The 55749-nt window shown below is 64.5% G+C and carries 57 protein-coding genes, 1 tRNA gene and 1 riboswitch; of the genes, 21 read left to right on the top strand and 37 right to left on the bottom strand.

Annotated elements, in window-relative coordinates; translation table 11 throughout:
• Positions 1–152: 152 nt before the first annotated feature.
• Positions 153–638: a PH domain-containing protein gene (locus MTX34_RS23805; protein ID WP_243611056.1), complete on the bottom strand. Its 486-nt coding sequence runs from the start codon at positions 636–638 to the stop codon at positions 153–155.
• A gap of 36 nt (positions 639–674) precedes the next feature.
• Positions 675–938 (bottom strand): cell division protein CrgA, encoded by a 264-nt coding sequence (crgA, locus tag MTX34_RS23800; protein ID WP_243611055.1) that lies wholly within the window; start codon positions 936–938, stop codon positions 675–677.
• Between the two features lie 201 nt (positions 939–1139).
• Here crgA and MTX34_RS23795 point away from each other — a divergent pair, with 201 nt between their 5' ends.
• Together MTX34_RS23795 and MTX34_RS23790 are read left to right on the top strand one after the other, a co-directional pair.
• Positions 1140–1886, top strand: a complete 747-nt coding sequence (locus MTX34_RS23795; RefSeq protein ID WP_243611054.1) for a DUF881 domain-containing protein — start codon at positions 1140–1142, stop codon at positions 1884–1886.
• A 13-nt stretch (positions 1887–1899) separates the two neighbouring features.
• Positions 1900–2541 carry an aminodeoxychorismate/anthranilate synthase component II gene (locus MTX34_RS23790; RefSeq protein ID WP_243595708.1) on the top strand — a complete coding sequence of 214 codons (642 nt, stop codon included), beginning with the start codon at positions 1900–1902 and terminating at the stop codon, positions 2539–2541.
• Between the two features lie 22 nt (positions 2542–2563).
• Here the strand turns inward: MTX34_RS23790 and pknB are convergent, their stop codons facing one another.
• The 7 genes from pknB to MTX34_RS23755 form a co-directional block, all read right to left on the bottom strand.
• The gene (gene pknB / locus MTX34_RS23785) at positions 2564–4495 is read right to left on the bottom strand and encodes a Stk1 family PASTA domain-containing Ser/Thr kinase (protein ID WP_243611053.1); all 1932 of its coding nucleotides are present in this window, start codon (positions 4493–4495) and stop codon (positions 2564–2566) included.
• Positions 4492–5865: a serine/threonine-protein kinase gene (locus tag MTX34_RS23780; protein WP_243595710.1), complete on the bottom strand. Its 1374-nt coding sequence runs from the start codon at positions 5863–5865 to the stop codon at positions 4492–4494. Before MTX34_RS23780 ends, pknB begins: the two co-directional genes overlap by 4 nt.
• Positions 5866–5871: 6 nt before the next feature.
• Entirely contained in the window at positions 5872–7356 is a 1485-nt protein-coding gene (locus MTX34_RS23775) for a penicillin-binding protein 2 (RefSeq protein ID WP_243595711.1), read from the bottom strand.
• A complete protein-coding gene (locus MTX34_RS23770) occupies positions 7353–8810 on the bottom strand; it encodes an FtsW/RodA/SpoVE family cell cycle protein (RefSeq protein ID WP_243595712.1) in 1458 nt (485 codons plus the stop codon). Before MTX34_RS23770 ends, MTX34_RS23775 begins: the two co-directional genes overlap by 4 nt.
• Positions 8807–10246, bottom strand: a complete 1440-nt coding sequence (locus tag MTX34_RS23765; RefSeq protein ID WP_243595713.1) for a PP2C family serine/threonine-protein phosphatase — start codon at positions 10244–10246, stop codon at positions 8807–8809. Before MTX34_RS23765 ends, MTX34_RS23770 begins: the two co-directional genes overlap by 4 nt.
• The gene (locus MTX34_RS23760; protein ID WP_037195344.1) at positions 10243–10707 is read right to left on the bottom strand and encodes an FHA domain-containing protein; all 465 of its coding nucleotides are present in this window, start codon (positions 10705–10707) and stop codon (positions 10243–10245) included. Before MTX34_RS23760 ends, MTX34_RS23765 begins: the two co-directional genes overlap by 4 nt.
• A gap of 145 nt (positions 10708–10852) precedes the next feature.
• On the bottom strand, positions 10853–12304 hold the full coding sequence (locus MTX34_RS23755; protein WP_243595714.1) for a DUF3662 and FHA domain-containing protein: 1452 nt from the start codon (positions 12302–12304) through the stop codon (positions 10853–10855).
• 207 nt (positions 12305–12511) lie between these two features.
• Between MTX34_RS23755 and MTX34_RS23750 the strand changes: the two genes are divergently transcribed.
• The 4 genes from MTX34_RS23750 (at position 12512) to MTX34_RS23735 (ending at position 20142) form a co-directional block, all read left to right on the top strand.
• A tRNA-Leu gene (locus tag MTX34_RS23750) sits at positions 12512–12597 on the top strand.
• Between the two features lie 405 nt (positions 12598–13002).
• Positions 13003–17592, top strand: a complete 4590-nt coding sequence (gene gltB, locus MTX34_RS23745; RefSeq protein ID WP_243595715.1) for a glutamate synthase large subunit — start codon at positions 13003–13005, stop codon at positions 17590–17592.
• Positions 17585–19036 carry a glutamate synthase subunit beta gene (locus tag MTX34_RS23740; RefSeq protein WP_243611052.1) on the top strand — a complete coding sequence of 484 codons (1452 nt, stop codon included), beginning with the start codon at positions 17585–17587 and terminating at the stop codon, positions 19034–19036. The genes gltB and MTX34_RS23740 overlap by 8 nt, the downstream gene beginning before the upstream one ends.
• 200 nt (positions 19037–19236) lie before the next feature.
• Positions 19237–20142 (top strand): cutinase family protein, encoded by a 906-nt coding sequence (locus MTX34_RS23735; RefSeq protein ID WP_243595717.1) that lies wholly within the window; start codon positions 19237–19239, stop codon positions 20140–20142.
• On the opposite strand, the gene MTX34_RS23730 is transcribed toward MTX34_RS23735, so the two are convergent.
• Positions 20121–21647 carry an MFS transporter gene (locus MTX34_RS23730; RefSeq protein ID WP_243595718.1) on the bottom strand — a complete coding sequence of 509 codons (1527 nt, stop codon included), beginning with the start codon at positions 21645–21647 and terminating at the stop codon, positions 20121–20123. The two genes, MTX34_RS23735 and MTX34_RS23730, sit on opposite strands and share 22 nt — an antisense overlap.
• Positions 21648–21746: 99 nt before the next feature.
• Here MTX34_RS23730 and MTX34_RS23725 point away from each other — a divergent pair, with 99 nt between their 5' ends.
• Positions 21747–22043: a putative quinol monooxygenase gene (locus MTX34_RS23725; RefSeq protein ID WP_243595719.1), complete on the top strand. Its 297-nt coding sequence runs from the start codon at positions 21747–21749 to the stop codon at positions 22041–22043.
• Here MTX34_RS23725 and MTX34_RS23720 read toward each other — a convergent pair.
• The 3 genes from MTX34_RS23720 to MTX34_RS23710 all read right to left on the bottom strand — a co-directional run bounded on the left by MTX34_RS23720 (position 21978) and on the right by MTX34_RS23710 (position 25101).
• Complete coding sequence (locus tag MTX34_RS23720; protein WP_243595720.1) at positions 21978–23483, bottom strand: phage infection protein; 1506 nt, start codon at positions 23481–23483, stop codon at positions 21978–21980. The two genes, MTX34_RS23725 and MTX34_RS23720, sit on opposite strands and share 66 nt — an antisense overlap.
• 87 nt (positions 23484–23570) lie before the next feature.
• Entirely contained in the window at positions 23571–24185 is a 615-nt protein-coding gene (locus tag MTX34_RS23715; RefSeq protein WP_243595721.1) for a histidine phosphatase family protein, read from the bottom strand.
• Positions 24186–24189: 4 nt separating this feature from the next.
• Positions 24190–25101 (bottom strand): LysR family transcriptional regulator, encoded by a 912-nt coding sequence (locus MTX34_RS23710; protein WP_243595722.1) that lies wholly within the window; start codon positions 25099–25101, stop codon positions 24190–24192.
• An 83-nt stretch (positions 25102–25184) separates the two neighbouring features.
• Here MTX34_RS23710 and MTX34_RS23705 point away from each other — a divergent pair, with 83 nt between their 5' ends.
• Complete coding sequence (locus MTX34_RS23705) at positions 25185–26411, top strand: MFS transporter (RefSeq protein ID WP_243595723.1); 1227 nt, start codon at positions 25185–25187, stop codon at positions 26409–26411.
• Here MTX34_RS23705 and MTX34_RS23700 read toward each other — a convergent pair.
• The 9 genes from MTX34_RS23700 to MTX34_RS23660 form a co-directional block, all read right to left on the bottom strand.
• The gene (locus MTX34_RS23700; protein ID WP_243611051.1) at positions 26400–26813 is read right to left on the bottom strand and encodes a DUF4190 domain-containing protein; all 414 of its coding nucleotides are present in this window, start codon (positions 26811–26813) and stop codon (positions 26400–26402) included. The two genes, MTX34_RS23705 and MTX34_RS23700, sit on opposite strands and share 12 nt — an antisense overlap.
• Positions 26814–26865: 52 nt before the next feature.
• On the bottom strand, positions 26866–27267 hold the full coding sequence (locus MTX34_RS23695) for a TIGR03618 family F420-dependent PPOX class oxidoreductase (RefSeq protein WP_243595725.1): 402 nt from the start codon (positions 27265–27267) through the stop codon (positions 26866–26868).
• A 173-nt stretch (positions 27268–27440) separates the two neighbouring features.
• Positions 27441–28445 carry a beta-ketoacyl-ACP synthase III gene (locus tag MTX34_RS23690; RefSeq protein WP_243595726.1) on the bottom strand — a complete coding sequence of 335 codons (1005 nt, stop codon included), beginning with the start codon at positions 28443–28445 and terminating at the stop codon, positions 27441–27443.
• Between the two features lie 100 nt (positions 28446–28545).
• Positions 28546–29442, bottom strand: coding sequence for an alpha/beta fold hydrolase (locus tag MTX34_RS23685; RefSeq protein WP_243611050.1), 897 nt, complete (start codon positions 29440–29442; stop codon positions 28546–28548).
• A 109-nt stretch (positions 29443–29551) separates the two neighbouring features.
• Positions 29552–32863 (bottom strand): bifunctional lysylphosphatidylglycerol synthetase/lysine--tRNA ligase LysX, encoded by a 3312-nt coding sequence (gene lysX, locus MTX34_RS23680; protein ID WP_243611049.1) that lies wholly within the window; start codon positions 32861–32863, stop codon positions 29552–29554.
• 1232 nt (positions 32864–34095) lie between these two features.
• Positions 34096–34650 carry a GNAT family N-acetyltransferase gene (locus tag MTX34_RS23675; protein ID WP_243611048.1) on the bottom strand — a complete coding sequence of 185 codons (555 nt, stop codon included), beginning with the start codon at positions 34648–34650 and terminating at the stop codon, positions 34096–34098.
• Between the two features lie 138 nt (positions 34651–34788).
• Complete coding sequence (locus MTX34_RS23670; protein WP_243597433.1) at positions 34789–35208, bottom strand: TIGR03668 family PPOX class F420-dependent oxidoreductase; 420 nt, start codon at positions 35206–35208, stop codon at positions 34789–34791.
• Positions 35209–35222: 14 nt separating this feature from the next.
• Complete coding sequence (locus tag MTX34_RS26070) at positions 35223–36608, bottom strand: bifunctional diguanylate cyclase/phosphodiesterase (protein ID WP_243611047.1); 1386 nt, start codon at positions 36606–36608, stop codon at positions 35223–35225.
• Positions 36609–36706: 98 nt separating this feature from the next.
• Positions 36707–37765, bottom strand: coding sequence for a substrate-binding domain-containing protein (locus MTX34_RS23660; protein WP_243611046.1), 1059 nt, complete (start codon positions 37763–37765; stop codon positions 36707–36709).
• Between the two features lie 47 nt (positions 37766–37812).
• Between MTX34_RS23660 and MTX34_RS23655 the strand changes: the two genes are divergently transcribed.
• The 4 genes from MTX34_RS23655 (at position 37813) to MTX34_RS23640 (ending at position 41991) form a co-directional block, all read left to right on the top strand.
• Complete coding sequence (locus MTX34_RS23655; protein ID WP_243611045.1) at positions 37813–39009, top strand: MFS transporter; 1197 nt, start codon at positions 37813–37815, stop codon at positions 39007–39009.
• A gap of 45 nt (positions 39010–39054) precedes the next feature.
• Positions 39055–39119: riboswitch (cobalamin riboswitch) on the top strand.
• Positions 39120–39185: 66 nt separating this feature from the next.
• Positions 39186–40214, top strand: coding sequence for an ABC transporter substrate-binding protein (locus tag MTX34_RS23650; RefSeq protein WP_243611057.1), 1029 nt, complete (start codon positions 39186–39188; stop codon positions 40212–40214).
• Complete coding sequence (locus MTX34_RS23645) at positions 40211–41236, top strand: iron ABC transporter permease (protein ID WP_243611044.1); 1026 nt, start codon at positions 40211–40213, stop codon at positions 41234–41236. The genes MTX34_RS23650 and MTX34_RS23645 overlap by 4 nt, the downstream gene beginning before the upstream one ends.
• Positions 41233–41991, top strand: coding sequence for an ABC transporter ATP-binding protein (locus MTX34_RS23640; RefSeq protein WP_243611043.1), 759 nt, complete (start codon positions 41233–41235; stop codon positions 41989–41991). The genes MTX34_RS23645 and MTX34_RS23640 overlap by 4 nt, the downstream gene beginning before the upstream one ends.
• 108 nt (positions 41992–42099) lie before the next feature.
• Here the strand turns inward: MTX34_RS23640 and MTX34_RS23635 are convergent, their stop codons facing one another.
• A complete protein-coding gene (locus tag MTX34_RS23635) occupies positions 42100–42570 on the bottom strand; it encodes a nuclear transport factor 2 family protein (protein ID WP_243611042.1) in 471 nt (156 codons plus the stop codon).
• A 60-nt stretch (positions 42571–42630) separates the two neighbouring features.
• Here MTX34_RS23635 and MTX34_RS23630 point away from each other — a divergent pair, with 60 nt between their 5' ends.
• From MTX34_RS23630 to MTX34_RS23620, 3 genes are all read left to right on the top strand, one after another.
• Positions 42631–42999, top strand: a complete 369-nt coding sequence (locus MTX34_RS23630; RefSeq protein ID WP_243611041.1) for a glyoxalase — start codon at positions 42631–42633, stop codon at positions 42997–42999.
• 137 nt (positions 43000–43136) lie between these two features.
• On the top strand, positions 43137–43622 hold the full coding sequence (locus MTX34_RS23625) for a tetratricopeptide repeat protein (RefSeq protein ID WP_308198561.1): 486 nt from the start codon (positions 43137–43139) through the stop codon (positions 43620–43622).
• Positions 43623–43705: 83 nt separating this feature from the next.
• The gene (locus MTX34_RS23620; protein ID WP_243611039.1) at positions 43706–44137 is read left to right on the top strand and encodes a PPOX class F420-dependent oxidoreductase; all 432 of its coding nucleotides are present in this window, start codon (positions 43706–43708) and stop codon (positions 44135–44137) included.
• An 82-nt stretch (positions 44138–44219) separates the two neighbouring features.
• Here the strand turns inward: MTX34_RS23620 and MTX34_RS23615 are convergent, their stop codons facing one another.
• Entirely contained in the window at positions 44220–44675 is a 456-nt protein-coding gene (locus tag MTX34_RS23615; protein ID WP_243611038.1) for a DUF3237 domain-containing protein, read from the bottom strand.
• A 1-nt stretch (position 44676) separates the two neighbouring features.
• A complete protein-coding gene (locus MTX34_RS23610) occupies positions 44677–45204 on the bottom strand; it encodes a phenolic acid decarboxylase (RefSeq protein WP_243611037.1) in 528 nt (175 codons plus the stop codon).
• Between the two features lie 59 nt (positions 45205–45263).
• On the opposite strand from MTX34_RS23610, the gene MTX34_RS23605 reads away from it, so the two are divergent.
• Positions 45264–45707: a MarR family winged helix-turn-helix transcriptional regulator gene (locus tag MTX34_RS23605; protein ID WP_243611036.1), complete on the top strand. Its 444-nt coding sequence runs from the start codon at positions 45264–45266 to the stop codon at positions 45705–45707.
• 102 nt (positions 45708–45809) lie between these two features.
• On the opposite strand, the gene MTX34_RS23600 is transcribed toward MTX34_RS23605, so the two are convergent.
• Together MTX34_RS23600 and MTX34_RS23595 are read right to left on the bottom strand one after the other, a co-directional pair.
• A complete protein-coding gene (locus MTX34_RS23600; RefSeq protein ID WP_243611035.1) occupies positions 45810–46304 on the bottom strand; it encodes a hypothetical protein in 495 nt (164 codons plus the stop codon).
• Between the two features lie 146 nt (positions 46305–46450).
• Positions 46451–47320, bottom strand: coding sequence for a helix-turn-helix domain-containing protein (locus MTX34_RS23595; RefSeq protein ID WP_243611034.1), 870 nt, complete (start codon positions 47318–47320; stop codon positions 46451–46453).
• 226 nt (positions 47321–47546) lie between these two features.
• Between MTX34_RS23595 and MTX34_RS23590 the strand changes: the two genes are divergently transcribed.
• Complete coding sequence (locus tag MTX34_RS23590) at positions 47547–48029, top strand: aldo/keto reductase (RefSeq protein WP_243611033.1); 483 nt, start codon at positions 47547–47549, stop codon at positions 48027–48029.
• 4 nt (positions 48030–48033) lie between these two features.
• Here the strand turns inward: MTX34_RS23590 and MTX34_RS23585 are convergent, their stop codons facing one another.
• From MTX34_RS23585 to MTX34_RS23570, 4 genes are all read right to left on the bottom strand, one after another.
• Positions 48034–48495: a GNAT family N-acetyltransferase gene (locus MTX34_RS23585; RefSeq protein ID WP_308198560.1), complete on the bottom strand. Its 462-nt coding sequence runs from the start codon at positions 48493–48495 to the stop codon at positions 48034–48036.
• The gene (locus MTX34_RS23580; RefSeq protein ID WP_243611031.1) at positions 48492–48869 is read right to left on the bottom strand and encodes a cupin domain-containing protein; all 378 of its coding nucleotides are present in this window, start codon (positions 48867–48869) and stop codon (positions 48492–48494) included. Before MTX34_RS23580 ends, MTX34_RS23585 begins: the two co-directional genes overlap by 4 nt.
• Before the next feature lie 222 nt (positions 48870–49091).
• Positions 49092–49523, bottom strand: a complete 432-nt coding sequence (locus MTX34_RS23575; RefSeq protein WP_243611030.1) for a hypothetical protein — start codon at positions 49521–49523, stop codon at positions 49092–49094.
• Between the two features lie 20 nt (positions 49524–49543).
• Positions 49544–49993, bottom strand: a complete 450-nt coding sequence (locus tag MTX34_RS23570; protein ID WP_243611029.1) for a hypothetical protein — start codon at positions 49991–49993, stop codon at positions 49544–49546.
• 354 nt (positions 49994–50347) lie between these two features.
• On the opposite strand from MTX34_RS23570, the gene MTX34_RS23565 reads away from it, so the two are divergent.
• Positions 50348–50632 carry a hypothetical protein gene (locus MTX34_RS23565; protein WP_243611028.1) on the top strand — a complete coding sequence of 95 codons (285 nt, stop codon included), beginning with the start codon at positions 50348–50350 and terminating at the stop codon, positions 50630–50632.
• Between the two features lie 4 nt (positions 50633–50636).
• Here MTX34_RS23565 and MTX34_RS23560 read toward each other — a convergent pair whose 3' ends face one another.
• The 3 genes from MTX34_RS23560 to MTX34_RS23550 all read right to left on the bottom strand — a co-directional run bounded on the left by MTX34_RS23560 (position 50637) and on the right by MTX34_RS23550 (position 52876).
• On the bottom strand, positions 50637–50849 hold the full coding sequence (locus MTX34_RS23560) for an oxidoreductase (RefSeq protein ID WP_243611027.1): 213 nt from the start codon (positions 50847–50849) through the stop codon (positions 50637–50639).
• A 16-nt stretch (positions 50850–50865) separates the two neighbouring features.
• Positions 50866–51936 (bottom strand): phospho-N-acetylmuramoyl-pentapeptide-transferase, encoded by a 1071-nt coding sequence (gene mraY, locus MTX34_RS23555; RefSeq protein WP_243611026.1) that lies wholly within the window; start codon positions 51934–51936, stop codon positions 50866–50868.
• Positions 51937–52051: 115 nt separating this feature from the next.
• Positions 52052–52876 (bottom strand): helix-turn-helix transcriptional regulator, encoded by an 825-nt coding sequence (locus MTX34_RS23550; protein WP_243611025.1) that lies wholly within the window; start codon positions 52874–52876, stop codon positions 52052–52054.
• A gap of 50 nt (positions 52877–52926) precedes the next feature.
• Here MTX34_RS23550 and MTX34_RS23545 point away from each other — a divergent pair, with 50 nt between their 5' ends.
• Together MTX34_RS23545 and MTX34_RS23540 are read left to right on the top strand one after the other, a co-directional pair.
• Entirely contained in the window at positions 52927–53304 is a 378-nt protein-coding gene (locus MTX34_RS23545) for a VOC family protein (RefSeq protein ID WP_243611024.1), read from the top strand.
• Entirely contained in the window at positions 53285–53710 is a 426-nt protein-coding gene (locus MTX34_RS23540) for a VOC family protein (protein ID WP_243611023.1), read from the top strand. Before MTX34_RS23545 ends, MTX34_RS23540 begins: the two co-directional genes overlap by 20 nt.
• A 4-nt stretch (positions 53711–53714) precedes the next feature.
• Here the strand turns inward: MTX34_RS23540 and MTX34_RS23535 are convergent, their stop codons facing one another.
• From MTX34_RS23535 to MTX34_RS23525, 3 genes are all read right to left on the bottom strand, one after another.
• Positions 53715–54239: a DUF664 domain-containing protein gene (locus MTX34_RS23535; RefSeq protein ID WP_243611022.1), complete on the bottom strand. Its 525-nt coding sequence runs from the start codon at positions 54237–54239 to the stop codon at positions 53715–53717.
• Positions 54240–54341: 102 nt separating this feature from the next.
• On the bottom strand, positions 54342–54695 hold the full coding sequence (locus tag MTX34_RS23530; RefSeq protein ID WP_243611021.1) for a PLD nuclease N-terminal domain-containing protein: 354 nt from the start codon (positions 54693–54695) through the stop codon (positions 54342–54344).
• 101 nt (positions 54696–54796) lie between these two features.
• Entirely contained in the window at positions 54797–55414 is a 618-nt protein-coding gene (locus MTX34_RS23525; protein ID WP_243611020.1) for a LysE/ArgO family amino acid transporter, read from the bottom strand.
• A gap of 72 nt (positions 55415–55486) precedes the next feature.
• On the opposite strand from MTX34_RS23525, the gene MTX34_RS23520 reads away from it, so the two are divergent.
• Complete coding sequence (locus MTX34_RS23520; protein ID WP_279393632.1) at positions 55487–55660, top strand: LysR family transcriptional regulator; 174 nt, start codon at positions 55487–55489, stop codon at positions 55658–55660.
• Positions 55661–55749 lie beyond the last annotated feature (89 nt).

Genomic DNA, 55749 nt, shown 5'->3' with positions numbered 1-55749 from the left:
ACAGCGGGTCGGGTACCGACACATCGTTCGAAGGACAGCCCACCGGGCGTCGGTCACATTGAGAGTCAGGCCCCAACCCACCGCAGATATCCAGTATCACCGGACACATTCATACTCACAGTCACATCGAGTACCCCCCCGCGGACGGCAGCTCAGGAGTTGCGGGGCACCAGACCGTGACTGTCGAGTGCGTCGAATACATCTCGCGGGTCGGTGCCGAGGTCCCATCTGCCGAAGATGATCAGTCGATCGTCGTCTTCTCCGGGTGGCCGCACGTCGAGTTCGAGCATCGGTACGCGTCGACCCAGTCGCGGGTATTTCACGATCTTGATGCGCACTATGTCGGCGCGTGAGTACGTGCGGATTCCGCCGAGTCGTTTCATCGTCAGCGTTCCGTCGTGTGTGATGGCCAGCCGGGGGCGTTGGACCGCAGCGAGGGCTGCCAGAATCCACATTCCGACGGCGGCGAGTCCCACGAGGAACGTGCCTGCTGCGTCGGTGGACGAGAGTGCAGCGCCGACTCCGAGGGCGATTCCGCCTGCGACCAGGGCCGCGACGGCAACGAGTGGCGTCGCCCACTGCTGTTCGTACACACCCTGTGGATCATTCCGAGAGTTATCCACAGGGTTTATCCACATTGGGGATGAATGACATGGATGTAACTCGGGCCGCGATCAGCGCCACCGCATGGTCATGACGAGTCCGACGACCATGAATCCGAAGCCGATCAGGAAGTTGTAGGCGCCGAGGTTTCCGATGAAGGCGATGTCCTCGGAAGCCAGGTAGTAGACGATCAGCCACAGCAGTCCGACCACCATGAATCCCAGCATCAACACCACGTACCAGATGGGCGACGGCCCGGCGTTGACCTTCACCGGCGTGCGGTTCGCCGGGTTGACGGTGTAGTCGTTCTTCTTCCGTACCTTCGACTTCGGCATTGCTTCCTCTTCACGTTCGTGACGGCCGGCGGCGCTGCGGCCGTACCTGTGGACAATTGACGACGGACCTGTGGATCGGTGGGTGAACGGCATCCCCAGGCTATTGTCACCTCGAGGACCGTGTCGGTCACGGACCCGGTTGCTGTACACGCTAACCCAGGTGAGCCCAGCACCGACCCACCGGACAAATTGCGAGCGCCCGTGAGACGACGATCGACCGTAACCGCCGACACCCGCTGGTGGGTGCTGACCGTTGCCGTGTGCGCCGTCGTTGGTCTGCTGCTCGGCACCACCAGGAATGTCTCGGACGGCTCCGAATTGCGCGGTGGAGACACCACCCGACTCGCCGATCTGGTCGACGCCGCCCAACGCAGCAGCGACGATGCACAGCGAAGCCGGGAAACGCTCGAACAGCAGGTGAACTCCATCCAGCAGCGCACCGCGACAGGGGACACCGACGTCGCCGACGCCTTGGCGCGGGTCGATTCCCTGGCCGATGCGGCGGGACGGGAGGCCGCGTCCGGTGCCGGACTGACCGTCACGATGGCCGACGCCTCCCGGGGGCCCGACGGTTCGTATGCGTCCGACGCGTCGGTCGACGATCTGGTGGTCCATCAGGTCGATGTGCAGAGCGTGCTCAACGCGTTGTGGGCGGGTGGCGCGTCGGCGATTGCGATGCAGGATCAGCGGCTGATCACCTCCTCGGCGCCACGCTGCATCGGGAACACTCTTCTTCTCGGCGGCCGGACGTACAGCCCGCCGTATGTGATGACGGCTCTCGGTGATGCGGATCGGCTGCGCGCGGCGTTGAAGAACGAGCCGGGCGTGCGGTTGTACGAGCAGTACGCGTTGCGGTACGGCCTGCGCTACGACGTCGCGTCCGCGGAGGAGCTCACGGTGCCCGCGTACTCCGAATCGGTGCGCATGCGGTACGCGCAGCCACGCTGAGTACGCTGTCGACATGCGCATTCTCGTCGTCGACAACTACGACAGCTTCGTCTTCAACCTCGTCCAGTACCTGGGTCAGTTGAATGCCGATGTCGAGGTCTGGCGCAACGACGACGAGCGCCTCACCGATCGGGATGCGGCCGCGGCTCAGTTCGACGGCATCCTGCTCAGCCCGGGACCGGGCACCCCGCAGCGCGCCGGTGCCACGATGGACCTGGTCTCGGCCAGTGCTCGTGCCAAGACACCGCTGCTCGGCGTCTGTCTGGGCCATCAGGCGATCGGCGCAGCGTTCGGGGCCACGGTGGAGAAGGCTCCGGAGCTGTTGCACGGTAAGACCAGCCTGGTTCACCACTCGGGCGTCGGGGTTCTGGAAGGGATGAACGAGCCTTTCACCGCCACCCGCTACCACTCGTTGACCGTCCGCGAGGACACCATTCCGGCCGAGCTCGAGATCACCGGACGCACCGAATCCGGCCTGGTGATGGCGATGAGGCACGCCGAGCTGCCGATTCACGGCGTCCAGTTCCACCCCGAGTCCATCCTCACCGAGGGCGGACACCGCATGCTGGCCAACTGGCTCACAGTCTGTGGGATGCCCACCGACCAGGGACTCGTCGCCAAGCTCGAAGCTCAGGTCTCCGAAGCCTTCGCCTGAGCTTCGCAGCCCGAAGCTACCGCTAGCCGGTCGGGATTCCCAGGGCACCGATGGTCACGGTGATGGTGTCGGACTTGCTGATCTCCGAGCCCGCGGGCTGAGTCTGAGTGATCACTCGTCCGACCATCAGCGGGTCCAGGGTGGACTGCCTCGACGTCGACAGATTCGACGCGGTTCCGGTCCATCCCGCCGACTCCAGTGCCGTCAGAGCCTGTGCTTCGGTCAGCCCGGACAGATCCGGCATCGGGATCTTGTCTCCGTTCGAGACTCGAAGCGTGACGACGGTGTTCTCGGCGACGTTGGCACCTCCGGCGGGGTCGGTCGAGACGACCTGTCCCACCGGCTGACTCGAGTCGATGTTCTGCACCTGCACGCGGAGTCCTGCACCCGCGACGTTCGGCTGTGCCACGTCGACGAGCTGGCCGACGACGTCGGGCATCCGTACCTGCGCCGGGCCGGAACCGAGCGTGATCCGAACCTGCGAGTCGGCGTTCATGCTCACACCGGAGGACGGGTTCTGTTCGACGACGCGGTCGAGGTTCTCCGGCGTCGACGGCGCCCGGGCGATGGTGGGATCGAGTTCGAGGCCCACCTCGTTCAAGGCGTCGGACGCTTCCTGTTGCGTGCGTCCGGTCAGGCGCGGAACCTGTACCTGCTGGGGTCCCGAGGAGACGTCGAGCTGGATGTCCCCGGGCGATTCGGTCTGCGACCCTGCGGCCGGGGTGGTGCCGATCGCCGAACCCTCGGGAACCGACGCATCCGGCCTCTCCTGCGGACGGACGCGCAGACCGACGTTCTCGAGTTCGCTCTGGGCCTCGGCGGCGGACAGCCCGGCGACGGACGGCACAGTGACGGTCGTGGGGTCGGCCCCAGGGCCGAGCGACCACAGGAAGGCCCCCACGATCGCGACCACGATGATCGACGCCGCAGAGATCAGCGCGATCTTGAGACCTCGACGGTTCTTGGGCTCGTCCTCGGGCTCGGCGTGCCTCGAAGCGCGGGGCGCTGCAGCCACTGCGGCGGGCTTGCCGGTGAAATCCGCCTGACGGGAATCGACCGATCCGAGGATCGTGGTGCGGTCCTCGTCGTTCATGACCATCGGCGCGCTCGGCCGCTGACCACCGAGTACCCGGACCAGGTCGGTACGCATCTCGGCAGCGCTCTGGTAGCGGTTGGCGGGGTTCTTGGCCATCGCCTTGAGGATGATCGAGTCGAGTTCGCGCGGAACCGCGTCGTTGACCAGCGACGGCAGCTGGGGATCCTCGCGCACGTGCTGGTAGGCGACGGCGACCGGTGAGTCACCCGTGAACGGCGGTTCGCCGGTGAGTATCTCGAACAACACACATCCGAGCGAGTAGACGTCCGATCGAGCGTCGACCTGTTCGCCGCGGGCCTGCTCGGGTGAGAGGTACTGGGCGGTTCCGATCACGGCCGCGGTCTGCGTCATCGGTGACGAGGAATCGGCGATGGCGCGCGCGATCCCGAAGTCCATCACCTTCACCGCGCCTGCGTTGTTGATCATGATGTTCGCCGGTTTGACGTCGCGGTGCACGATGCCGTTGCGGTGGCTGAAATCGAGTGCAGCACAGACGTCGGCGATGACTTCCATGGCCCGACGCGGTGCCATGGGTCCCTCGGCGCGCACGATGTCGCGCAGAGTGTCGCCGTCGACGTATTCCATGACGATGAACGGGAGCGGACCGGCTTCGGTCTCGGCTTCACCGGTGTCGTACACAGCCACGATGGCGGGGTGGTTCAGTGCGGCCGCGTTCTGGGCTTCGCGCCGGAACCGCAGGTAGAACGTGGGGTCCCGGGCGAGATCGGCGCGCAGAACCTTGATGGCGACATCGCGGTCGAGACGAGTGTCGCGCGCCAGATGGACCTCGGACATGCCACCGAAACCGAGTATCTCGCCCAGCTCGTAGCGAGCGGACAGCGTACGGGGAGTCGTCATGGTCGTCCTTGTGGCTCTTGCGGGAACGGGATCTCGATGAGCGGCCGTCTCGTCGTCGTCTGCGTGGGCTCCGCCGAGGTCGTGGTGGTTTCTTCGGTGGTCGTCGGCTCCTGCGTGGTCGTCGTCGTGGTCGTCGTGGTCTCTTCGGTGGTGGTGGTTTCTTCGGTGGTCGTCGTCGGTTCGGTCGTCGTGGTCGTCGTGGTGGTAGTCGGCTGCGTCGTGGTGGTGGTCGGCGGCACGAACGGGGTCTGCGTGTCGTCTCTACCCCCGGTCAACAGCACGTAACCGCCGATGAGGATGGCCAGCAACAACAGTCCGGCTCCGCCCCACGCAAGTGCCTTCTGCGCCGACGACATTCCGGTCGCCTCGGGCACCGCGGCCGCCGCCGTTCCGGTGGCCGGTCCGCGATAGTCGCGCTGGGATGTCGGCATCATCTGGGTGCTCGACGGCGGAGGCGGCTGCGGGCTGGGCACGACGCCCGGCATCATGACCCTGCCGGTGCCGGTGCCGCGTGAATTTCCCGGTGCAGGCGGACGACGGCCTGCCCGGACCGCGGCGACGGCGTCGGCGAACTCGCCACCGTTGGCGTAGCGCGCAGCGGGGTCCTTGACCATCGTGATCTCGATGAGTTCGCGAACGGCAGGGGGTAGGTCGACCGGCATCGGTGCAGGCGTTTCGCGGACGTGCTTCATGGCGACGGTCAGGGCACCGTCACCGACGAACGGGCGCGAGCCCGCAAGTACTTCGTATCCGACGACACCGAGCGAGTAGACATCCGACGCCGAGGTGGCCTCCTCGCCGAGCGCCTGTTCGGGGGCGATGTACTGCGCGGTGCCCATGACCATTCCGGTCTTGGTCACCGGGGACGCGTCGACGGCCTTGGCAATGCCGAAGTCGGTGATCTTGACCTGCCCGGTGGGGGTGATCAGGATGTTGCCGGGTTTGACGTCGCGGTGTACGACGCCCGCGGTGTGGGCGATCTGCAGGGAGCGGCCGGTCTGCTCGAGCATGTCCAGGGCGTGGCCGAGCGGCAGCCGAGACATGCGGCCCAGGACGGCATTGAGCGGTTCCCCGTTGACCAGTTCCATCACCAGGTAGGCCAGTGATTCGCCTGCGCCGTCTCGGGTCTCACCGTAGTCGTAGACCCCGGCGATTCCGGGGTAGTTCAGCTGCGCGGTGGTACGGGCCTCGAACCTGAAGCGCTGCAGGAACTCCGGGTCCTCGGAGAACTCCGCCTTGAGTACCTTGACCGCCACCCGGCGATCGAGGCGATTGTCCATGGCCTCCCACACCTGGCCCATGCCACCGGTGGCGATGAGGCGCAGAAGTCGATAGCGCTGTGCGATGACAGCTCCGTTGCTCAATGGCACGTTATGTCACCTCCCCTGCAATGCGGCTGCGATGACGGCGCGCCCGATGGGTGCGGCCACGGATCCGCCGGTCGCGGCCAGGGCTCGGTCGCCGCCGTCCTCGACGATCACGGCGATGGCGACCTTCGGATCGTTCGCGGGCGCGAATCCGATGTACCAGGCGTGCGGCGGAGTGTTGCGTGGGTCGGAACCGTGTTCTGCGGTACCGGTTTTCGACGCGATCTGTACGCCGGGGATCTTGCCCTCGCCGCTGGTGTTGTTCTCGGAGCCGATCATCAGGTCGGTCAGCGTGGCCGCGGTATCGGAGCTGATGGCCTCTCCCATGGACTTGGGCTGGTAGCTCGACAGGTCCGACAGGTCGGGAGACTGCAACTGCCGCACCAGGTTCGGGGCCATCCGCACGCCGCCGTTGGCGACGGTGGCCGCGATGACCGCGTCCTGCAGAGGCGTCAGCGCAACGTCTCGCTGGCCGATGCTGGACTGGCCGAGGGCGGCGTCGTCGTCGATGGGTCCGATGGTGCTGTCGGCGACGGTGAGCGGAATGGTGGTGTCCTCACCGATGCCGAACGCTGCTGCGGTGTCGCGCATCCCGTCCACTCCGGTGTCGATGCCGAGCTCGACGAAGGCGGTATTGCACGAGCGCGCGAAAGCCTCACGCAGCGTTGCCGTCTGGCCACCCCCGCACGTCGAACCGTTGTAGTTCTCCAGCGTCGTCGAGGTTCCCGGCAGCGTGATGTTCGACGCGGCCGTGAGTTGATCGTCCGGTGTCGCGCCTGCTTCGAGAGCGGCGGCGGTGGTGATCACCTTGAATGTCGATCCCGGTGGGTAGGTCTGCGAGATGGCCCGGTTCACCATCGGCTTCTCGGGATCGTTGCTCAGGTTCTCCCATGCCGTCGTCGTGGTGCTGCCGTCGTGGCTGGCCAACAGGTTGGGGTCGTAGCTCGGTGTGCTGGCCATGGCCAGAATGTTGCCGGTGGCGGGGTCGAGAGCCACGACCGAACCGGTGTAGCCCTTGGCTGTCAGCTGGTCGTATGCGACTTGCTGGACGACGGGGTCGATGGTGGTGACGACGTTGCCGCCGCGGGGATCTCGGCCCGAGATGAGGTCGAACAGCCGTCCGCCGAAGAGGCGATCGTCCGAGCCGTTGAGCACCGGGTCCTCGGCGCGTTCGAGGCCGCTGCTCGAGTACAACATCGAGTAGTAGCCGGTGATCGGCGCGTTGGCCTGCGGGCTGGCCGGGGAGATCGAATTCTGGGGGTAGGTACGCAGGTACTTGTAGCGGTCGTCGGTGGGGACCGAGGATGCCAGTACCTGACCGCCCGCCGAGATCTGACCACGTTGGCGCGAGTACTCGTCGAGCAGAACGCGCGAGTTTCTCGGGTCGGTACGCAGATCGTCCGCCTTGATGACCTGAAGGTAGGTGGCGTTGGCGAGCAACGCGACGACCATGACCATCACGGCGATGGATACGCGGCGCAAGGGTGTGTTCATGCGCGCTTCACCATCTCGGTGGGTGCCTCCGCGATGGGTGCTGCCGGAGCGGGCTTCTTCTTGGGCGTTGCCGGCTCACGGGCTGCGTCGGAGATCTTGATCAGCAGTGCGAGCAGCAGGTAGTTGGCGAGAAGCGAAGATCCTCCGTAGGACAGATACGGCGTGGTGAGGCCGGTGAGCGGAATGAGCTTGGTGACGCCGCCGACGACGACGAACAACTGGATCGCGATGGTGAACGACAGACCGGCGGCCAACAGCTTGCCGAAGCTGTCGCGGACGGCGAGCGCTGTGCGCATACCGCGAATGATGAACAGCAAGTACAGGATCAGGACCGCGGTCAGGCCGATGAGACCGAGTTCTTCTCCGACAGTCGCGATGATGAAGTCGGTCTTGGCGAACGGAACCTGAGAGGGGCGGCCACTGCCGAGCCCGGTACCCGCCAGCCCGCCGGTGGCGAAGCTGAACATCGACTGGACGATCTGGTAACCGGTGTCGTTGTAGTCGTCGAACGGGCGCAGCCAGGTGTCGGTACGGATCTTGACGTGGCCGAACACCTGGTACGCGAACAGGAACCCGACGAGGAGCAGGCCGAACCCGATGATCAGCCAGCCGACGCGCTCGGTGGCGATGTAGATCATCACCAGCACGGTTCCGAAGATCAGTAGGGACGTGCCGAGGTCCTTCTCGAACACCAGCACGCCGACGGAGACGATCCACACGACCAGGATCGGCCCGAGGTCGCGGGCCCGTGGGAAGTCCATTCCGAGGAAGTGCTTGCCGGCGACGGTGAACAGTTCGCGCTTGGCGACCAGCAGCGATGCGAAGAAGATGAGCAGCAGGATCTTCGCGAACTCCCCGGGCTGAATGCTGAAGCCGGGCAGTCTGATCCAGATCTTCGATCCGTTGACCTCGGAGAACGCAGACGGGAGCATCGCCGGAATGGCGAGCAGCACCAGGCCGGCGAGGCCGACGGTGTAGCCGTAGCGAGCCAGCGTACGGTAGTCGCGCAGCAGCACCAGCAACGCGACGAAGCCGGCGATCGCCAGTGTCGTCCACAGCACCTGCTGGTTGGCATCGGGCGACGGAATGGGGTTGCCGAGATACTGCGCCTGTTGCTCGTCGGCCAGGTCGAGTCGGTGAATGAGCACCAGACCGAGGCCGTTGAGCAGCGCCACGATCGGGAGCAGCAGCGGATCCGCATAGGGCGCAAAACGCCGGACGGCAAGGTGGGCCACCGTCATCAGCGCGAGGTATGCGACCGCGTACTTCGCCAGATCCCAGGTGATGGTCTGTTCCTGACTGGCTTCCACCAGTACCAGGGAGATCGTGGTGATCAGCACCGCTGCACCGAGCAGAAGCAGCTCGACGCCACGTCGGTTGGATTGAATCGGTGCGGGCGCGAACCCTCCGGGCGGACTCGGGAACGACCCTCCCGTGGACGCAGTGGAACTCATCGAGTACCGGTCCTGCAGTTCTGGCCGGGAACCTGCGGAACCGTCGGTGCCGGTACCTCGGTGGTGGTCGGTGCGGCCTCGGGAACGGGTTCCGCGGCGGGGGGCAACGGCACCCCGGGTGGCGGGATGATCGCCGTCGGAGACGGTTCGACGGTCGTGGTGACGACGGGCTCGGTCTCGCACACCTGAAGCAGGTCGCCGGCGGCCAGCCGCTCGACCTGGCCGCGCGCGTCGTCGAGGGATCCCGACGGCAACCCGGCCGTGACCTGCTCACGTGCTGCCGGCAGAAGATCGTCGATCTCGAACGGAACGCAGTTCGCCGGAGCGTCGTTCGGGGCGGTCAAGGTGACGGTACCGTCGTCGTCCAGGCAACCCACCAGTTCCACGCTCTGCAGCGAGTAGCCGAGAACCGAACCTGGCAGACCGCGTAGCACCGTCACCTTGCTGTTGTCGGCACCGACGTAGTAGTTGCCCTTGATGATCGAATTGGCAACGAGCGCACCGATTCCCGCCAGCACCACCAGGGTCAGGGCGATCAACGTCCAGCGCAGCTTGTGCGACTTCTTCTCGGGGGTGACGACGGGGCTGGTGACGCGCTTGGGCGTCGAGCGGGGGGGACGCATCGCTGCGGCCCGCCCTGCTGCGGTGTTGGGCGGAGGGGCGTCCTCCTCGTCCTCGGTGCTGGCGGCACCGCCGAGGATCGGGTGGCTCTGGCCGTAGTCGAGGTCGATCACGTCGGCGACGACGACCGTCACGTTGTCCGGGCCACCACTGCGAAGAGCGAGTTCGATGAGACGGTCCGCGCAGGGTCCCGTCTCGCCCTCGTTCATGGTGTTCTCGATGGTCTCGTCGCTGACGACGTCCGAGAGGCCGTCGGAGCACAGCAGATAGCGGTCGCCCGCTCGGACCTCTCGCACGGTGAGCGTGGGTTCGATCTCGTTGCCGGTGAGGGCCCGCATGATCAGCGAACGCTGCGGGTGCGTGTGGGCCTGCTCGGCGGTGATGCGGCCCTCGTCGACGAGCGACTGGACGAAGGTGTCGTCACGGGTGATCTGGGTGAGCGAGCCGTCACGCAGCATGTATGCGCGTGAATCGCCGATGTGTACCAGGCCGATTCGCTTGCCCGCGAACAGGATTGCCGTCAGCGTGGTGCCCATGCCGTCGAGCTCGGGTTCGTCCTCGACCTGATCGGCGATCGACGCGTTGCCTTCACGGGTCGCCGCCTCGAGCTTGCCCAGCAGATCCTCACCGGGCTCGTCGTCGTCGAGGTGAGCAAGCGCGGCAATCATCAACTGCGAGGCCACTTCACCGGCGGCATGGCCACCCATGCCGTCGGCCAACGCCAGCAGCCGAGCCCCGGCATACACTGAGTCCTCGTTGTTGGAGCGAACCAGACCACGATCGCTGCGGGCGGCGTAGCGAAGGACGAGGGTCACGGGCGCAACTCGATCACGGTCTTGCCGACACGGACGGGGGTTCCCAGGGGCACGCGAACTGCGGTGGTCACCTTCGCTCGGTCGAGGTAGGTGCCGTTGGTCGAACCGAGGTCTTCGACGTACCAGTCGCCGCCGCGGGGCGAGATGCGTGCGTGCCGTGTCGACGAATAGTCGTCTGTCAGAACGAGAGTCGAGTCGTCCGCGCGTCCGATGAGCACGGGTTGCGTGCCGAGGGAGATGCGCGTTCCGGCGAGGCCGCCCTGGGTCACCACGAGGTACTTGGCCACCTTCTGCTTGTTGAACGACGGAAGAACTTTCGAGCCACCCGAGTAGCGGGCAGGCACTCGCATGCCCGCGGCCGCGTAGATGTCACTGCGGAGGGTGCGAAGGACCGCCCAGACGAAGAACCACAGCAGGAGCAGAAAGCCTGCCCTGGTCAGTTGCAGAATCAATCCCTGCACGACGATTCACCTCCTCCTTCGCGATCGGACCTGCATTCCGCACACATCGAGGTTGCGGCGCGGCAGACATGGTTGCCTCGCAGCATCATAGGGTGAAGTCGCTCGTGTGGACGACATACGGGTGGACGAGCGTGCGAGTCGACCGTCAGACGATCCGGACCAGAATTTCGGAGTGCCCGGCCCGAATCACGTCGCCGTCGGCCAGTTGCCAATCCTGCACCGGAGCGCCGTTGACGGTGGTGCCGTTGGTGGAACCGAGGTCGGAGAGCATGGCCACGCGGCCGTCCCAACGGATCTCGATGTGGCGACGCGAGACCCCGGTGTCGGGGAGCCGGAACTGCGCGTCCTGGCCCCGGCCGATGATGTTCTGACCGTCCCGTAGCTGGAAGTAGCGGCCACTGCCGTCTTCGAGCTGCAACGTCGCGGCGAGTGCCTGACTCTGACCCGCGTACGAGGCGGGCTGGTCGTAGCCGTATCCGTCGCCACGATCGCCCGAGCCCTGCGGGTAGCCGCGGCCGTAGGCGGCCTGGGCAGGCGGGTAGTCGTAGGCAGCCTGCTGGTACCCGGGCTGCTGGTAACCGGCCGCCTGAGGCTCGGCGTACCGACCGGCAGGCTCGCTGTACGCCTGCTCCTGGTAGGGAGCCTCGGAATATGCAGCACCACCCTGCTCGGCACCGTTGTAGTCGTAGCCCTGGCCGTTGTAGCCCTGGGCGTCGTACCCCTGAGCGTTGTAGCCCTGGGCGTCGTAGCCCTGAGCGTTGTAGCCCTGGGCGTCGTAGCCCTGCTCCTGGCCGTGGGGTGCGCCGTAGGCGTGGGGGTCGTAGCCCTGCTCCTGGCCTGCGGCGGCGCTGTAGGCCTGACCCTGCTCGCCATACGGCTGCTGGTCGTAGCCCTGGGGGTTGTACGGCTGCTGCTGGTCGTAGCGCGGGTCGTAGTCGGCGGGCGCGTACGCCTGGGCGTCGTACCCGTTCTGCTCGCGCGCGGCGTAGCGCGGATCCTGGCCACCGGTGTAACCGTTGCGCTCGCGCGGATCGGAACGATGACCGTCCGCGGGATCGCGCTGCGGGTCGTAGCCTGGGTTCTGCGTCATGGGGCCGGCTCCTGGTATCGACATCGGTGGGGCAGACGGTCGCTGCGTAGCTGAAGGAACGGCACTGGGTGCTGCTGGTACCGACGCGCCCTGCTGCGCGGACCCTTTCCGTGCAGCAGTCGCCGATCGTCCCACATCGGGATCGACCGAGCCAGCGGCCCGAAACTGCCCGGTATGGAGAGTGGGCGACGGCTCGAAGCGAACCACCACGTCACCGTAGGTCTGCCACCCCTGATCTCGGATGTAATCGTCGAGGTGGCGGGAAAATGCCTTGACCGTGAGTTCACGATCGCCGGCGAGCTCGTCGTGGTCCGAGCTGTTGATGGTGATCACGTAGCTGTTGGGTGCCAGAAGGTGGCCGCCGTCGAGGGGCCGAACCAGATCCGACGCCTCCTGCTGGAGTGCCGCCTCCACCTCCGCGGGTACGACGCCTCCGCCGAACACGCGGGCGAAGACGTCGCCGACAGCGCCTTGGAGTTTCCGTTCGAAACGCTGAACGATGCCCATCGTGACCCCTCCTCTCACTGTGTTCTTCCACCGTGTGGTGCCTGCTGGGGAGCAGGCTGCGTCGGCCGCGTGTCATCACGAAGTCGCGCTGCCAGCATGATATACGGTGCGGCCGACGGAGACCGCGTGCCGCCGTCGCCCTCAGGGAGCTGAAGGCGGCGATTTTCGACCGCGGCAGGGTGCGTGTTAGTGTTCTCGCCGTCACCCGGGCGGGTGGCGGAATGGCAGACGCGCTGGCTTCAGGTGCCAGTGTCCTTCGGGACGTGGGGGTTCAAGTCCCCCTCCGCCCACCACACTGGCCGCAGCTGATTCGATCGCTGCGGCCAGTAGTTTTTTCCGGGCTCAATTGTCTTACAGGCGTGTAGTTCTCGGCCGATGTCGGCATCGGTATCGGAATGATGTCCGCAGGGTGGTCTCGGCAGCGCGAATTCGCTGGTGAACGCCGATAATAGGTTTACCTTATTTGCGGGGGCACCCAGGTACTGACTTATCGTTCGTAGTTGGATAGGCCTCATCACGGCCGAATCCGCCCCGACCTCACTTTTCTACCACGCGCCCACCCGCTCGTGCAGAGGAAAGCGTCGACGATCGACAGGTGCAGCTTCAACGGCGAGGACGCACCGCAGGCCGTTCGCGCAGCCGGTTACACCACACCGTCGCCGACGAGTATCAAGGCTGGACTTATCCGAAGGCTAGGTATGAAGCACACTCCGGGCCCGCAAGGCCTCTACGACCCCGCCAACGAACACGACTCCTGTGGTGTCGCGTTCGTGGTGGACATGCACGGTCGACGCAGTCGCGACATCGTCGAGAAGGCGATCACCGCTCTGGTCAACCTCGAGCACCGCGGTGCTGCCGGCTCCGAACCGAACACCGGTGACGGCGCGGGCATTCTGATCCAGGTTCCGGACGCGTTCTTCCGCGCCGTCGTAGATTTCGAGCTCCCCGCGCCCGGTGCCTACGCAACCGGTGTCGCGTTTCTGCCGCAGGGCCGCAGTGACGCAGCGCGGGCGTGCGAGGGTGTCGAGCGCATCGTCGAGAGCGAGGGCCTGACGGTCCTCGGGTGGCGTGAGGTTCCCACCGACGACTCCTCCCTCGGCGCACTGGCGCGCGACGCGATGCCGACCTTCCGTCAGTTGTTCCTCGCCGCTCCCGACGCCTCGATCACCGATCTGGACCTCGAGCGTCGTGCGTTCGTCATCCGCAAGCGGGTCGAGCACGAGCTGGGCGAAGAGGGCGCGGGCAAGGACGGCCCCGGCCGCGAAACCGTGTACTTCCCGTCGCTGTCCTCGCAGACGTTCGTCTACAAGGGCATGCTGACCACGCCTCAGCTCAAGGGCTTCTACCTCGACCTGCAGGACGAGCGCGTGGAAAGTGCACTCGGGCTTGTGCATTCGCGTTTCTCGACCAACACGTTCCCGTCGTGGCCGCTGGCGCACCCCTTCCGACGCGTCGCCCACAACGGCGAGATCAACACCGCCACCGGCAACGAGAACTGGATGCGTGCCCGCGAGGCGCTCATCACGTCCGACGTGTTCGGCGGTTCCGAGGCCCTCGAGAAGATCTTCCCCGTGGTCACCCACGGAGCAAGTGACACAGCACGATTCGACGAGGTCCTCGAGCTGCTGCACCTCGGTGGTCGCAGCCTGCCGCACGCCGTGCTCATGATGATTCCCGAGGCGTGGGAGCGGCACGAGTCGATGGACCCCGCACGTCGGGCGTTCTACAAGTACCACTCCTCACTGATGGAGCCCTGGGACGGACCGGCCTCGGTGTGCTTCACCGACGGCACCGTCATCGGAGCGGTCCTCGACCGCAACGGCCTGCGCCCGAGCCGGCTGTGGGTCACCGACGACGGCTTGGTCGTCATGGCGTCCGAGGTCGGCGTTCTCGACATCGACCCGTCCAAGGTCGTCCGCAAGGTTCGCCTGCAGCCCGGTCGGATGTTCCTCGTGGACACCGCGCAGGGCCGCATCGTCTCCGACGACGAGATCAAGGACGAGCTCGCCGCCGAGCATCCGTACCAGCAGTGGCTCGACGAGGGCCTGACCTCGATCGACGATCTCCCCGAGCGCCCGCACGTGCACATGCCGCACGATCGCGTGCTCATCCGTCAGCAGATCTTCGGGTACACCACCGAGGAACTGAACGTGCTGGTCTCGCCCATGGCGAAGGCCGGTGCCGAGGCCATCGGTTCGATGGGTACCGATACCCCGATCGCCGTGCTGTCGGCTCGGCCGCGGATGTTGTTCGACTACTTCTCGCAGCTGTTCGCGCAGGTCACCAACCCGCCGCTCGACGCGATCCGCGAAGAGATCGTCACCAGTCTCGGCGGCACCATCGGACCCGAGGGCGATCTGCTCAACCCGGGTGCCGACGGGTGCAAGCAGATCGTGCTGCCGCAGCCGATCCTGCACAACGACGACCTCGCCAAGCTCGTACACATCAACGACGAGGGCACTCAGGAAGAACTTCGCTCGGTGGTCGTGCGTGGTCTCTACCCGGTGTCCGAGGGCGGTGAAGGTCTGCGAAAGTCGTTGGAGGCCATCCGCGCTCAGGTTTCTGCGGCCATCTCCGGTGGCGCGCGGATCATCGTGCTCTCGGACCGCGAGTCGAGCGAGAAGCTCGCTCCGATCCCGTCGCTGCTGCTGACCTCCGCGGTGCACCATCACCTGGTGCGCGAGAAGACCCGCACCAAGGTGGGTCTGATCATCGAGGCCGGTGACGCCCGCGAGGTCCATCACATGGCGCTGCTCATCGGTTTCGGTGCGGCAGCGGTCAACCCGTACATGGCGTTCGAGTCGATCGAGGACATGATCGAGCGCGGTGCCCTCACCGACATCGAATTCGACAAGGCCGTCTCCAACTACATCAAGGCCGCGGGTAAGGGCGTGCTGAAGGTGATGTCCAAGATGGGCATCTCCACTCTCGCGTCGTACACCGGTGCTCAGCTGTTCCAGGTCATCGGCCTGTCGCAGGAACTGGTCGACGAGTACTTCACCGGGCTCAACAGTCATCTCGGCGGTATCGATCTCGACCAGGTCGCCGACGACGTCGCAGCGCGGCACGCGGTGGCGTACCTGGACAACCGTCAGGAGCGCGCGCACCGCGAGCTCGAGACCGGTGGCGAATACCAGTGGCGTCGGGAAGGGGAGTACCACCTCTTCAACCCGGACACGGTGTTCAAGCTGCAGCACTCCACCCGCACCGGTCAGTACGACGTCTTCAAGGAATACACGAAGATGGTCGACGACCAGTCCGAGCGTCTGGCATCCCTGCGCGGCCTGTTCCGCTTCAAGACCGAAGAGCGCCAAGCCATTTCGATCGACGAGGTCGAGCCGGCCAGCGAGATCGTCAAGCGGTTCTCCACGGGTGCGATGAGCTACGGGTCCATCTCGGCCGAGGCGCACGAGACCCTCGCCATCGCCATGAACCGACTCGGCGGACGTTCGAACTCCGGTGAGGGCGGCGAGGACGTCTCGCGATTCGAGCCGGACGAGAACGGTGACTGGCGACGCAGTGCCATCAAGCAGGTCGCGTCGGGACGTTTCGGCGTCACCTCGCACTACCTGACCAACTGCACCGACATCCAGATCAAGATGGCGCAGGGAGCCAAGCCCGGTGAGGGCGGCCAGCTTCCGGCGCACAAGGTGTATCCGTGGGTCGCCGAGGTTCGACACTCGACGCCCGGCGTCGGCCTGATCTCGCCGCCGCCGCACCACGACATCTACTCGATCGAGGATCTGGCGCAGCTGATCCACGACCTGAAGAACGCCAACCCGCAGGCCCGCATCCACGTGAAGCTGGTCTCCGAGGTCGGTGTCGGAACGGTCGCGGCCGGTGTGTCCAAGGCGCACGCCGACGTGGTGCTCATCTCGGGCCACGACGGTGGCACCGGCGCAACGCCGTTGACGTCGGTCAAGCATGCGGGTGGACCGTGGGAGCTCGGTCTGGCCGAGACCCAGCAGACGTTGTTGCTCAACGGTCTTCGCGATCGCATCGTCGTCCAGGTGGACGGTCAGCTCAAGACCGGCCGCGATGTCATGGTTGCCGCACTGCTCGGCGGTGAGGAGTTCGGCTTCGCCACAGCTCCACTCGTCGTCTCGGGCTGCATCATGATGCGCGTCTGCCACCTCGATACCTGCCCCGTCGGTGTCGCAACGCAGAACCCGTTGCTGCGCAAGCGTTTCGCGGGTAAGCCGGAGTTCGTCGAGAACTTCTTCATGTTCATCGCCGAAGAGGTGCGCGAGCTCATGGCCGAGCTCGGCTTCCGCACACTCGACGAGGCCGTCGGCCAGGTGGGTCTGCTCGACACCACCGCGGCCAAGGAACACTGGAAGGCGTCCAAGCTGGATCTGTCGCCGATCCTCGAAGAGGTCGAGTCGGCTTTCATGAACCAGAACCTGTACAACACGGGGGTCCAGGATCACGGACTCGACAAGGCACTCGACCAGCAGCTCATCTCGGCCAGCCGCAACGCGCTGGACAAGGGCGAGAAGGTCGCGTTCGAGTCCAAGATCACCAACGTCAACCGCACCGTCGGCACGATGCTCGGGCACGAGGTCACCAAGGCCTACGGCGGCGTCGGACTCCCGGACGACACCATCGACATCACGTTCACCGGCTCGGCCGGCAACAGTTTCGGTGCATTCGTCCCGTCCGGAATGACACTCCGACTGAACGGCGACGCCAACGACTTCGTCGGTAAGGGACTCTCCGGTGGACATCTCGTGCTGCGGCCGTCGTTGAACGCTCCGAAGGGATTCGTCGCCGAGGACAACATCATCGGTGGCAACGTGTTCCTGTTCGGTGCCACCAGCGGTGAGGCGCTCATCCGCGGGGTCGTCGGCGAGCGGTTCGCGGTTCGCAACTCCGGCGCGGAAGCCGTCGTCGAAGGCGTCGGCGACCACGGGTGCGAGTACATGACCGGCGGCAAGGTCGTCATTCTCGGCACGACGGGCCGGAACTTCGGTGCAGGCATGTCCGGCGGCGTTGCGTTCGTCTTCGACCCGGACAAGACGTTCGAGGCCAATCTCAACACCGAGTTGGTCGACATCGAGGAGCTCGAAGGTGACGAGTTCACCTGGCTGAAGGACATCGTCACCCGTCATCAGGAGCAGACCGGCTCCGAGGTGGCCGAGCGGATCCTCGCGGACTGGTCACAACAGGTGAACCACTTCGTGAAGGTCATGCCTCGCGATTACAAGAAGGTACTGCTGGCCATCTCCGAAGCCGAGAAGAACGGCGCGGACGTGGACGAAGCGATCATGGAGGCAGCTCGTGGGTGACCCACAGGGATTTTTGAAGAACACGGTTCGCGAGGTACCCAAGCGGCGGCCCGTCGACCTGCGCCTGATGGACTGGAAAGAGGTCTACGAGGACTTCTCGAAGGACACGCTGCGCACCCAGGCAAGTCGGTGCATGGACTGTGGTATTCCGTTCTGCCACAACGGCTGCCCGCTCGGGAACCTGATTCCCGAGTGGAACGACCTGGTGTTCAAGGACCGCTGGCGCGACAGCATCGATCGACTGCACGCCACCAACAACTTCCCGGAATTCACCGGGCGGTTGTGCCCGGCCCCGTGCGAGGCGGCCTGTGTCCTGGGCATCAACCAGGATCCGGTCACGATCAAGCAGGTCGAGGTCGAGATCATCGACAAGGCCTTCGAAGAGGGTTGGGTCACGCCGGTCTATCCGACGCACCTGACCGGTAGGACCGTCGCCGTCGTCGGCTCCGGACCCGCGGGACTTGCTGCAGCGCAGCAGCTGACCCGCGCCGGACATACCGTCACGGTGTTCGAGCGTGCCGATCGGATCGGTGGATTGCTGCGCTACGGCATCCCCGAGTTCAAGATGGAGAAGCGCCACATCGATCGACGGCTGGCGCAGATGGAGGCCGAGGGCACCGTCTTCCGCACCGGAGTCGATGTCGGCGTGGACATCTCGGCCGACGAACTGCGCGAGCAGTTCGACGCCGTCGTCCTCTCCGGCGGTGCCACCGCCTGGCGCGACCTGCCCATCGAGGGCCGCGAGCTCGATGGCATCTACCAGGCCATGGAGTTCCTGCCGCACGCCAATCGCGTCCAGCAGGGCGACTTCGCTGCACCGCCCGTCAGTGCCGAGGGCAAGAAGGTCGTCATCATCGGCGGCGGCGACACCGGGGCCGACTGCCTGGGCACCTCGCACCGTCAGGGTGCCGAGAGCGTCCACCAGTTCGAGATCATGGCCCGGCCGCCCGAGGAGCGTGCGACGTCCACCCCGTGGCCGACGTACCCGCTGATGTACCGGGTGGCGTCCGCACACGAGGAGGGCGGCGAACGCGTCTTCTCCGTCAACACCGAGCGTTTCGTCGGCGAAGACGGCAAGGTCACCGCGCTCGAAGCCTGTAAGGTCGAGTTCAAGGCAGGCAAGTTCGAGAAGGTCGAGGGCAGCGAGTTCACCCTCGAGGCCGATCTGGTTCTGCTCGCCATGGGATTCGTCGGACCCGACAAGGGCGGCCTGCTGACCGACCTGGGTGTCGACTTCAATCAGCGCGGCAACGTGGAGCGCACCAACGAGTGGGTCACCAACGTCCCCGGCGTGTTCGTCGCCGGAGACATGGGTCGCGGCCAGTCGCTCATCGTGTGGGCCATCGCCGAGGGCCGCTCCTGCGCGGCCGCCGTCGACACCTTCCTGCAGGGAGAAACGGCACTGCCGTCGCCGATCGTGCCGACCCAGGCACCGCAGCGGTAAATCGCTTTTCTTCACCGAGCTCGAAGTTATGGATGGATTACGGTTCGATCCCGTCCATAACTTCGAGCTCGGCTGCGTTTCATGACCTCGCCCACGCGGTTACGTCCGTTAACCATGTGGGCATCTGATGGTCACAGGCCGCTGTCATTGTGGTGATCGAACAGAAGAAGCGTTCGATCACCCAGTGAGGCCCCCTCCCCATGAGTGTCAAGAAGATCTGCGCCGGTATCGGCGTCGCAGCAGCGGTTGCGTCGGGCATCGTCGTCGGAGCGGCATCGCCCGCCGCCGCCGATCCGGCCGATTGCCCGACGATGTATGTCGTCGCCATTCCGGGCACCTGGGAGACCAGCTCGGGCGCGGCACCGAAGCCGGGGATGCTCACCGACGTCACCGATCGTCTCGGTAGCGATATCCGCACCGACTACGTCTCGTATCCCGCTACCGCGTTCCCGTGGGAGGGCGAGGTGTACGGGCAGTCCCGCGCTGCGGCCGTCGCCAACGCGGGCGGAATGTTGAAAGCCATGGCAGATCGTTGTGGCACAACGAAACTCGGCATCATCGGCTACAGCCAGGGCGCCGACGCGGCCGGCGATCTCGCCGCCGCCATCGGCACCGGAGTCGGCGTGGTGCCCGCGGACAGGGTGGTGGCAGTGGGCTTGATCTCCGACCCGAAGCGCTCCGATACCGATGCTCTGGTGGGGCCGGCCGTGGTCGGAACCGGTGTCGGCGGACCGCGGGTCGGCGGATTCGGCTATGTCAGCCCCGTGGTGCGGACGTTCTGTGCCGTCGGCGATCTGTACTGCTCGACGCCCAAGGACGACTACGTCGCGCGGTTGGCCGGCTTCTTGGCCGTCTCGTCCAACCCCGCGCCCGACGTCGCCGACCAGTACTCGCAGGAAGCGCAGTCCCTGATCTCCGATCTCGCAGCAGCCGGTGGGTTGCCGGTGCTGCAGGGCCAGCTCTCGGACCAGGCCAACGAACAGCGCCGCCGGGAGATCGAGGCGTTCTACCGTTCCGGAATTCACCAGGAGTACCAGAGCTACGACGTCGAGAACGGCCGGTCCGCGACGCGATGGTTGGCGCGCTACCTCGCCGACGCGGTCTGACGGCGGAGCAGCACGAAGACCGCCACCGCACTGACGGCCATCAGACCGGCGCTCCAGCCGGCCGCGAGATTGAAGCCGTCGATGAACGACGAGTTGGCAACGGCGGTCAGTTGCGAGCCGAACGGTTCCGGTAGGTAGTCGGCGACGGCGATGGCACCGCCGATGGTTTCTCTGGCGGGGTCGGCTATCTCGGAAGGCGTCCCCACCGGGATGACGTCCTCCATACGGTGGCGGTAGACGGTGCTGCCGATCGTGCCGAGGATCGCGATGCCGACGGCCCCGCCCAATTCGGCTCCGGTCTCGGACAACGCCGATGCGGCACCGGCCTTTTCGGGAGCCGCGGCGGTGAGCACGATGTCGGAATTGAGCGTCGACGCTGCGCCGATACCGAAGGTCAACACGGCCATGCCGGTGAGCAGCAGCGGTAGCCCCGAGTCGGCGTTCACGAATACCATTGCCGTGCAACCGATGGCGATGGCCAACAGTCCGCCGGCGATGATCGTGCCCGTCCGGATCACCTTGCTCAGAGTCGGCGCGAGCACGGCACCGGCCGCGGCGGTGACGGCGGGAACGAGCAGCCACAGACCGGCTTCGAGCGGCCCGAGCCCGACGACGAGCTGTAGGTACTGAGACGCGAAGAGGCTGAATCCGGTCATGGCGAAGATGACCAGGAACTGCACCACGACCGCTGCGCTGAAGGCTCGTTCGGCGAAGAGCGTGACGTCGATCAGCGGGTTCGCGGCCCTGCGCTGCCGGAGGACGAACACCGTGCCCAGTGCCAGACCGGCGAGCGCGCTGACGCCCGCGGCGGTGTCGATTCCCTCCTGTGCGCCGTGCTTGATGGCGAAGACGATGGAGAGCATGGATGAGATCGCGAGGACCACGCTGATCGGGTCGAATCTGCCGGGGTCGGCGTCCTTGAACTCGGGCACCAGCAGTGGGGCAGCGACGAAGAGCACGACCATGATCGGGATGTTGATCAAGAACACCGAACCCCACCAGAAGTGTTCGAGCAGAACACCTCCGATGACGGGCCCCACCGCAGCTCCGCCCGCGAAACCGGCGGTCCACAGACCGATGGCCTCCTTGCGTTGAGCGGGATCGTGAAACATGTTGCGTATCAAAGAGAGTGTGCTCGGCGCGATGGTGGCTCCACCGATCCCCAGGAGAGCGCGTGCGGCGAGCAGCATTTCGGGGGAGGTGGAGAACGTTGCGGCGAGTGACGCGGCACCGAACACGACGGCGCCGATCATGAGCAGGGTGCGTCGGCCGATGCGATCGCCGAGCGAGCCCATGGTGATGAGGAGGCCGGCAAGCAGGAATCCGTAGATGTCGAGGATCCACAGCGTCTGGTTGCCGGTGGGTTCGAGATCGGCCGACATGAACGGCAGGGCGAGGTACAGCACCGACATGTCCATCGACACGACGAGAATCGGCACCACCAGCACTGCGAGGCCGAGCCAATCCTTCCTGGTGGCGCGTTGGTCGGTTGCCGTCTGGCTCACTGTGACTTCCCTTCCCGATTCGACACCTCAGCTTAGGTGGGTCGGGAGTACGTTCGGTGAGGAAATGTGTGTCTCGCCGAACGAAGGAAACAACACCTCATGGCCAACGATCTGAAGGTCGTCGCGACGATCATCGCCAAGCCGGATGCCGTCGACGCCGTGCGCGACGGCCTGACGGCCCTCGTCGCCGAATCACGGAAGGAAGACGGGAACGTCTCCTACGAGCTGTTCGAGTCTGCGGTGGAGGCGGGCACGTTCGTCACCATCGAGGTGTGGAAGTCGCAGGAGGACCTCGACGGTCACATGCAGACCCCGCACCTGCAGCAGGCGCTAAGCGAGTTCGGTGCCCATCTCGCGGCTCCGCCCGCCATCCATCCGCTCCGACCCGTCGGCTGAGTCACGTCGCGCGCTCGCGTACACCAGCGCCGAGACGGCCAGCAGGGCCACCGTCGCCGCGATCGCGAGCCAGCCGGTCCCGCTCATCTCGCCCGACGCGATGATGCGGGCACCGGCGGCGGTGTAGCTCATCGGCATGAACGCCGCCAGATCGCCCCAGATCGGTGCCGTCGACGCGTAGGCAAATCCGCAGACGACGACCTGCACCACGAGGGCGACGACGTTGACGATCTGCCCGACGACGGCACCGAGCACCCGTTGAATTGCTCCCGCTGCAGCGAGGTAGGCCGCGGCGGAGACGATCAGGAATGCGCCTGCACCGAGCACGGGCCCGAGAGCGGCATCGGTGGCGAAGGCGAACGCGACCGCGGCGCTGACGCCCACGGCGGCGACGGCGGCAACCACCGAGAGCACCCGTGGGCTGCTGTCCTTGCCGAGGACGCGCACGAGGCTGACGCATCCGAGAGCGCCGAGTGCCACGAGGGCGGCGATCAGGTACGGGGTGGCACCGGTGCCGGTGGTCGTGGACGTGGCTGCGACGTTCTGGTCGGAGGTGGCGTCGTCGGTGGCGGCCGTGGTGCCCGGCGGGAGTGCCGCGGAGGCGTCGCGCACGTTGGTGGCGATGCCGTTGACGATCCCCTCGACCGGCTCGACCGACGTCACGAGCTGATCGGTGCCGGCCTTGAGCTGCTGGCCACCGTCGTCGAGCTGGCCGAGTCCGTCACGCAACTGGACCGTGGCGTCGCCGAGCTGTGCGGTGGCACCGAGGAACTGACTGTTGGGGTCGTTGAGCTCGGTCGACAGCTGCTGAGCACCGCCCTTGAGGGTCTGCAGCTGAGCGAGGGTGTCGGGACCGAACGCCTGAGTGTTGAGGTTGTCGATCACTCCGCGGATCTCGCTGGAAATCGCGTCGGATCCCGGATGCGGGAAGCGATCGACCGTGTCTGCTGTGGCGGCCAGCTTTGCGGTGAAGTCGGCCTGCAGCGCGCCGAAGCCGGCGAGCTGGTCGACGACCTGGTCGACGCCACCGCTGATCTGCGACGCACCGTCCCCGAGCTGACCGATGCCGTCGCGGTACTGCCCGAACCCGTCGGCGAGCTGGATGGTTCCGTCGTGAGCCTGGGTGATGCCGTCGGCGAGCTGGCCGACGCCGTCGTTGAGCTGCGTTCCGCCTGCGGTCAGCTGACCGATGCCGCTGGAGAGAAACGTGATGGGCAGCGAGGCGCTGTTGAGGCTGCTCCTGGCCTTGGACAGGGGATCGGCCGTCTGCTGCTGAGGTGAGGGTGCCTGCTCGGTCCCGGCGGCGACGGTGGTGGTTTCAGCGGATTCGCCGCCGAGGTCGTAGCCGGTGCCGAGTGCGAATGCACCCACTGCCACCAGAGGGATCGCCAGTGCAGTGAGTGCAACGGCAGGACGTCGGAAGATACGCAATTCACCCATGATGAGTTCGAGGCTAACTGCCAGGTGCGGCTCCGCCTACCACTCGACCACCGTCGACGCCACGTTTCCTGCCTGTGAGCTGGGACTTTAAGAGCTTTCTGTGGATTGCCGGTTGCGGGGCAACAGGTCCCAGACGTGCTCGGTTTCGTTCACCGAGGAGACCGACCTCGCGCCGCTGCGCGAGAACAGCACCCGCGTCACCGAGCAGTAGTCGATGGGGAAGCCGAGCACCTTCGGGGTCTGCAGAATGTCCTGCAGGAGGATGTTGACAACGCCGCCGTGAGCGAAGAGCGCGACGGTGTCGGTGTGCGCGGCGGCCGAGACGATGTCGGCCACCCCGGCCAGAACGCGGCTACGAAACGCCTGCTCGTCGACCTGTTCGGGGAGATGCCCGGCCTTGATGCGGTCGAATGCGTCGCGGAATTCGATCTTGGCCGACTCGATCGGCACGTACCCGCCGAAGTCGCGGTCGTATTCGGTCACGCGATCGTCGGGTTCGACCGTGAGGCCGAGCCGGTCGGCCAGTGGCTGTGCCGTCTGGACGGCGCGGAGCTGGGAACTCGACACGACTCGAGAAATCGGGAACCGAGCCACGGCACCTGGCACCCGCAGGGATTGTTCGACGCCGAGTTCGGCGAGAGCGGGATCGGCGGAGGTCTCCGACCGTTGTGGCAGTGCGTGCCGAACCAGAACCAGTTGCATCGACTCACCTAATCACGAGTGTTCGGCCGCTGCGCAGCACCATCGATTTGAAGGCCGTCACCTGACGAGGCCATTCGGCCTGTGGATTCCACACCATGCCGATGCGTCGACTGGCCGCGGGTTGGGTGAGCCCGATGTCGACGGTTCCGCCCTCGCCGGCGTGCGCGCGGATCCGGGGCAGGATGGCGATGCCGAGACCGGCCCCGACGAGCCCGCGCACCGTGTGGGTGTCCTGCCCCTCGAATGCGATACGCGGGGTGAAACCGGCCTCCGCCCACAACTCGTCGCAGATCGACCGCATCCCGAAGCCGTGGCCCATCGCGATGTAGCTCTCGTCGGCCGTGTCGGCCAGGTCGACCGATCTGCGTGCGGCGAGGCGATGATCGGCCGGAACCACCAGCATCAGTCTCTCGTCGTAGAGCTGGAACGAGTTCGCGTCGGTGTGCTCGGTGCTGAGGGAGACGAACGCCAGGTCCGATGCGCCGTCTGCCAGGCGGTCCAGGCAGCGTGCGCGTGCGCCCTGATCCAGATCGAAGGTGACGGCCGGATGATCGACGCGGAACTGTCTGATCAGCGCAGGTACGACGTCCTCGCCCAGGGTGTTCTGAAACGCCACCGCGATGCGGCCGCGGGCTCGGGCGTCCTGCTCGGTCAATGCGTCGATTCCGGCGTCGATGTCGCTCAACGCCCGCTGCAGGTAGGGAATCAACACTCGGCCGGTGCTGGTGAGCACGATGCCGCGGCCGCGTCGTTCGACGATGTCGACGCCGAGGATCGCCGAGGCGCGGGCCACCTGCCGGCTGACGGTGGGCTGTGGGATGCCCAGGACGTGCGCGGCGTCGGTGATGTGCTCGGTGTCGGCCACCGCGACGAGGGTCGGCAGCAGCGGTAGCAATTCGATCGCTTCGCGACGCATGTCCGAATCATATCGCTGCCGTATTGGATTGCCCGGGTCTCATGCATTGGACGAATACCGTGAGCGCTTCTAACGTAATCCGCATGACTACGACCGAGTCCGGCGTCCTGGGATGGGAGGGACACCCCAGGGGATCGCGCGAATACCGTCGGCTCGTGTTGGCGTTGCTGTTCGCCGGAGTCGCGACGTTCGCTCAGCTGTACTCGGTGCAGGGAATCCTGCCGCTCATCGCCGCCAATCTCGACATCACTCCGTCGCAGTCCTCGCTCGCGGTCGGGCTCGCGACGGTCGGTGTCGCGGTCTCCGTGATTCCGTGGTCGGTGGCGGCAGACCGGATCGGTCGAGTCCGGGCCATGACGGCATCGGTCCTCACCGCGACGACGCTGGGACTGTTGGTGCCGCTGGCACCGTCGCTCGAGGTGTTGCTCGGCGTGCGATTGCTCGAAGGTGCGGCGCTGGGCGGTCTTCCGGCCATTGCGATCGCATACCTCAGCGAAGAAGTGCATCGCAATCACACCGCGTTGGCAGCGGCGACCTACGTGTCCGGTACGACGCTCGGCGGTCTGCTTGGCCGCATCGTCGCGGGACCTGTTGCGGAATACACCAACTGGCGCATCGGTACGTTGACCGTGTCACTGATCGCGGCAATCGCCGCCGCGCTGTTCGTGTGGCTCGCTCCTCGGCCGCGAACGACGCTTGTGCACAGCCACATTCGCGACCTACCGAAACGGCTGTGGGTGAATCTTCGCGAACCGGGAATGCTGGCCCTGTACGGCCAGGGTTTCCTGTTGATGGGCGGCTTCGTCGCGATCTACAACTTCCTCGGATTCCGTTTGGAGGCCGTGCCTTTCGGGCTACCGCAGTCCTTGATCAGCCTGATCTTCGTGGCGTACCTCAGCGGTACGCTGTCCTCACGGGTGGCGGGCAAGCTCGCGACGAAGCACGGCAGGTCGGCAGTACTCGCCGGATCCACTGCGACGATGATCGTCGGAGTGGCCCTGACGATGGCGTCGAACCTCGTCGTCATTCTGACCGGCCTGGTGATCCTGACCATGGGTTTCTTTGCCGCCCACGCCATTGCGTCGGGGTGGACCGGCCAACGCGCCGTGCACGGTCGTGCACAGGCCACCTCGCTGTACAACCTCTTCTACTACGGCGGATCGTCCATCGTCGGTTGGATCGGCGGCGTCGTGTTCCAGTCCCTGGGATGGAACGCATTGGCGCTCTTCGTCATTGCACTGGCACTGATCGCAGGCGTCTGGGCCGCGTGCCTGAACGGTCGATTGGCGCAGCCTGTATCAGTAGGTTGAAGTATTCGCGGCAGCGATCGCAAAGAGAACGATCGCGCCCACGATGACGATGACGAACAGCGCGATCGAGACATAGCCGACGATCAGGCCCGCCGTCGCCAACCCGGATCCGCCTTCGCCCGTGCGCCTGATCTGGCCTCGCGAAATGTGGCCACACACCACAGCACACACCGACGCGATCAACGGAATGAACGTCAGACCCAGAATCGCCAATACGAGCGAGACAACCGCCAAGGTGTTGGTGGTCGGCGGGGCCTGATACCCGCCGGCATAGGGCGCATAGCCGTACTGGGGGTTGGGATACTGGGGGTTCTGGTTCGGCGGGTATTGCTGCTGTCCGGGATCCGGCTGATCACCGTCGGACTTGTCGAACGGACCGAAATTGCCCTGCGGATAGCCCATTGCGGGAGTCTTGCACCTCGAAACCGTCGCCGCAACAGCACTCGACCGTGGGCTATGTCCCGAGCTTGCCCCAGCCCACATACGCATCGACGGTCACGAACCCGGTCACCCGAGGCTGATCCCGAACCGGATACGGATTGCCGGTGTAATGCGTCGAAATGCGATCGATGTCCACCAGCTCCGGGTCGTCCTGGAGCTCGATCGAACCGTGCACCGTGATGTGGGTGTACCAACTGGCGTCGTCCAACACCGAAATCGAGACCTTCGGATTGGCCCTGATGTGCTCGAGACGCTTCCGAGACGCGTCGAAATTGAGCACGACCTTCCCGTCCTCCCACAGATACCAAGTGGGCGCGGTGATGGGCGTTCCATCGGCACGAACCACAGCCATGACTGCGGGATTCGCCTTCGTCAACATCTCAACAGCAGCATCGGGCAACGGGGGCTTCGGCATAGGACAACACTACGACCCCACCCGTCCATAATCCGACGAAATTCGCCCACAGTGCCCGCCCGAGTCCACTCGATGTGCCATTGACTGCCGAAAAGGCCACTGAATGTCACATCGAGTGCACTGGGGAACGGGGTGCACTCGAAAGCTCGAGTGCATTGGACGTGTTTCGGCGACTACAGGTTGGGCAGTTTGACTACCTGTCCGGCATAGGAGAGTCCGGCACCGAAGGCGAGCAGCAGAGCGGTGTCTCCTGCTTTTGCTTTGCCGGTACGCAGGAGCTCTTCCATGGCCAAGGGGATCGAGGCTGCCGAGGTGTTGCCGGTTTCGGCGATGTCGTTGGCGACCGGGGTGCCGTCGGACAGGTTGAGGCTCTTGGCCAGCAGTTCGGTGATACGGCTGTTGGCTTGGTGGGGGATGAAGGCGTGCAGTTCGTCGGTCTTGATGCCGGCGACGTCGAGGACTCGCTGCGCGGCCTTGCCCATTTCGAATGCGGCCCAGCGGAAGACGGAGATTCCGTTCATCCGGATCCAGGGTCGCTCCAGGCCTTCTTCGGTGATGTAGTCGTACCAGTCGGTTGTCTGAACGATGGCGTCGGACTGCGAGCCGTCGGAGCCCCAGACGGCGGGTCCGATCTCGGTTTCGTCGCTCTGTCCGACGACCACGGCACCTGCGCCGTCGGCGAAGATGAAGCGTGTGGTGCGGTCGTAGGGGTCGGTGGTGACGCTGAGCTGTTCTGCGCCGATGACGAGGACGTACTTGGAGGTTCCGGCCTTGACCAGGTCGGATGCGACGGCGAGGGAGTAGCAGAATCCTGCGCAGCCGGCGCAGATGTCGAATGCTGCTGGGCCCTTGGTGCCGAGTCCGTGCGCTACTTTCGCGGCTGCTTGGGGTGTGAGTTCGAGATGTGTCGAGGTGGCGACGATGACGGTGTCGACCTGATCGGCGGTGATTCCGCTGGCCTCGAGGGCTTTGCGTCCTGCGGAGATGGACATCTCCACGACGTTTTCCTTGGGATCTGCGAAGCGCCGGTTCTTGATTCCCGAGCGCGTTTGGATCCACTCGTCACTCGAGTCGATGAATTCACAGATCTCGTCGTTGGTCACGACTCTCTCGGGGCGGTGAACGCCGAGTCCGAGTAGTTTCGACTGTCGTCCCTGCGTCGTGCTGATCGCACCCATCTTCAATTTCCTCTCGTGCTACCGCGCCATCGCCGAGCTTCGGCTCGGGTCTTGGGCTACGGGCTCGGTGACACACGTTACGTGCGCCGCCTCGAGGGGTTCACACCAGTTCGGTGATGAGGGCTGCGACCTCGGCGGGTTTGTCGATCATGGCGTGGTGATGGGCTGGCATGACGACGGTGAACTCGGCACGCAGATACGCGGCGAGCCTGCGTTGAGTCTTGACCCATCTCTTGCCCCACGGGGATGGCCGTCCGGTGTGGGCTGCGGCGACGATGACCGGAACAACGAGTGGCAAACGCTTCCGAAGTCTGTTCAGTTCGACCGCGAGGTCGGGGTAGACGACATCCTCCACGAGTGCAGCTGTGAGGTAGGCGGGCCTGCGGTAGATGTCGTCCACCCAATCGAACGTCTCCTGCGGTGTGCCGTCGGGCGGTGTCGCCTGGTTGAGGACGCGGCGCACCCGCGGACCGGCCAGCTTCTGCACGCCACTCTTGCTGAGCACGGTTGCGATCAGGTGTGCGACCTCGACGCGCACGACAGCCGGGATGAAGCGTCGGGGGTCGGATTCTGCACTGGAATCGAGCAACAGAATCCCGCGGATGCGCGACGGGTACAGCCGGGCGACGGCTTCGGCATAGAAGCCGGCAATCGAATGACCTACGACGACGGCAGGCTCCGCGACTCCGAGTGCGTCCAGGACGCCGATAATCCTGTCGGCCTCCCCGCGGACGGTGGGCGTGGCACCGTCGGGCAGGGGGTCGCTGAGTCCGAAGCCGGGGCGGTCGAGCACGACCACGTGATGGTGGGCGCTCAGGATGTCGACGGTGTCGTTCCAGTCGAACCAATTGCTGCCGAGGCCCCCGCACAGAACGACTGTGGGGCCTGTCCCGCGTACCAACAGGTGCAGACGTTGTCCCTCCACCTCGACGTACTGACCGGGAGGATGTTTCACGGGAAACAACGCACCGCGTTCGGTTCGATCCCCGTTGTCCATGTCTGGTTCCCCGTCACGCTTTGCCGACCTGTTGACTGTTTCACGCTCCAGTTTCCATCATCTTCCCTGTTTTGCACACCCGGTCGCATGAACGGTCTTCGGGGGAAGGTCATTGACGCGGTTTGGCCAGGGGAAAGGCGAGTGTCTCGCGAATGCTGCCACCCGTGATGAGCATGACCACTCGGTCGACGCCCATGCCCAGACCGCCAGTCGGCGGCATTCCGTGCTCGAGCGCTTGCAGGAAGTCCTCGTCCAAGCTCATCGCTTCTTCGTCGCCGCCGGCCGCCAACAGCGACTGTTCGGTGAGGCGCTGCCGCTGATCGACAGGGTCGGTCAGCTCGCTGTACGCGGTACCCAGCTCCACGCCCCACGCCACGAGATCCCACTTCTCCGCGACGCCCGGGATGCTCCGATGCGGCCTAGTCAACGGCGACATCGACGTCGGGAAGTCCTTGTAGAAGGTGGGGAATTCGGTGTAGTCCTCGACGAGATGCTCGTACATTCCCTGCGCGACGGCTCCCGCATCCCAGGTCTTCTCGTACGGGATGCCGTTCTCGTCGCACAGGCGTTGCAGTTCGCCGAGTGGGGTCGACGGTTCGACGGGAACACCCAATTTTTCGGCGACGGCACCGTGCAGTGTCTTGACGGGCCATTCCCCTGAGATGTCGATCTCGATCATCTCGCCGTCCGGACCGTCGGGACGCAGAATGATCTCCCGGCCGTGCGCTGCGACGGCCGCGCGCTGAATCAACTCGCGGCACAACACCATTGCGCGTTCGTAGTCGCTGTGGGCCTCGTACGCCTCGAGAATTGTGAACTCGGGATTGTGTTTGAAGTCCGCTCCTTCGTTGCGGAACACACGCCCGATCTCGAACACCTTCTCCATGCCGCCGACGCACAGGCGCTTGAGATAGAGCTCCGGGGCGATACGCAGGTAGAGATCGAGATTGTAGGCATTGATGTGGGTGACGAAGGGCGCTGCGTTCGCACCGCCGTGCACCTGCTGGAGGATCGGTGTCTCGACTTCCATGTAGCCGTGATCGCTCAGCGAATCACGAAGCGACTTCACCACATTCGAGCGCGCAATCATCAGCGAGCGCGCATCGCGATTGATCGCCAGGTCCACGTACCGCTGCCGCACCCGCGCTTCCGGATCGGTCAGGCCGCGGTACTTGTCGGGAAGAGGATGCAAGCACTTGGCGTTCATTCGCCACTCGGTGGCCAGCAGAGACAACTCACCACGCCTGCTGTATCCGATGGTTCCGCTGACCTCGATGAGGTCACCCAGGTCGAAGTCGGCGTCGAATTCCTCTATTCGGTCGCCGACCCGTTCGCGGTCGAACAGCACCTGGATATCGGACGACCAATCCCGGATGACGGCGAAGGACACGCTGCCGTAATCGCGTATGCGCAGAATGCGTCCGGCGATCCGCACCGTAGTGCCCTGAGGCGAGGCCACCGCCGCCTCCACCGTGTGCGTCGGAGGATAGGCGACGGGATAGCCCTCGGTGCCCTCGCGCTCGAGGCGATCGAGTTTCGACATGCGCACGCGCACCTGGTCGGGACGCTTACGGCCCGGTATCGGCTCGTCTACGACGCTGTCGGGGCCGCTGCCGTCGGGATGAATGTCGTCCGCGTCGGCGAGGGCTGCAGGCACTGCCTCATGGGATCCGGTGTGCTTCGATGCGCGCCGAAAGGTCGGGAGAGTCAGAAAGCCTTCGGCGATGGCCGACGCGACGCCGACCTTGGGCAACACCCGATTCTCGGCGAAGCACAGGTAGCGCGGCTCCCACTCCGGAAGGTATTTCACGTTCGAGCGATACAGTGCCTCGAGCTGCCACCACCGGGAGAAGAACACCAGCACGCCGCGCCAGATTCGCAACACCGGCCCGGCCCCGATACGGCTGCCCTCCTCGAACGCGGCGCGGAACACCGCGAAGTTCAACGAGATCTTGCTGACGCCGAAATGATCTGCGCCGGTGGCGAGCTCGGTCACCATCAGCTCGATCACCCCGTTGGGCGACGCCGGATCACGACGCATCAGATCCAGCGACGCACCGGTACGACCCCACGGAACCAGCGAGAGGACACCGATCACCTTCTCACCCTGAACCGCCTGCACCAGAAGGCAATCGCCGTCGAGCGGGTCACCCAACCGGCCCAACGCCATCGAGAAACCGCGCTCGGTCTCGGTATCGCGCCACGCATCGGCACAGGCAATGATCTCTGCCATCTCCTCGGACGAAATGTCGCGATGACGACGAACGGTGACCACGACACCCGCCTTGCGAGCCCGGGTCACCGCCTGACGCACGGGGCGCATCTCGCGTCCATTGAGGTTGAAATCTTTGGTTCTGAGGATTGCTTCGTCGCCGAGTTCGAGGACGCTGAGACCGGCCCGTTTGTACGCGGTGGCCCCGATTTCACTGGCCCCCATGACAGCTGGGGTCCATCCGTACTTCTCTGCCAGGTCCAGCCATTCGGAGATCGCATGTGGCCAGGCCTCGGGATTGCCGATCGGGTCCCCGCTCGCCAGACACACCCCCACCTCGACGCGATACGTAACCGCCGCCTTGCCGCTGGTGGCGAAGATGACGCCCTTGTCGCGGCGAGTGGCGAAGTAGCCGAGCGAATCGTCGGCGCCCCACTTGCCCAGCAGGCCACGCAGAGCGGACTCGTCACGACCGGTGAGCGCGTTGCTGGACCGCTGAGACCGAAACAACGTGATGACGGCTCCCAGCAACGCCAGCGCTCCGAACAGACCCAACGCCGTGTTGACGATCCCGTTCGGCCGGCCGTCGAACTGCTCGTTGTCCACCGTCGCCAACGCCGTGACGCGATTGAACGCCCACAGAAACGTCTGACTCTCCGGCAGCGACCCGGGGAACAATGCCACCAGAGCCCACCCGACGATCGTCCCGACGGCAGCGCCCAGCACCAGGACACCGAGCGCCTTCCACACCGCACCGCGACGCACCCGTGTGTAGAACTCCTTGCGTGCGGCGATCAACAACCCCGTCACGACGACGTGGACAGCCAGCGCAATCCACGAATTGATGTCCTTCTCCGTGATGCCCTCGACGACATTGGTGATCGCCGTCAACACCAGATAGATCGTCAGCAACCACCAGGCAATGCGCTTACGACTCGCCAACGCCGCCGCCAGCAACCCGACAACCAGAGCCCACGACAGACTCGTATCGGGCGCATCGAAGTAATAGTTGTCCACGTACTCGCGAGGAACGTGAACCAGGAAGCGAAGAGTCGGCGACAGACTCCACAGAAACAACAGCACCGCGAACACGCCGAGCACCAACCCCGCGATATGCGGCACCTCACTCAACCGACCGCGCGCGGGTGGCACGAACGACCGCGGAGGGTTGGAACCGAACCGTTCCGAGGGAATTGCTGTCGCCGTCATATCTCACTCCCGAAGTCAGAATGCACCTGCGAAGTAAACGGTATCCCCGCCGACTCCGAATCAGTTGCCCATTGTCCGTACCCCCCATCCACTCAATGTGACCGACAGTGGCCTTTCCGGCAGTCAATGACACATCGAGTGGACCGGTGTGTCGGCTCTGTCGGCCGTTCTGAATTCATCCACAGGGCGTGAGTTATCCACAGGGCAAGTTGTTTCCCGTCGTTGTGTCCGATTTCTGTTCGTGGCACGGCGCATCATCATGTGCATGAAGCGGGGCGGGGCACGAATCGATGCGAAGGTAATCGCGGCTGCGTCGGATCGTGGCTTGGTCAGGACGGCGCATCTGCTCGATCTCGGGGTGGCGTCGAAGACCATTGTTCGACGCACCCTGCCGGAGGGAATCTGGTCGCGGGCACTGCCTGGGTTGGTGTTCTTGAAGAACCGATCGTTGACGCCGATCGAACGCGCCGTTGCGGTGTCCATCTACTGCGGGAACGATGCGGTCATCAGCGGTCGGGCAGGGTTGGCGCTGCACGGATTGGGAACTTCGGTCTCGTTGGAGGAGACGTTCGCACTCATTCCGGAGTCGCAGCATCGCAAGTCCGTGAGCTTCGCGGTGGTAGAGCGTACGTGGCGGATGCCGACGGCGGAGATCAAGTCGGGGCTTCGCGTCGCTCCGATCGTTCGGTGTCTGTGCGACGCGATTCGGCGAATGAAGAACACCGAGCAGTGCATGGCGCTGATTGCCAGTGTCGTGCAGCGAGGAGCTGCCACCGTGGAAGCGATCATGAAGGAACTCGACGCCGGCAGTACACGAGGGACGGCGATGCCGCGACGGGTGCTGCGGGAGTTGGCGGCCGGCGCGCATTCCGTTGCAGAGGCCCAGGCCCAGAAGCTGTACGCGCGCAGCGGACTTCCGGCGATGCAACACAACGTGGTCGTCCACGACGAGCGGGGAAAGTTCCTGTTGATCGCTGACAATTGGCTCGATGACGTTGCATTGGATTGGGAGATCGACTCGTTGGAATACCACCTCTCGCCCGCGGCGCACAGGGCGACGGTGGAGCGTCGTGAACGAGCGCAGAACGCCGGCCTCATCGTTGTGACGCATCTGCCGAGCGATATCCGGGACGATCCGGAACGTGTCCTGTCCGACCTTCGCGCGCGCTACGAGCAGGCCAAGGCGAGACCGAGACCGAACGTGACGGCCCGATCGCGGGATGACTCACGACCTATCGACGGTCGGGCTGATACACCCACACCATGTGTTCGCCGGTCTCGGCCGCAGCAGCGATCGGTCGATGCTCGATCCTGTCCAGAACGAAGCCAAGCCGCCTGGGTACGGCCTGACTTCTGAGGTTGGCTGCGTCGCAATGAATTTCGACTTCGGTGATTCCGTCCATCTGCAAGGCCTCCCGGATGAGCGCAGCGACGGCCTCGCTGATCACACCACGTCCCTCGGCCTGGGCGTCGAGCCAGTAGCCCAATTCGACTCCGTGCGGGCCGATTCTGCGATGCATACCGATCTTGCCCAGAAACGAACCGTCGTCCAGGTCGAAAATCCCGTAGTCGAACATTTCCCGGGCATCCCACTGCTCACCGGCTTCGGTGAGGCGAGCCAGTTGGGCCGAAGGACGGGCGGCTTCTTCGGTCGCCCACCCCATCCACGGAAGAAGGCGAACGAGATTGCGGTCGATCGCATCGGCAATGGCGGTGGCATCGTCGGCCGATTCGCGACGAATGACAAGGCGGTCGGTGACAATCCGATCGGGAGGGGCGTCGAGCATGGTCAGCAGTGTGTCAACAGTGCATTCGATGCGCCAACGAATTTCACTGCACTTTCACCCGCCCGCAGTCCACTCGATGTGCCATTGACGGTCAAAAAGGCCACTGAAGGTCACATTGAGTGGTCAACGGGAGGTGGGTCAGGAAGCCGACCACGATCGCCAGGACAGTTTGTCGATGATGATGACCGGTCCCTCGGGTCTGTTGTTTTTGTATTGGCTGTATTTCGTGACCAGGGCTTCCGTGGCCGATGTGCCTTCGTCGCTGGAGGTTTCGACGATGCGGGCGTTTCCGTCGGCGCGGATCCACCAGAGTTGGGACCAGTCGTCGGTGTAGTGGTCGACGATGAGGCTGACGGCGGGGTCGGCGCGAATGTTGTCGAGTCGCTGGAGTTTTCGTGTGGTCTTGGGTTTCCAGTCGATGGCGGTGTAGATGCGGTCACCGGTGGGGGCGACGGCGAACACGATGGGTACCAGGTGCGGTGTGCCGTCGGGGTTGATGGTGGAGAGTTGGGCTCGGGGTGCGTCGGTGAAGCGTTGGACTTCGTTGTCGATCTTCACGTTCGTTCCTCGGTTTATGCGGATTCGCTGTGGGTGCTGTGGCGGGTGATGAACTGTTCGAGTGCCGCCACGGGCATAGGGCGTCCGAGTAGGTGTCCTTGGCCGAAGGTTACGCCCATGTCGGTACAGATCTGCAGTTGTTCGGGGGTCTCGATTCCCTCGATGACGGTGTCCTTGCCGAGCGTGGTCGTGACCTCGACGAGGGCGGTGCAGAGTGTCGTCATGGCGCGACGTCGGTGCAGGTTGTCGCTGTCGAGGTGTTGGGTGAGGGATTTGTCGATCTTGAGGGTGTCGACGGGGAGGGTGGCGAGTCGTTCGAGAGAGGAGAAACCGGAGCCGAAGTCGTCGATGGCGATGAGGACGCCGCGGCGTCGGACGTCGCGGAGTTGATAGTGGACTGCGTCGAGATCGTGGAGTGTTCGTGATTCCGACAGTTCGAGTGCGAGCCGTCCGCGTTCGATGCCGTAGTTGTCGACGATGCCGATGACGTCGGTGGCGAGGGATCCGGTGGCGAAGTGGGCCGGGCTGATGTTGACGCCGACTTGGAGGTGGATGTTTCGGCTCTGCCAGTCGGCGATGGTGTGCGCGACTTCGGCGAGAATCCACATGCTCAGCGGCACGATGAGGTCCGCGTCCTCGGCGAGAGGGATGAAGGTGTCGGGCATCAGCAGGCCGAGTTGGGGGTGGTTCCATCGGATGAGTGCTTCGGCCCCGACGACCGATCCTGTCGTGAGTTCGACGATGGGCTGGTAGACCATGGTCAGTTCGCGCTCGACCATGGCGGTGCCGCGCAATCGTTCGATGAGTTCGAGTCGGGTGCGGTTGGTGTGGTGCAGCTCGTCAGTGAAGACGTGGTGTTCGTTGCGCCCGACGGCTTTGGCGGCGTGCATGGCTGCGGCGGCGTTGTGGAGAAGTTGGGTGGCGTTGATGTCGGCGTCGGTGCTCGACGCGACTCCGACGCTGGCCGTGAGGATGAGTTGCCGAATACCGAGTTCGAATGGGGGCTCGAAGACGCTCGCGAAACCGGCAGCCAAGGCGCGTGCGGCAATGGAGTGGCATCCGCGTGCGATGACGACGAACTCGTCGCCGGTGAGTCGGCCGATGGTGTCGCCGGGGCGGGTGGAGGCGAGGAGCCGCTCGGCGATCATGCACAGCAGTTCATCGCCCTGGGCGGGTCCGAGGGCGTCGTTGAATGCTCGGAATCCGTCGATGTCGACCAGCAGGACGCTGAACTGGCGGTCCGGAGTGCGTCCGTCGATCTCGGCGGCGATGAGGGCGAGGATCTCGGCGCGGTTCGGCAAGCCGGTCAGCGCGTCGCGTTGAGCCGCTGTACCGGACACGGCAGCGGTTCCGGACACTGCGGCGACATGATGGGGCGGCGCGTCGTGCTCTCGACTCACTGTTCCCCCTCATGGCCGGATAGCCAAGAGTGATACTAGCCGAAGAGTTTGCTTCAGCGCTATAAACAGGGAACATCCCCTTTTTTAGTTCTATTACATCACACTGTCCTCGGTTTGGGTGCAGTTTCGGATGCGGTCGATGTCCGCTCTTCGACCCGCCAGATCGCGTTCTCGACGCCGTCGCTGAGTCCGAGCACCCACCGCGCCGCCGACCGACCTTGGTCGAACAGCGACTGCGCAACGGTGGTCAGACCGGCGGCGGCAGCGGCGGGGGAGTCGTCCCACCCGGTGACGGCCAGTCGCGCGGGAACGTCGATTCCGGATGCCGACGCCGCGTCGAGTGTCCCGAGTGCAAGTTCGTCGCTCATCACCAACAGCGCGTCGATATCGTTGTCGTGCAACAACAGTCGCGCTGCGCGGTCACCTTCGGCTCGGGCGTTGTCGGTGGTGAACAGGGTAGGGACCGTCGACCAGTCGATCCCGGAGTGCAGACATGCGTCTCGGTAGCCCTCGAGTCGGGATCGGGTCACCGGCATCGATATGTTCGACGCGTCCGCGCCACGCACGACGGTCGATTCGCGTCGGGTATCTGGTCTGAGAGCGATGACTGCTGGGCGAGATCGGCCGTTCAACGCGGCGATGGCGACGGCGCCGGCGGCTGCTCTGTCGTCGATCGCGATCCAGTTCAACCCGGGATGGTCGGGCCCGCCTTGGATGCACGTCGGGCGGCCGGTCTCGACGAGGACGTCGAGCAGGGGGTCGTCGATCTCGGTGGTCCACACGACATACCCGTCGACCTGTGCGTCTCGAATTCGCGCGATGTCCTTGTCGCGGTGCAGGTTCGGCAACATCACCAGCGCGGTGTCCGCGTCGAGGCAGGCGTCGGCGATGCCGGACAGAAAGCGTCGCGCCTGGGGATCCTCGAAGGCGTAGGTGAGCTTCTCGCCGAGGACGACGCCGATGCTGTTGTGTCGACCACTGCGCAGCGACCTCGCCGTGCGGTTGGGACCGGCATATCCCAGGGTGGCCGCCGCCTCGCGCACACGTTCCCGAGTGGCAGCCGAGACCCGGCTCGGTCGGTTGTAGGTGTAGGAGACGCTCATGGTGGACACGCCGGCGGACGCCGCGACGTCGGCCATGGTCACCCGAGTGTTCACCGACCCACTGTAGCGCGTCGCACGGCGTGTGTGTAACGATACACAGCATGTCTTCGCCGCTTCCGAAGCTGCTGGTGCTCGCTGCAGCCGCGTTCATCTACGTCACGGCGGAAACGCTGCCTGTGGGGTTGCTCCCCGAAATTTCCCAGGACCTCGGTGTGGGCGAATCGGCGGTCGGCCTCCTGCTGACCTTCTACGCGTACGGCGTCGCGGTGATGACGATGCCGCTGATCCGGTTCGTGCGCGAGTGGCCCCGACGGCGCGTCGTCGTCATCACCGTTGCCGCACTGGCACTCTCGCAACTTCTCTCCGCAGTTTCCGTCGGCTATCCGATGCTGGTGATCTCCCGAATGCTCTGCGCGGCAACGCACGGAGTCTTCTGGGCCGTGGTCGCGCCCGTCGCGGCATCGCTCGCATTACCCGGCAAGCAGGGCAAGGCCATCGCCACGGTGTACGCCGGTACCTCGCTGGCATTGGTCGCCGGCAATCCACTCACCGCCGCGATGGGCCAATGGCTCGGATGGCGAACGGCAGCAACGATTCTCGGTATCGTGGCCGCAGCCATTGCAGTGGCGCTGTACTTCGTCCTCCCGGCCCTACCGGTCAGCCGGGCGGATTCGGCGACGAAAAAGACACCGCGGGTGCTCGACGGCTCCCTGGCCATTCTGTGTGGCGTGACGTTTCTGGCTGTCCTCGGTCATTTCGCGGCGTACACCTACTTCTCGGTGATCGTCGACCGTGCGATCGGTTCGGCCGGCACCACACTGACTCTGATGTTGATGCTGTACGGATTGTTCGGAGTGATCGGCATCTGGGCGATCGGCCGAACCTACGACCGGTGGCCCCGGCACTCGACCATCGCCGCTCTGGGCGCAGTGACCGCTGCGGTGGCAGTTCTCTGGTGCACCCTGAGCGGAGCGCCGGGAAGCTGGGCCGTCTTCGCCGTCGGTGCCATCGCGTTGTGGGGGCTGGCATTCACCACCCTCCCGGTGTGTATCCAATCGGCAGTGGTCAGAGCGGCCCCGGCCGATGCGGACAAGGCGTCGGCGATCTACGTCGTTGCCTTCCAGTTGGCGATCGCGACGGGCGCTCTGGTGGGCGGTGTGGTGATCGACCTCAGCGGCATCGTGGCCGTCACCGCTGCTGCAACGGCACTGGTGGCCGCAGCGCTGGCCGTAGTCGTGTTGGCACGCAGGACCTTTCCCCGCAGCTATGCACAGGAGCCGGTGGCAGCGCCGCGCTGACCGCCGAGGTACCCCGCACGATAGGGTCAGCACGCGACGAACGAGGGAATCCGGTGCAATTCCGGAGCTGGCGCGCAACGGTGACGAGCGAGAGCTCGAAGTCCGAATGCTCGGACGTCGTGATTCACCTCCATCCGCGGCTCCGCGACACGAGCCCTCAGCAGGAAGCTCTGACCATGCGCACCACTCTCGCCGTTCTAGGCGCTGTCTCGATCCTCGTTCTCGCCGGTTGCTCGTCCACTGCGACGACCGCCGCAGCCACCCCGACCACCGGAAACTACCCGCTGACCATCGCCAATTGCGGCCGCGACGTCGTCGTCGACGCCCCACCGCAACGTGCGGTCTCGTTGAATCAGGGTTCGACGGAAATCCTTCTCTCACTCGGCCTCGCCGACCGTATGGTCGGCACCGCCACCTGGACCGATCCCGTCCGCGCGAACCTCGAATCGGAGAACGCGAAGGTCCCCAGGTTGGCGGACAACAAGCCCTCCCTGGAGGTGGTGTTGGACGCCGAGCCCGACTTCGTTTCCGCGTCGTTCGGCGGCACCCTCGGTTCGGGAGGCGTCGCCGACAGGGATCAGTTCGAGCAGCTCGGTGTGCCGAGCTACCTCTCTCCCACCGACTGCAACGGCAAGACCGACGACAGCGTCAACTCCGACGGCGCGCGTACGTCACCGCTCGAAATCGAGACCGTCTACCAGGAGATTCGCGACCTCGCCGCCATCTTCGACGTGCGGGATCGCGGCGAACGCTTCGTCGGCGAGCTGCAGGATCGCTTCGCGAAGGCCTCCGGAGCCGTCGACGCATCGGGGGTGACGCTGGCGTACTGGTTCGCCGATACCGACACCCCGTACATGGCCGGATGCTGTGGATCCTCGGGCATCATCACCGGATCCGTCGGTGCCCAGAACATCTACGACGACACCACCGACGAATGGCCACAGGTCAATTGGGAGAGTGTGCTCGATCGCAATCCCACCGCGCTCGTGCTCGCCGATCTGAGCCGACGGAGCATCGCCGGTGATGCTCTCGACAGCAAGATCGCCTTCCTGGAATCGAACCCCGTGACGAGTCGGCTCACCGCCGTCGAGGACGAGCGGTACATCGTCGTCAACGGTGCCGACCTCAACCCCTCGATCCGGACGATCGACGGGGTCGAGAAAGTCGCTGCGGCTCTGCAGAATTGGGGTCTGACCACCCCATGAGCCGAACCGATCGCGGATTGCTGATCCCGCTCCTGCTCGGCGGCGTCGTGGTGTTGGTGCTCTCGATCGGCGTGGCAGTGACGATCGGCCCGGCCAGCGTGTCGGTATCCGATGTGTACCGAGTGATACTGGCGCACATCGGGATCGGCACGGCCGAAGTGAGCCGCATCGAGGACGGGATCGTCTGGCAGCTGCGGCTGCCCCGAACTCTGCTCGCCGCCATCTGCGGTGCAGGCCTGGCCCTGTGCGGCGCCATCATGCAGTCGCTGTTGCGTAATCCGTTGGCCGACCCGTTCGTCTTGGGTATCTCGTCCGGCGCATCCACCGGTGCCGTCGTCGTTGCAGTGCTCGGCGTCGGCGGCGGAGCGCTGTCGCTGTCCACCGGAGCGTTCGCCGGAGCACTGTTGTCGTTCGTCCTGGTGATGCTGCTCGCGGCCGGTGCGGGTGGCGGCAACGACCGCGTCGTACTCGCTGGTGTTGCTGGTACGCAACTGTTCTCGGCTCTGACGTCGTTCATCGTCATCTCCTCGGCCGATGCCGAACAGACCAGGGGAGTGCTGTTCTGGCTGCTCGGCTCCCTGAGCGGTGCCGACTGGACGGACGTTGCCCTGTGCGGCGCAGTGGCGCTGCTGGGAATCGTGGTGTGCCTGTTCAACACCTCGGCTCTCGATGCGTTCACCTTCGGGCACGACGCGGCCGCATCTCTGGGCGTTCCCGTGAAGTGGGTGCGAATCCTGCTGCTGGTCATCACCGCATTGATCACGGCCGCCCTCGTCAGTGCCGCCGGAGCCATCGGATTCGTCGGACTCGTGCTTCCGCATGCCGCCCGCTTCCTCGTGGGGGCGCGCCACCGAAGACTGCTGCCCACCACGGTGGTGATCGGCGCGATCTTCATGGTCTGGGTCGACACCATCGCTCGAACGGTGTTCGCACCGCAGGAAATTCCCGTCGGAGTGGTCACGGCACTCATCGGAGTGCCGGCATTCGCCCTCATTCTGTTCCGGCTCAGGAGATCCCGATGACACTGCACGCCAATCACATTCGATGGACCCGCGGCGGACACCCGATTCTCGACGGCATCAGCTTCGAGCCGGAACCCGGCGAGACCATCGGCTTGATCGGACCCAACGGGTCGGGTAAGTCGTCTCTGCTGAGAATCCTTGCGGGCATCGTCGCCCCCGACAGCGGCGACGTACTGCTCGACGGAGACAACCTCCGCACGTTGCGTCGACGGCGCGTCGCCCGGCGCGTGGCGATGGTCGATCAACACTCCGACACCGACGTCGATATCAGCGTCCGCGACGTCGTTCGCCTCGGTCGCATCCCACATCACGGGATCCTCGGCGGCGACGCATCCGACGACGACGCCGCCATCGCACGAGCACTCACCGACACCGCCATGGCGTCGAAAGCCACCCGACGATGGCACACCCTCTCCGGCGGCGAACGCCAACGAGTCCAAATCGCCCGAGCCCTGGCCCAGCAACCCACCGAACTACTGCTCGACGAGCCGACCAATCACCTCGACATCCAGCATCAACTCGACATCCTCACCCTCGTCGCAGGCCTACCGCTGAGCAGTTACATCGCCCTCCACGACCTCAACCTCGCCGCCATGTTCTGCGACCGCATCATGGTCCTGAACAACGGTGCCATCGTGGCGTCGGGAACCCCGAGCGAAGTAATCACCGAACACCTGGTGCGCACGGTATACAACGTGCACGCCAGCGTGACGAATGCCGACAATTACCCCCAGGTGACCTATCGCCGCCCCTGACCCCCGGCCCTGAGTCCACTCGATGTGACATTGACCCCCGAAAAGGCCACCAAATGTCACATCGAGTACCGGCGGGGGATCGTTCACCGAGTCGATCGGTGAGGGGACTTAGAGTTGACGCAGTTTCTTCTCGAATGCGTCGATGCGAGTGGTGTCCTCGAAGAAGTCTTCTTGCGAGATGATTTTCCCCCAGCTCGTGCGGACCAGGAGCACGGTGCGGTTGCTGTAGAGCTCGGTGCCGTCGGCTGCGTGGGCTTGGTCGTCGAAGCGGACGAGCAGGGTCATGCGCCACGGTGCACCGCCACTGTAAATTTCGGTGATCTGGCCTTTGATTCCGGCGGCAACGAAGTCCTGGAAGAAGTTTTCGATGGCCGCGCGGCCGCGGTGTGTGCCCGACCAACGGCTGTCTCCATCGGCGAATTTGAGCACTGCGTCTCGGTGGAAGGACGACAGTAGCGGGCGGTAGTCGCCGTTGTTGAGTGCCTCGATGTCTCGCTGCAGCTTGAGTGTCAGCGCTCGCATCACCAGGAGCTTGACTGCGAAGGCCGTCGAGACGCCGGCCAAGAATCTCAGTTGCATACCCATACGTTTGCCTACCGTTCATCGACGTGTCAATCGAGTCGGCGGTACGTTCGTTCGATGATCCACCACGTGCAGGTCGCATGTCCGATGGGCGGCGAAGACCGCGAGCGTGAGTTCTATTCGGGTGCCTTGGGCTGGGAGGAGATCCCGAAGCCTCCGCCGTTGGCCGTCCGCGGGGGCTGTTGGTTTCGCGTACCAGGGGTTGGCGGTCCCGATGGTGAGGTGCATGTCGGCGTCGAGGACGACTTTCGTCCCGCACTGAAGGCGCACCCGGCCTTCGTCGTCGACATCGATGCGACCGCTGCAGCGTTGACGTCCGCTGGATACCCAGTGAATTGGGCCGACCCTCAGGAGATACCGGGTCGTCGACGGTTCCATACCCGCGACGGCGTGGGCAATCGAATCGAATTCGTAGCAGCTCGATAGCTGTCGAGTGTCATCGCTACGTCGGGGAGTCGGCCTCGTCGCTTCTCCGAACTACGTTGCTCGTGCCGCAAAGACACTGCACATGCCGAGGGACACAGCGGTGGCGGCAGACCGCAGCATCGTGGACGATCGATTTCATGCTGAGTTGGGACGATCGAATTGCGCAATTCTGGCGCTACGCGGATGACGCAGATCCCGTTCGTATGCGGATTCAGATCGATCAGTTGCTTTCCGCTGCACAATGTTCTGAAGCACGTGCATTGTTCGAACGAGCTTCCCTGGAGGACTTCTTGGGCGAAGAATCCGCGGCCGTCCCGCTGTACGAGGCATCGTTGTCTCACGGGCTCGATATCGACAGGGAGAACCAGGCTCGGATCCAACTGGCGAGTTCGCTCCGCAACGTGGGTCGACAGGACGACGCGTTGCGACTGCTGGAGGAGTTCGAGTTCTCCACCGAATACTGCTCTGCGCGAGATGCATTCGTGGCACTCGCACTCCGGGACAAGGGCGACGGTGCACAGGCTCTGCGGAACGCACTGCATGCCGCAGACCCGGCGCTGGGGAGATACCGTCGAGCAATCGGGGCCTACGCGGCAGAGCTTTTCGACGACAGACAGTATTGAGGACGGAACGGAACGATCGCGTCGTCGACGGCGTTCTCTTCGGAAGCTCGTGCACGCTTGTTTCGACGACCGAAGGGGACTCCATGACCGGAAGTACCTACGATCCACACGACCTTCTCGAGCAGCGCCGAATCGGAGTGCTGGCCACCATCAAATCCAGCGGACTTCCGCAGCTATCGCCGGTGACGCCGTTCTACGACCGGGCAGCCGGCACCATCACGATCTCGGTCACCGAAGGACGAGCGAAAACGACGAATCTACGCCGAGATCCTCGCGCCGCGCTCGAAGTGACCAGCGCCGACGGCACAGCATGGGCAACCGCGGAAGGAACCGTCACCCTCACCGGCCCGGGATTGTCACCCGACAGCCCCGAAGTCGATGCCTTGGTGGACTACTTCCGCGCCGCCGCCGGTGAGCACCCCGATTGGAACGAATACCGAGCAGTCATGGTCGCCGACCGACGAGTACTGGTGACCATCGCGGTGACACACGTCTACGGCCAAGCGATCGCCTGACGCCCCTCCAAGTCCACTCGATGTGCCATTGACCGCCCAAAAGTCCACCGAACGTCACATTGACTGCGCGGAGTCGAGTCGGTCAAGTGACCTGGTAGACGTCCAGCTCCACGGAGTTCGGCAATCGCTGGGCGGATCCGATGAACATGCGCTCGTTCATCCACCGGAGTCTGCTCGCGGCGGAGGACAGTCTGGGTTGACTACGGAAGTAGATGCGATCGGCGCGCACAGGTTCACCGCGGACAAGTGCGGCGATGTCATCTTCGGTACCACTTCGTACGCCGACGTTGTGTATCGCGACCCGCTCGCCCGCATCGGTGTCGAGTTCGTATCTGGCATCCAACTCGGTGAGTGTGGCCGTGCGGAGAATCTGGTGATCCGCACCGCCGGGTAGAACTCGGCCCTGCAAGAACGGGCCCTCGACGGTACCGCCGAGGATCGGCACCAGGCGACGGTGACCATCGGCAACCTCGCCAAGGTCGATCGGTTCACCCACGGTCACCGACAGATGGGCGACGAAAACCAGTTCTGGACGCATGTCAGTTGCTTCGGTCGGCAAATCCGTCGGGCAAATCAATGGGCGCAACCGACACGATCGTGTCGTCGTCGACGCCGACGTTCTCGAACAGGGTGATGGTGGCGAATTCGGGAACCACATAGATGGGGTAGGTCGGGCCCGCGTCGCGGTAGGCGCGCATTCGGTCGAGGTGGTCATTCTGATACAGAACGGTCTTGGTTCCGTCGAGTTCGATCCATTGCGGGAAGAAGATCGTGCCATGCAGGCGCCGCTTGCCGGGAATGACGTTGACGACGACGGATGTCCCGGTCGGCTCGTTCCACGAGATCTTGTAGACATCGTCGTCGAGTTGGACCAGATCGACTTCCTGGTCCTTGACCCATCGACCACCGACCATGCCGGTGTGGATGCGGTAGTCGATCGTCGTGGCGTTCTTGACGTACATCTCGTACTGCCAGTTGTTCGCGTACGTGTAGATGAATCGGTGTCCGACGATGCCGCTGAGGTCCTGATCCGGCACCGGATTCTGAATCGAGGTCTCTGTAGTCATGAGAACATTTTGTCACAAAACTATGTTCGCGGCAAAACTACATGTGAGATCATCGAACAGTGCACTCCTCCGCAATCGAACTCGGTCGACAACTGGGACCGCTGCGGCGCTCGTTGCTCCGCGCGACCCGGGAAGCCGCAGACTTGCCGGACCTCCCTGACTCACACGTCGAAGTGATGAGAGCCCTCGTCGACAAGCCGTCGATGAGCCCCGGAGTCCTTGCCGCACATCTCAACCTCGCCCGCTCCACCGTCAGCAACCTGATCAAAGCAATGGTCGACGCTGGTCTCGTCGAACGATCGATCTCGTCGAACGACCTCCGGGGAGCGACCCTGACGGCGTCGCCGAAGGCCCTCCGTCTACTCGCCGAATATGACGCGGTCAGTTCGCAGGTACTTTCCGATGCACTCGACGAGCTGACCGTAGACAGCCGTAGAGCACTCTCTGCGGCAATCCCTGCTCTGGCCGACATCGCAAAAATCCTGTCTCGTCGATCGTCCTGAACTCGCAGCTCGGTCACCCGAAGTCCACTCGATGTGACATTGACCCCCGAAAAGGCCACCGAATGTCACATCGAGTACCCGCGAGGGACTCCGTCGGTGGCGTCAGGAAACAGTGGTCATGTCGTGCACCAATCGAGGTGTGCGCAGCTGACAGACATTCGAAAACCAACTGCGGACGGGATAAGAAAGTCTGACGACGAAGTAGTTGACGAATTCGACGACTCCGAAGAACCACACGGCGACGACGGCGAGAGCCGCAGCGATCCCGGCGGGAAACCAGACGATGATGCCCACCAACCCGGCAGCCAACAACGCGACGTCGACAATTCGACATACCCGGTAGACCACGCGGAGGAAGACGGGCATCGGGTGGTGTCCTACCCAGGAACGCGCCAGCAGCCAGTAGATACCAGCTTGTACGAGCACGATCAGCAATGGGACAAGGGCGGACCACAACGCCAGACGGTCCTGCTGGTCGTCGAGCCTCGGTATCGCCATGGTGAGGGCGACCGTCAGGAAGACAGCTGCTGCGGCAAGCTCGCCGAGCCCCAGCGACAGATATCGCCGACGCAACGCCTCGCGTCGACCGGCCCGCATGCCTCCACACTATCGAGGGCAGTGCGCTGGGCACCCGCTCGCAGTCCACTCGATGTGACATCGACCCCCGGAAAGGCCACTGAATGTCACATTGAGTGGCCATGACGGGCCGCGACGGGAGGTGGGGAGGGGAAGGAGAGAGGCGACTATCGACTTCGTTGAATTGGAATCCACAGTTCTCCCGCTCCCGAGGACCAGTTGGGGGAGGCCTCGGTGACGGTCAGGATTTCCGGTCCCGGGATCACTTCGTAGGGGTTGGAGGGGAACCATTCGCTAAAGGCGTCGGCCCACAGTTGTTGGAGTGCGGGGGCCAAAGCTGTGTCGCTGCTCGTCTGAAATACAGCCCAGGTCGATGCGGGTACGTTCAGGGTGTTCCACTCGGGTGGTGCGGGCGCAGTGCTGGCGACGGCGAAGTAGTAGTCGAAGAGACTGCCGTCTTCGCGGTCGGGCTCGAAGCCGTCGCTGACGAAGAGGATGTCCGGGAGTTCTGGGAGGTCGGCGAGGGTGCGCAATTTTTCGCCGGTTCCGGGGTCGAGGCTTCGATGGAACTCGGTCATGGCGGTGTTCTCTCCGCGATACCGAAGTGGGATTCGGGTGGCTTTGCCGACGATGTGGAATGGCGGCAGTTCGGTGATGCGGTATCGCATGGTGCTTCGTCCTTCGATGGTCAGGTGAAATGTCACCGCTGGTCTGGAACGGAGGATGGCTCCCGGTCGACGGGCTCGAGATGGTGTGAGGCCGTGCATGTCTCGGAATGCGCGAGTGAAAGCGTCGGCGGTGTAGCCGTACTTGGAGGCCACGTCGAGCACACCCATGCCGTCGAGCAGATCAGCTGCTGCCACCGTCATTCTGCGTTCACGGATGTACAGCGACAGCGGTAGTCCGGCGAGCGCCGAGAACACACGCCGAAAGTGATACTCCGATGTGAGGGTGATCCGAGCGAGCTCGGTCGGATCGATCTCGCGGTCGAGATGGTCCTCGATGTAGTCGAGCGCCGCGTTCCACGTGTCGAGCATGTTGTTGACCTTCCTTCGTTCCGACTCGAACGATAGGAGCACTGAACCGATGGAGTCTCGACTTTCCGTGCCGCGGAAGGTCGGATTCAGATCGTGTGTAGGTGCCGCTGTTTCTGGCGAGCACGTGAGCGGATGAGTTCATCGAGTGCGCAGCAAGATTCGGCATCGGTAGGCCGATATACGATCGGCCGTAAATCCGGGTCGTCGAAGAACCAGTGAACGTGAATTGCTGCCCACGGCCGCAGATCTGGGACTCGGCGTGGTTCCCTGGGCACCGCTGGGCGGCGGAGTGCTGACCGGAAAGTACACCACCGCGGACCTCGCGACCCCGGGTTCCGATGCGCCGGCCGGAACTCGACGCGATCATGCGAAGGCGAACGGAACGCTGACCACGCGGGGGCTCGCAATCGCGGACGCCGTCTTCGGGGTCGCTCGCCAACTCGGTGCGACCCCTGCTCAGGTGGCGCTGGCGTGGACGCTTCGACACCCGTCCGTCGTCAGCTCGCTGATCGGCGCGCGCACTCCGGAACAGCTGCAGCAGAACACCTCTGCGCTCGACATCACCTTCGACGAATCACACCTCGACACACTGCACACAGCCAGCGATATCGACCTCGGGTTCCCGCACGAGTTTCTGAAGCAACCCATGGTGCGCCGCGTCACGACCGGGCACACCACGGTTCGGCCCCGGGCCCTCAGGACTCGGTGAACCTCTACCTCGGCGGAGCACGAAAGATCAGGGGATCACCGTCGTCGACGAGGGCGAACCCGGCACGCTCGAGCACCCGACGCGAGGCACTGTTTGCCCGATACACCTGCGCGACCATCGGGAGACCATCGGTGTGATCCTGCGCAAGGTCGAGCAGTTCGCCGGCGTAGCCACGACCCCATTGGGCCGGATCCACCCAGTATCCGACCTCGATGTGGTCCGATCGTCGAATCAGACTGAGCAAGCCGACGGGGTGTCGATCCTCCTCGGTGCCGATGAACCACCTCGGCACGTCCGGCATCCGGGTGTCCCCAGCGCTCAACGCCCGCGCGAACCGACGGTCGAAATAGGCTCTGTTCCAAGCCGCTCCGTCTCCGATCCATCGAACGACCTCGACGTCCGATGCCATCGAGAACAGGAAATCTGCATCAGTCGGAACAGCGGGCCGCAACAGAATTCGCGTCACATCTCTCGGACCTGCGAAGTGAGGTCCCCGCCCGCATCCCCGGTGTTGACGGTGCCTGCTCTCTCGAACAGCAGAGCGGACACTTCCTCGACGGCCTTGGGGCAGTGTTCGACTCCTGCTGGAACGACGAAAACGTCACCGGGACCGAGAACGACATCACGGTCGCGAAGCTGGATGGTCAGTTCTCCGCTGTGGACGAAGAACATCTCGTCGGTGTCAGGGTGTGTGTGCCAGACGAATTCCCCGAGTAGCTTCACCACTTTGACATCGTGGTCGTTGATGCTGACGAGTCGACGAGGCTGCCAGGGCTTCTCGATCCCGTTCAGGGCGTCGGCGACGTTGCGCTTGTCTCCGCCGATACTGCCGCTGCTCATAGCTGCTGCCCTTCGTCGTCGGTCGAGTCGACTGGGTGGAATTCTATCCGGGCGTTACCCAGCGGCGGTGCGGTGGGAGGATTGTCTGACAGAACTAATCGTTCAGTGTCCGGCCGAGCGGTCGCAGTGTCGGCCCCTCGTGATCGGGTTCTCCGTTGTGGGAACAGTACTGGGATTCGCTGTATGTGTGCTGATTTCGAAGGCTCGAGGTATGCCCGAACTCTAGAATTGTTGTCCACGAACGATATTCGAGTGCAGCCGCCGATGGCGCAGAAGCAGTAACCCAAGTCCCGCCAGTACGATGAGTTGCCCCAGCACAACCGGTGCGGGAAGAAGCAGCAGATCCCATCCCGAAGCCGCTTCGCGTGTCGACCATATGACGACGGCGACTACGCCGACGCTGGCTGCGAGGTGCCCGACGGCCATGAGCACAAAGGGAAGCTTGCGAGTGGAAGAACGAACCAGCACGCCGAGACCGACCAGGGCACCGAGAATCGACGTGACGACGGCGACGACAGCCGGTAGTACGACCATGATCTCGAAGAGTGGCCCAGGCTCGATGACTCCGATGGATGCCAGCTGCACGGCGGCATACAAGGCAATCGAGGCCGAGCAGACGACCGAGATGGTCGAGATACCAACGAGTGCTCGCATGGCCGACAGTCTCACACACGTCACCAATGCCAGGCGTCGCCTCCGACGTTCTGGATTGTTCGTTGCAGGACTTCGATGGTGGTGACGAAGTCGGCCTCACTGATGCCGTTCATTCTCTCGTCCTGCAGCATGTTCTGAAGATCGGCTGCGCTCCGGAACGTGTCGCGACCGTCCGGGGTGAACTTCAGGCTCGAATTCGATTCCACGATCCACCCTTTGGACCGCGCGGAGTCGATGGCCTCGACAATTGCGTCCGGAGTGTCGTTGTGCCCGATCTTCTCGATCGTCTCGTCACGATCGGCCCCGGCGGGATGCAGTGAGATCTGGTGTAGGAGCCACCATTCGGGTTGCGTGACGCCGATATCGTGGAGTGCTCCTCGGGTCCGTGTTCGAATCGCCTCTCCGGCGCGCGCGGTCCAGAACCCGATGGGCTGACGCTCGGGCGGTTGCATCGGTCTGTTCGTTGTCATGAATTGGACTCTAAAACCTGAACCATGCTTCAGGTCAAGGGTGGCGTCCCGACCGTGGACAGCCCATCAGGGAAGAAGCTGGTCGCGGTGCTCGCCGCAGTCGGTGCCCCGACAGGCGCTGCGGCAGCGGTGGTTTGGCATGTCGCCATACCCGATCCGCAGGAACTGGGTGTGACCGACGTCCGGCCCAGTTGGTTCCCGGTGTCCGCTCTATCTCGTCGCAGCAGGGGTAGCGGTGGGTCTGGTGGTGGCCTCATTTCTGTGTCGGGCTGCTCCAGCGGCGTCGACGGAGGTCGTGAGCCTCGACATTCTGCCCGGTCTCAGTGCCGGTCCCACAACGCAGTTCGGGGTGGGGTGCACATATCTCGTCGTGGCTCGGACCGACACACCGAGCGGCCCGCGGGTCGCTATCCAGGACTACACGAACGAGTCGGTGATGTTCCCGAGGAACTGGCGTGGAATGTCGATCCGTACTTCAGCACGCCGGTAGATCTCGGCCACAAGTTCACGCTGTGGACCCCGACCGCACCGGGCGAACATTCGTTGATGGCCTACGAAACGTCAGCGGGCGGCCCGATTCGCACCGTCACCGTCAACCCGGCCACTCCGCTCGGACCGGGGTGCATCGTCGCGCCCTGAGGCTCTATTCGTCCGTGCGCAGTTCGTCGACCAAGTTGAACAGCCGTCCCAGATAGTCGCTGTGGAAGACCTCCGTCGCACGGATCTTGGCGTCGCCGTCGAGACCGAATTGCAGGTTGACGAGTTCTACCCCGATGGCGACGCGTCGAGCATCGAGATGTTCGAGTTCGGCCGCGAGTGCGTCGACCTTGGCAACCGGGGACAGTTCGTTCGTCACCCCAGAATCGTAGTGCTCACCCCACGGCAGCGAGGAACTCGCTGTAGAACAACCCGAGTCCCAGCGCCGACGCGATGGCCGCGAACAGCCACAGTCGGATGATGACCGTCGTCTCCGCCCAGCCACCCAACTCGAAGTGGTGGTGAATCGGTGCCATTCGGAACGGGCGCTTGCCGGTGCTCTTGAACGAGGCGACCTGAATGACGACGGAAGCACTTTCGGCGACGAAGAGAGCCCCGAAGACGACGGCGATCAGCTCGGTCTTGCTCACGATCGACAGGCCGGCGAGGAGTCCGCCCAGGGCGAGCGAACCGGTGTCGCCCATGAAGATCTTGGCCGGGGCGGCATTCCACCAGAGGAATCCGATGCAGGCACCTGCGGCCGCGGCGCAGACGACGGCGAGGTCGAGCGGATCGCGCACCTGGTAGCACCCGGCAACGGAATTGGTTGCGCACGACTGCCGGTACTGCCAGAACGTCATCACCGTGTACGCACCGAGGACGAGGGTCATCGACCCGGCCGCCAAACCGTCGAGCCCGTCGGTGAGGTTGACCGCATTGGACCACGCGACGACGAGGAAGACGCAGAACAGTACGAAGATGATCGGTGCCATGGTGAAGAACGTGGATTGGCGTACCAGTGACAGTTCGACGTTGCCCGGCGTCAGCCCGTTGCCGTTGCGGAACTGCAGCGCCAGCACGGCGAAGATCACTGCGGCACTGATCTGCCCGACGTACTTGCCGGTCGCCTTGAGTCCGAGGCTGCGCTTCATGCGGAGCTTGATGTAGTCGTCGAGAAATCCGACGATGCCGAGTGCCGTCGCGAGACCGAGAATCAGCAGGGCGGACGCCGACGGCCCGTCCCCACCCATGGCCACGAGGTGAGAGCCGAGGTAGCCGGCCCACAGACCGACGATGATCGCGACGCCGCCCATGGTCGGCGTCCCGCGTTTGGCGTGGTGGCTTGCCGGACCTTCGACGCGGATCTCCTGGCCGAAGCCCTGCCGGGTGAACAGAGCGATGAGAAATGGCGTCAACAGAATCGAGACCGCCAATGCGATTCCACCGGCGACGAGAATGTTGATCATGCGTTGAAGCCCACTCTTCCTCTGTGCTGCGGTTGCCCACCGGGTGCTACCGAGCACCGCGGGATACTGTGCCAAACGAATCGGCAAAAGTCGCATTGCGTGACGAAGGTGTTACTCACAGTTGATACGTACCCGGGGACACACCGACCAGTTCGGTGAACTCGCGGGTGAAATGCGCCTGGTCGAACCAGCCGTACCGCGCTGCCAACTCTGCCAGCGACCCGGTGTAGCCGTCGTCGAGGTCTCTGACGGCGTCGTGAATCCGATACCGACCCAGAACCCACTTGGGCGTCGCACCGACATAGCGCTCGAACAACCGCTGCAGCCGACGGGTTCCGATGCCGCATCTGTCCTCCACCTGGCCGACGCGTATCAGCGTTCGATCACCGAGCATCGTGCCGATGACATCCAGAACGGTCTCGTACTCCGGCTCCACGTCACGGGTGTAGGGCGCGAGAGCCGCGTCGACGACTGTTCGGCAGTGGTCGACGTCCAGATGCCCACCCAGCTCGGCCAGTGCAGCGACGGTCTCGGACCGGAACGGTGTCGGTGGCGCCACCGGGACGTCGCGCAGGGTTCGTGCCACGGTGCCGGTGAAGCTCGCGTAGCCGCCGGGCCGGAACTTGACGCCGAAGACCCACCCCGACTCGGCGAGGACGACGTCGAAGCGGTGCGTGAGCACCCCCGTCACGACCACCGGCTCGGTGACGCCCTCGCGGGTCCAACCGTGCTCGACGCTGAGCGTGCAGGCCGGGTGAGGGAGCGTCGAGCTGCGATAGGACGTGCCGGACGGCAGATTCCACTGCAGACGCCAGTAGTTCTCGACCCACGGCTCCAAGGACGGGGCACATGGCAGCCGAACGAGGTCGACGTATTGCGCCAGCTGATCCGGTCGCAGCACACCGGCCTGGGTGGTTGTCGCGTTTTTCCTATCCGGCACGCGCGTCAGTGTAGGAGTCTGGTCCGACACCGCTGTGGAGGAGGAACACCATGACCGAGACACCCGTTGCCACCCTGAAGATGGTCACCCTGGACTGCTCGGATCCCGAGGTCAGCGCCGCGTTCTGGTCGTCGCTGTTGGGCTGGAGCGTCGTCCATGCCGAGAAGGACTACGCGATGCTGCAAGGGCCGAGTAGCGCGCTCGGATTCGGTCGCATCGACGACTATCGGCCCCCCGCGTGGCCCAATGCCAACGGCAGCAAGCAGTTTCACTTCGATCTCGCGGTCGAGGATCTCGACGCTGCAGCGAGTGCGGCAGTGGAGCTGGGCGCGACACTGCCCGATGATCAGCCGGGCGAGACCTGGAGGGTGTTGCTCGACCCGTCGGGGCATCCGTTCTGCCTGACAAATGCCGCGAACTGGGGCTGACGTGGCTAGCCTTGTCCGGGTGAAACCACGTCTGGCAGGAATCGAAATCGTCGTCGCCGATATGGCCGCGTCTCTGGCGTTCTATCGTCTTCTGGGACTGGATATTCCGGCCGCCGCCGATGCCGAGCAACACGTCGAAGTGGACCTCGGCGGGGTGCGCCTGTTGTTCGACCTGCCGTCGACCATCACCTCGTTCGATCCGACGTGGACGCCGCCCAGCGGGGGTCACCGCGTTGCGCTCGCCTTCGACTGCGGGACACCCGACGGGGTCGACGCAGTGTGGGAAGCGGTCACCGCGGCGGGGTACACCGGTCACCTGCAGCCGTGGGATGCGTTCTGGGGGCAGCGTTATGCCGTCCTGCACGACCCCGACGGCAGCACCGTCGATCTGTACGCGAACGTCTGAGGCGTCAGCTTTCGGGTTCTTCGCCGGTCGGTCCGCCTGCCAGTTCGACGGCGATATCGAGATGTCCGAGGTGGCGCGCATATTCCTGAAGTACGTGGAAGCAGATCCAGATCAGCGTCGGCTGCTCGTCGGTGAATCGTCCACCCAGAGAGGCCACTTCGTCCATTCGATGTGAGCTCAGTACCTCGTCGGTGAGCCGGGCGCCGTCGTCGAGCCTCTGCAGCAGCGCTTCGGCGTCCACCTCTGCCGGCACGTGCCACGAACCGTCCTTCTGGTCTCCCCACGGTGCATCGACTGCTCTGCCGAGAAATCCCCAGACGAACCACCGCTGCTCCATGTGCACCAGATGGGTCAGCATCTGCAGCGGGGTCCACTTCGAGGGCACCGCTGTGGTGGTCAGGGAATCGCCGCTCAGGGCCGTGATTCGCCGAACCAACTCGCCGCGATAGAAGCGCAGGTACTCGCGAACCAGGTCGGCGGGATCGGAGAGGTCGGAGTTCGGTTCGGGAAACGTCGTCAGCTTGGCCATGGCCTCTCTGGTCGTCGGGTAGTGAGCTGAGTGTCCACAATTCGGCTCGGCGGGCGGAAAACCGTCCGCAGACGAAAATTGTGGACACTGAGCGTTGTTGGCTTATTCGCTCGAGCGCTGCTCGCGGGCGATGCGGCGCTGTTCCTCGGCGCGGGCGCGGCAACGGCGCAGGAATTCCTCGTCGCTTTCCTGCGACTGGGCAACGGCGCGTCCGGGTCTGGCGTCGTACTCGGGGTAGGCCGACGCGGTCCGGGATGCGCCGCTACCACCCCAGATGCCGCCGTTCTCGGGCCTGCCGACGAGGAGCCACGCAAGAGACCCGGCGAGCGGCAGAACGATCACGAGCAGCAGCCACACGATCTTCGGAAGGTGGCGGATGCCGGAGTCGTCGGCAGTGATGACGTCGATCAAGCAGAAGATGGACAGCAGCATGATCAGCAAGCCGAGGTACGGCACGGAAATCCTCCAGAGTTGTCAGACCATGCGGTCGGTCTTTCGCGACTATCAGATCACTCGTTGTACCGCGGATCAAGTGCTGGGACGTCGGGTGTCGTGACTCAGCCGAAAACGAGCAGCGCAGCCAGCGTCAGCATCATGACGCCGATCCCGAGGTCGAGAATCCGCCACGCCGCCGGCCTCGCGAACAGTGGACTGAGCACTCGAGAGCCGTAGCCGAGGGCGGTGAACCACAGAATGCTGCCCAGCATCGCGCCGACTGCGAACCACCACCGCAGGTCTCCCGGCTGACGGTTCCCGATCGAGCCGAGAAACACCACGGTGTCGAGATAGACGTGCGGGTTCAGCCAGGTCAAAGCCAGGCAGGTGGCGAGGGCGGCGATCAGTGAACCGCCACCGTGCACCTCCGCCGTCATCGACGATGGCGTGCGGGCCCGGTTCAGTGCCAGCAATCCGTAGACGAGCAGGAACAGCGCACCGAGGACGGTCACGACGCGCAGAGCTACGGGGAACCGGTCGACGAGTACTCCGATTCCTGCCACCCCGGCCAGGATGAGCACGGCGTCGGACAGGGCGCATACCGCCACCACCGGCAACACATGGGTGCGTTGCAAGCCCTTGCGCAGGACGAATGCGTTCTGGGCTCCGATCGCGACGATGAGGGAGAGTCCGACGCCCAACCCGGTGAGGGTCGATTGTGCGGCGGCAAGCGATGTCATGACTCCAACGCTAGGAGGGCACAACGATTAGGTCCAGCGAATGTATTTCAGGAATGATTAGCGTATCTTCATTTGGTGGAGATCGAGCAGCTCAGGGCTCTGAAGGCGGTGGTCGACGGCGGAACGTTCGAGGCCGCGGCTCGCGCGCTGTACGTGACACCGTCGGCAGTGAGTCAACGAATCAAGTCCCTCGAACAGTCGTTGGGCCGTGTCGTCTGCCATGAGCATGGGACCAGCGTGACCTGATTTCTGCCAGGGTGATGGGACCACCTGGATTGCCAGTTATGGGACCACCGGCGCGCCTTGCCGGTGGTCCCGTCGTTTGCTCGTTCGAT

The sequence above is a fragment of the Rhodococcus sp. ARC_M5 genome (genome assembly GCF_022810405.1).
Taxonomy (GTDB): Bacteria; Actinomycetota; Actinomycetes; order Mycobacteriales; family Mycobacteriaceae; genus Rhodococcoides; species Rhodococcoides navarretei.
The sequence above is the reverse complement of the archived record's forward strand: the minus strand, read 5'-3'. Positions and strand labels throughout refer to the sequence as shown.

What these genes read in the sequence shown, in the direction of transcription:
- MTX34_RS23625 (WP_308198561.1), top strand. Translation starts at nt 43,137, where the DNA reads ATGCTGAGTTGGGACGATCGAATTGCGCAATTCTGGCGCTACGCGGAT.
- MTX34_RS23545 (WP_243611024.1), top strand. Translation starts at nt 52,927, where the DNA reads ATGACCGAGACACCCGTTGCCACCCTGAAGATGGTCACCCTGGACTGC.
- MTX34_RS23525 (WP_243611020.1), bottom strand. Translation starts at nt 55,414, where the DNA reads ATGACATCGCTTGCCGCCGCACAATCGACCCTCACCGGGTTGGGCGTC.
- MTX34_RS23620 (WP_243611039.1), top strand. Translation starts at nt 43,706, where the DNA reads ATGACCGGAAGTACCTACGATCCACACGACCTTCTCGAGCAGCGCCGA.
- crgA (WP_243611055.1), bottom strand. Translation starts at nt 938, where the DNA reads ATGCCGAAGTCGAAGGTACGGAAGAAGAACGACTACACCGTCAACCCG.
- MTX34_RS23640 (WP_243611043.1), top strand. Translation starts at nt 41,233, where the DNA reads ATGACACTGCACGCCAATCACATTCGATGGACCCGCGGCGGACACCCG.
- MTX34_RS23755 (WP_243595714.1), bottom strand. Translation starts at nt 12,304, where the DNA reads ATGGGCATCGTTCAGCGTTTCGAACGGAAACTCCAAGGCGCTGTCGGC.
- MTX34_RS23615 (WP_243611038.1), bottom strand. Translation starts at nt 44,675, where the DNA reads ATGCGTCCAGAACTGGTTTTCGTCGCCCATCTGTCGGTGACCGTGGGT.
- mraY (WP_243611026.1), bottom strand. Translation starts at nt 51,936, where the DNA reads ATGATCAACATTCTCGTCGCCGGTGGAATCGCATTGGCGGTCTCGATT.
- MTX34_RS23535 (WP_243611022.1), bottom strand. Translation starts at nt 54,239, where the DNA reads ATGGCCAAGCTGACGACGTTTCCCGAACCGAACTCCGACCTCTCCGAT.
- MTX34_RS23770 (WP_243595712.1), bottom strand. Translation starts at nt 8,810, where the DNA reads ATGAGTTCCACTGCGTCCACGGGAGGGTCGTTCCCGAGTCCGCCCGGA.
- MTX34_RS23575 (WP_243611030.1), bottom strand. Translation starts at nt 49,523, where the DNA reads ATGCGAGCACTCGTTGGTATCTCGACCATCTCGGTCGTCTGCTCGGCC.
- MTX34_RS23650 (WP_243611057.1), top strand. Translation starts at nt 39,186, where the DNA reads ATGCGCACCACTCTCGCCGTTCTAGGCGCTGTCTCGATCCTCGTTCTC.
- MTX34_RS23675 (WP_243611048.1), bottom strand. Translation starts at nt 34,650, where the DNA reads ATGCTCGACGCCCCTCCCGATCGGATTGTCACCGACCGCCTTGTCATT.
- MTX34_RS23805 (WP_243611056.1), bottom strand. Translation starts at nt 638, where the DNA reads ATGTGGATAAACCCTGTGGATAACTCTCGGAATGATCCACAGGGTGTG.
- MTX34_RS23630 (WP_243611041.1), top strand. Translation starts at nt 42,631, where the DNA reads ATGATCCACCACGTGCAGGTCGCATGTCCGATGGGCGGCGAAGACCGC.
- MTX34_RS23715 (WP_243595721.1), bottom strand. Translation starts at nt 24,185, where the DNA reads ATGCAACTGGTTCTGGTTCGGCACGCACTGCCACAACGGTCGGAGACC.
- MTX34_RS23690 (WP_243595726.1), bottom strand. Translation starts at nt 28,445, where the DNA reads ATGGGTGCGATCAGCACGACGCAGGGACGACAGTCGAAACTACTCGGA.
- MTX34_RS23580 (WP_243611031.1), bottom strand. Translation starts at nt 48,869, where the DNA reads ATGAGCAGCGGCAGTATCGGCGGAGACAAGCGCAACGTCGCCGACGCC.
- MTX34_RS23655 (WP_243611045.1), top strand. Translation starts at nt 37,813, where the DNA reads ATGTCTTCGCCGCTTCCGAAGCTGCTGGTGCTCGCTGCAGCCGCGTTC.
- MTX34_RS23710 (WP_243595722.1), bottom strand. Translation starts at nt 25,101, where the DNA reads ATGCGTCGCGAAGCGATCGAATTGCTACCGCTGCTGCCGACCCTCGTC.
- MTX34_RS23540 (WP_243611023.1), top strand. Translation starts at nt 53,285, where the DNA reads ATGCCGCGAACTGGGGCTGACGTGGCTAGCCTTGTCCGGGTGAAACCA.
- MTX34_RS23725 (WP_243595719.1), top strand. Translation starts at nt 21,747, where the DNA reads ATGGCCAACGATCTGAAGGTCGTCGCGACGATCATCGCCAAGCCGGAT.
- MTX34_RS23775 (WP_243595711.1), bottom strand. Translation starts at nt 7,356, where the DNA reads ATGAACACACCCTTGCGCCGCGTATCCATCGCCGTGATGGTCATGGTC.
- MTX34_RS23695 (WP_243595725.1), bottom strand. Translation starts at nt 27,267, where the DNA reads ATGCCGAAGCCCCCGTTGCCCGATGCTGCTGTTGAGATGTTGACGAAG.
- MTX34_RS23635 (WP_243611042.1), bottom strand. Translation starts at nt 42,570, where the DNA reads ATGCAACTGAGATTCTTGGCCGGCGTCTCGACGGCCTTCGCAGTCAAG.
- MTX34_RS23600 (WP_243611035.1), bottom strand. Translation starts at nt 46,304, where the DNA reads ATGCGGGCCGGTCGACGCGAGGCGTTGCGTCGGCGATATCTGTCGCTG.
- MTX34_RS23685 (WP_243611050.1), bottom strand. Translation starts at nt 29,442, where the DNA reads ATGGACAACGGGGATCGAACCGAACGCGGTGCGTTGTTTCCCGTGAAA.
- MTX34_RS23790 (WP_243595708.1), top strand. Translation starts at nt 1,900, where the DNA reads ATGCGCATTCTCGTCGTCGACAACTACGACAGCTTCGTCTTCAACCTC.
- lysX (WP_243611049.1), bottom strand. Translation starts at nt 32,863, where the DNA reads ATGACGGCGACAGCAATTCCCTCGGAACGGTTCGGTTCCAACCCTCCG.
- MTX34_RS23645 (WP_243611044.1), top strand. Translation starts at nt 40,211, where the DNA reads ATGAGCCGAACCGATCGCGGATTGCTGATCCCGCTCCTGCTCGGCGGC.
- MTX34_RS23735 (WP_243595717.1), top strand. Translation starts at nt 19,237, where the DNA reads ATGAGTGTCAAGAAGATCTGCGCCGGTATCGGCGTCGCAGCAGCGGTT.
- MTX34_RS23570 (WP_243611029.1), bottom strand. Translation starts at nt 49,993, where the DNA reads ATGACAACGAACAGACCGATGCAACCGCCCGAGCGTCAGCCCATCGGG.
- pknB (WP_243611053.1), bottom strand. Translation starts at nt 4,495, where the DNA reads ATGACGACTCCCCGTACGCTGTCCGCTCGCTACGAGCTGGGCGAGATA.
- MTX34_RS23595 (WP_243611034.1), bottom strand. Translation starts at nt 47,320, where the DNA reads ATGCTCGACACGTGGAACGCGGCGCTCGACTACATCGAGGACCATCTC.
- MTX34_RS23610 (WP_243611037.1), bottom strand. Translation starts at nt 45,204, where the DNA reads ATGACTACAGAGACCTCGATTCAGAATCCGGTGCCGGATCAGGACCTC.
- MTX34_RS23700 (WP_243611051.1), bottom strand. Translation starts at nt 26,813, where the DNA reads ATGGGCTATCCGCAGGGCAATTTCGGTCCGTTCGACAAGTCCGACGGT.
- MTX34_RS23705 (WP_243595723.1), top strand. Translation starts at nt 25,185, where the DNA reads ATGACTACGACCGAGTCCGGCGTCCTGGGATGGGAGGGACACCCCAGG.
- MTX34_RS23720 (WP_243595720.1), bottom strand. Translation starts at nt 23,483, where the DNA reads ATGGGTGAATTGCGTATCTTCCGACGTCCTGCCGTTGCACTCACTGCA.
- gltB (WP_243595715.1), top strand. Translation starts at nt 13,003, where the DNA reads ATGAAGCACACTCCGGGCCCGCAAGGCCTCTACGACCCCGCCAACGAA.